The following is a 57553-nucleotide window of genomic DNA, read 5'->3' on the forward strand; positions in this document are numbered from 1 at the left end:
TCCAGAAGAGCCGGACCCGGTCGCCCGCCAGCCGGGCCACCGCCACCCGCATCAGTGGGGCCGTGGTGAGGTCGAGACCGCGGTCCCGGTCGGCGGCCAGCCACTGGTCGGTGCCCTCGGCCACGCCCGCGTCGTCCCGGTCGCGCCAGTCGATCCGGGTCAGCGGCAGTTCGGCCGCCGGGCGTACCACCTGCTGGGGTTCCGGCAGGCCGTGCCACTGCACCGAGGTGCGCAGCACCGGATGCCGTTCGACCGCCGCCTGCCAGGCCTGTTCGAGGCGGGCCGGATCGTCCACCCCGTCCAGGTCGAACGCCAGCTGCTCCAGGTAGAGGCTGCCGGCCGGGTCGGCCAGGCTGTGCAGCAGCAGGCCGCTCTGCATCGGGCTGAGCGGGTGCGCGGTCCCGGCGCCGGTGACCGGGGTGGCGCATTCCCGGGCCAGTTCGAGCAGGCCGTGGTTGAAGGCGCGGGCCAGCACGGCGACGGTCCGCTCGTGGTAGCGCTGCCCGGGGTACGACCAGGTGAACTCGAGCGAGCCGTCGCGCAGCACGCCCACCACGTCGAGGGTGTGCATGCGCGGGGCGCCCGGGTCACGGTGCAGGTCCAGCTCGGGGGTGGTGGTGTAGAGGTCCTCGGCGGCCATCCCGTCGAACCGGCCGAGGTAGTTGAAGGACACCGCCGGGCCGGGCCGGCGGGTCAGGGCGGAGGCGCCGGCCAGGTAGCGCAGCGCGCCGTACCCGATGCCGGTGCCCGGAACCGCCCGGGTCCGCTCGGCGACCGCGGCGAGCCGTTCCCGCCAGCCGTCGCCCGGTGCGGCCAGCGCCAGCGGGTAGTAGGTGGTGAACCATCCGACGGTCCGGCTGAGATCGACGTCGTCGAAGTGGTCCTCCCGGCCGTGCCCCTCGACCGCGACGACCGTCTCGGGCCGGCCGGTCCATTCGGCCAGCGCCGCGCCGAGCGCGGTCAGGAGCACGTCGTTGATCTCCACCTGACCGGCGGCCGGCACGGCCCGCAGCAGGGTACGGGTCGTCGCCGGGTCGAGCGCGGTACGGATCCGGCGTTCCCCGGCGACCAGGTCGTCGCCGGGCCGGTCGGCCGGGCGCAGCTCGTGGCCGCGGTCCAGGGTCCCGGTCCAGTGGGTGATCTCGCTGTCGAACTCCCCGGCCCGGGCGCGGCCGTCGAGCAGCCGCGCCCAGGCGGCCATCCCGGTGGTCCGCGGGCCGAGATCGACCGGCGAGCCTTCGAGCGCCTGCCGGTACCCGGTGGCCAGGTCCTCGAGCAGCACCCGCCACGACACGCCGTCGACGACCAGGTGGTGCGCGACGAGGACCAGCCGGGCGGTGTCCGAGCCGTCGCGGATCAGCAGCGCCCGCAGCAGCGGTCCGGTGCGGAAGTCCATCGGCTGCCGTACCGCCGCCTCCGCAGCGGGCACGGCGTCCGGGTCGTCCACCGTCCGGAGCACCGGCGCGGCGTCCCCGGCGTGGGCCTGCTGCGCCCACGTCCCGTTCTCGGCACCGAACCGGGAGCGCAGCGGCTCGTGCCGGTCCAGCAGCGCGCCGAGCGCCGTCTCGAGCGCGGCGCTGTCGGCGCCGGCGCGCAGGCCGACGGTGAGCACCTGGTGGAAGGTCTCCGGCGCGCCGTGGTCGTCGATCAGGAAGCGCTGGATCGGGGTGAGCGGCGCCGGCGCGAGGTCGGGCCCGGCGGGCGCCACCGGGCCGGTGCCGGTCCGGACGTTCGGCGCCAGCGCGGCGATGCTCTGCCAGCGGAACAGGTCCTGCAGGGTCACGATCAGCCCGGCCCGGCGCGCCTTCGCCACCACCTGCAGGCAGAGGATCGAGTCGGCGCCCAGCTCGAAGAAGTTGTCGTGCACGCCGACCCGCTGGAGCCCGAGCACACCGGCGACGATGCCGGCGAGCTGTGTCTCCAGCTCGGTGCGCGGGGCCACCTCGGCGACCGGCGCGGCCGGCCGGTCGGGGCGGTCGGCGAGCGCCCGGCGGTCGATCTTGCCGTTCCGGGTGAGCGGGAGCTCGTCGAGGATCAGCGTCGAGGACGGGACCATGTACTCCGGCAGGACCGCGGCGGCCGCGGCGGTGAGCCGGTCCGGGTCCGGGGCGGCGCCGGGCTCCCCGGCGACGTAGGCGACCAGCTGCCGCCCGCCCGCCGCGGTGGGCCGGGCGATGACCGCCACCTGGGCCACTCCCGGCTGCCGGGCCAGCACGGTCTCGATCTCGCCGAGTTCGATCCGGAAGCCGCGCACCTTCACCTGGTGGTCGGAGCGGCCCAGGTAGGTCAGCTCGCCACCGGGCAGCCGGCGCACCATGTCGCCGGTGCGGTACATCCGGTCGCCGGGCCCGCCGAACGGGTCGGCGACGAACCGCTCGGCGGTCAGGTCGGGCCGGTTCAGGTAGCCGCGGGCCAGGCCGGTCCCGGCCAGGTACAGCTCACCGGCGACGCCGGGCGGCACCGGCTGCAGCCTGGCGTCGAGCACGTATCCGCTGGTGTTCGCGACCGGGCGGCCGATGTCCGGCAGCCCCGTACCGGCCGGGTCGACGTCGCCCGCCGTGCCGACCACCGTGGTCTCGGTCGGCCCGTAGTTGTTGACCAGCCGGAACGACGACCCGAGGACGGGACGCCGGCGCAGCGCGTCGCCGCCGGTGAGCAGCACCCGCAGGCCCGCGCCGGCCAGGCCGGGCTCGTCGAGGACGACCTCGGCCAGCGGGGTCGGCAGGAAGCAGATCGTGGTGCCGGTGGCGCCCAGCCAGCGCACCAGCGCGGCCGGGTTGCCGAGCTCGTCCGGGCCGGGCAGGTCCAGCCGGGCGCCGCTGACCAGGTACGGCCAGATCTCCCAGACGGTGGCGTCGAAGCCCAGGCCGGCGACCGAGGTGGCCCGGTCCCGGGCGGTGACGCCGAACGCCTCGATGTGCCAGCCGCACAGGTCGCTGAGGCTGCGATGGGAGATCATCACGCCCTTGGGCCGGCCGGTGGAGCCGGAGGTGTAGATGATGTACGCGAGGTTCTCCGGGCTGACCGGCGCGTCCGGGGCGCTGACCGGCTGCAGCGCCAGCTCGTCCCGGACCCGGTCCAGGTCCACGACGGTGACGCCGTCGAACGACTGCGCCGTGGCGCCGGTGGTGATCACCAGCGGGGCCCGGGTGTCGGCGACGATCCAGCGCAGCCGCTCGGCGGGCAGGTCCGGCGGGACCGGCACGTACGCTCCCCCGGCCTTGAGCACCGCCAGCATGGCGACCGGCAGCTCGGCGTCGCGGGGCAGGCACACCACCACCGGCACGTCCGGGCCGGCGCCGTGCCGGCGCAGCAGGTGCGCGAGACGGTTGGCGTCCTCGTCCAGCCGCGCGTAGGTGAGCTCACTGCCGGCGGCGGTCACCGCCACTGCTTGGGGGGTACGCCGTGCGTGCCCCGCCACCAGCAGGTGCGCCGGTACGTCGGTGCGATATCCGGCCGCTGCCGGGGCCGCCACCAGCGCGGCTCGTTCCGCCGCGGCGAGCAGCGGCAGTTCGGCCACCGCCCGGTCCGGTCCGGCGGCGACGGCCTCGAGGAGGTTGCGCAGGTGCTCGCCGAGCCGGGCGACGGTCTCCGGCGTGAACAGCCCGGTCCGGTACTCGATCATGACGTCGAGGGCGCCGGCCCGCTCGGTGAACTCGACGGTCAGGTCGGTGACCGCGCCGGTGCGGGGCAGCGGGTACGGCTCGACCGCGACGGTGTCCAGGTCCATCCGGCCCTCGGGCGCGTTCTGCAGCACCACCAGCGTCTGGACCAGGGGGGTGCGGCCGGGTTCGCGCGGCGCGCCCAGTTCGTCGACGACCCGCTCGAACGGGACGTCGCCGTGGGCGAAGGCGGCCAGCACGGTGTCGCGTACCTCGTCGAGGAAGGCGCCGAAGGAGGCGCCGCCGTCCACGGTGGACCGCAGCACCACGGTGTTGATGAACGGGCCGACGAGCTGCTCGAACTCGGCCCGGTCGCGGCCCGCCACGATCGTCCCGACGGCCACGTCGCTCTGCCCGGAGTACCGGCTGAGCAGGACCTGGGTGGCCCCGGCGAGCACCATGAACAGGGTGGCGCGGTGGTCGCGGCCGACCGCGCGGAGCCCGGCGAGCAGGCCGGACCCGATCGCGAAGCGGAACGCGCCGCCGGCGGGGTGGCCGGCCGGCAGCTGCGGCCGGTCGGCGGGCAGTTCCAGCGGGGTGAGCCCGGTCAGGTTCTCCCGCCAGTACGCGAGCTGCCCGGTCAGCTCCTCGCCCGCCACCCTGGCGTGCTGCCAGGCCGCGTAGTCGGCGTACTCGATCGCGGTGGCCGGCAGCTCCGGCCGGGCGCCGGCGAGGGCCGCCCGGTACCGGACCCCGATCTCCTCCGCGATCAGGGCGGCCGACCAGCCGTCGGTGGCGATGTGGTGCACACCGAGCACGAGCAGGTGGTCCCGGTCGCTCAGCCGGATCAGCAGGGCCCGCAGCAGCGGCCCGTCCACCAGGTCGAACGGCAGGCCGGCCTCGGCGCGCAAGGCCTCGGACAGCCGCTGGTCGCGGTCGTCGCGCGGCAGCCCGGCCAGGTCGAGCACGGTGAGCGGGCCGTACGCCGGGAGGACGGACGCGACCGGATGCCCGGCGGCCGGGTCGATCGACAGGCGCAGCGTCTCGTGCCGTTCCACCAGGCCGTGCAGCGCGGTCCGCAGCGACGCGACGTCCAGCGGGCCGCGCAGCCGGTAGCCGTGGTGCACGTGGTAGGCGGCGGAGCCCGGGTCCAGCTCGTGCAGGAACCAGAACCGCTGCTGGGCCGGGGACAGCACGAGAGGGCGGCCGGGTTCGCCGCGGACCGGGCCGGGGCCCGTCGCGCGGTCGGTGGGCGCGCTGCCGAGCCGGGCGGCCAGGTCCCGGATCCGCGGCGCCTGGAAGATCACCCGGGAGTCGACGTCGACGCCGAACGCGTCCCGCAGCCGGGAGGCGACCCGGACGGCCGACACCGAGTCGCCGCCGAGCTCGAAGAAGTCGTCGGTGACGCCGACCTCGGCCAGGCCGAGGACCTCGCACCAGACCCCGACCAGGGTGTGTTCGGCGTCGTCCGCGGCGGCGACAGCGGTCCGGTCGACGATGTCGGCGCGGGTCGGCACGGGCAGCGCCCGGCGGTCCAGCTTGCCGTTGGTGGTCAGCGGGAACCGGCCGAGCACCGGGAACGCCGCCGGGATCATGTAGGCCGGCAGCCGCCGGGCCAGCAGGGCCCGCAACGCGGCGGGCGGCGGCGTCGCCACCCCGGGCCGGGCCGGTACGAGGTACGCCACGATCCGCCGGTCACCCGGCTCGTCCTCGCGCACCACGACAGCGACCTGCCCGATGGTGGGCTCGTCCCGCAGCGCCTCCCGGATCTCGCCGAGCTCGATCCGGAATCCGCGGACCTTGACCTGGTCGTCGCTGCGGCCCAGGTACGCCAGGGCGACGCCGTCGTCGAGCACCTGAACCAGGTCGCCGGAACGGTACATGCGCTCGCCGGGCACGCCGTACGGGCACGCCACGAACCGTGCGGCGGTCAGGTCCGGCCGGTTGGCGTAGTTGCGGGCCAGGCCGGGCCCGCTGACGTACAGCTCGCCGCTGCCGCCGGCCGGGACCGGCCGCAGCTCGTCGTCGAGCACGTGGAAGACCAGGTCGTCGATGGCGACCCCGATCAGGCTGCCGCTCGCGCCGGCCACCGTCGGCCGGTCCAGCGCCAGGAACGACGAGTGCACCGTGGTCTCGGTGATGCCGTACATGTTGATCAGCACCGGGGCGTCGTCGGCGTGCCTGTCGTACCAGTCGGCGAGCCGCCCGAAGTCGAGCGCCTCACCGGCGAACACGCAGTACCGCAGCCGCAGCGCCGCGGACGACTGCGGGTCGGCCCGGTCCGCCTCGTTGAGCTGGTAGAACGCGGACGGCGTCTGGCTCAGCACGGTGACCCGCTCGGTGGCGAGCAGCCGCAGGAACGCGTCCGGCGCCCGGGTCACGGCCTGCGGGACGACGACCAGCCGGCCGCCGTGCAGCAGCGCGCCCCAGAGCTCGAACACCGAGACGTCGAAGGCGAACGAGTGGAACAGCGAGAACACGTCGTCGGCGTCGAAGCCGAAGTGCTTCTCCGTCGCCGAGAACAGCCGCGCCACGCTGCGGTGCGAGACCACGACGCCCTTCGGCCGGCCGGTCGATCCGGAGGTGTAGATGACGTAGGCGGGGTGGTCGGGGTGCCGGCGGGCCGGCGGGGCCGGCTCCGCCGGCGCCGCGGGCAGGTCCTCCAGACGCATCCAGGGCGCGTCGACGGCGCCCAGCCCCATCCGCTCGGACAGCTCCCCGGTGGTCAGCGCGACCACCGGGGCGGCGTCCCCGAGGATGTGGGCGACCCGGTCCTGCGGGTACTCCGGGTCGATCGGCACGTACCCGGCGCCGGTGCGCAGCACCGCCAGGATCGCGACGACCATGTCCTCGCCGCGCGGCAGCACCAGCGCCACGAAGCGTTCCGGGGCCGCGCCCCGGGCGGCGAGCACAGCGGCCAGCCGCTCGGCGCGGGCGTCCAGTTCGGCGTAGGTGAGCGCGCGTCCCTCGCAGACCACGGCGACGGCGTCCGGTGTGACCGCCGCGTGGACCGCGAACAGTTGGTCGAGGCAGAGATCCTGGCTATCGGTCATCGGTTTTCCCCCGTCATCGGTCTGATCGGTGCGCTACGGCCGGACGGCCGTCACAGGTACGCGTTGAGGTGCCGGTACGCCGGCCACAGTTGCGGCCAGGACTGCCGGAGGCCGGTGCAGACCGTGACCACCCGGCCCTGCTCGGGGTTCTCGACCCGCAGCCCGTTGTCGAGGCGGGCCGCTTCCCGGCAGCTGGTGAAATCGGAGGTGAGACGTACCGGGTCGATCCCGACCGCCACGACCGTGGTGGCCGAGGCCGGCGGCGGCCCGTACGCGTGCAGTTCGTTGTGTCCGCTGTAGATCGCCGGCAGGCCCTCGCCCAACGCGTCCAGCGCGCCGGCCTGGCCGAAGTTCTCGGTCAGCAGGATCGCGCCGTCCCGCTGCTCCGCCGGCAGGCTCCGGTAGACGGCGGAGACCTGCTCGACGGTGGCCGGCCAGCCGACCGACTCCAGGGCCATGCTGTTGATGGCGAACTGGTGCAGCGCGCTCTGCGGGATCACCGGCAGGGCCAGCAGTCCCTGCAGCGCGGCGAACAGGGTCAGGCCGGCGACCACGAACGTGGTCCGCAGCCGGGGCCGGCGCCGGGACATCCAGCGGTCGGCCCGGACCGTGCCGGCCACGAACAACCCGACCAGGAAGGCCGCCGTGTAGTCCGGCCGCCCGCCGTCGATCGCCACTGCCGCCGCGGTGGCCAGCAGGTAGGCGACGCCCAGGCCGCGCAGCGCTCGCCAGGACGGATCGCGCAGCACGCCGATCAGGCCGACGATCGCCAGGACGGTGAGCGCGGGACCGAGGACGAAGAACAGGTTCTGCAGGAACATCGCCCGCCCGATGTCACCGTCGGTCGCGCCCAGGCCCTCCGCCATCCGCAGCTGCGGCAGGTCGTTGGCCAGCTGGTAGATCAGGTTCGGCGCGCCGATCACCAGGGCGGTCAGACCGCCCAGGTAGAGCCACTTCTGCCGGAAGTGGTGCCGCGGCCCGGCGATCAGCATGCCCACCAGCAGGGTGAGCGGCAGCAGCAGGACGATGTACTTGGCGTACAGGCCGAGACCGATCGCCGCGCCGGCCGCCACCCACCAGCGGCCGTCGTCGCGCAGCAGGGCCCGGGTCAGGAACAGCAGCACCACGCAGCTGGTCACGGTGTCGACGCTGCTGGTCAGCATCCAGTGGCCGAAGGTCAGCACCAGCATCGAGGTGGCCGTGCCCAGGGAGGTGATCAGCTGGGCCCGGCGGCTCGCGCCCAGCTCGACCGCGATCAGGTTGGTGAGGACCACGATCGCGCCGGCACACAGGATCGCCGGGACCCGGATGCCCCACAGCGTGTCGCCGAAGATCGACGCGGCCAGGTCCACCAGGGCCGGCAGGGCCGGCGGCTGGTCGACGTATCCCCAGTCCAGCCCTCGTTCTCCGAGCAGCCGGAAGTACAGTTCGTCGGCGTGGTAGCCGTACTTGCCGGCGAAGACGGCGAGCAGCGCCATCACGCCCGCGGCGACCACGCTCACCATCCGCCAGTCGCATCGGGCCCGGGGCGCCGGCACCGCCGCGATGCGGGGGGCGACCCTCTCGTCCAGGGCTGTCATGACGTTGCCTCTCTCGTTCGCTGTCATCCGCTGAGGTAGTGGTAGGAGGGCCAGAGGGCGGGCCAGGGCTCCCGCCGGTCGCGGCAGATCGAGATGGCCATGCCCTGCTCGGCGTTGAGGACGCCGAGGCCGTTGTCCACCCGGGCCCGCTCCTCGCAGCGCCCGAAGCTGCGGCTCAGCACGGCGGGGTCGACGCCGATGACGACCGCGATGTCGGCCGAGTCCGGCGGTGGCCCGAACTTGTGCAGCTCGTTGTGGCCGCTGTAGTACGGCGGCAGCCCGTGTTCCGGGCCGTAGCGGTCCAGCGCGCCGCTCTCGCCGAGGTTGCCGGCGAGGATCACCGCCCGTTGCCGCTCCGCGTCCGGCAGGCTCCGGTAGACCCCGGCGACCTGGGCGGTGAGTTCCGGCCAGCCGACGCTCTCCAGGGACACGTTGTTCAGCGGCAGCACCGCCAGCGAGGTGGCCGGCAGGACCGGCAGCGCGATGATCGCGTTGAGCGCCGTGCTCACCACGAACACCGGCGCCAGCAGCGCCATCCGCCGGCGGCCCCGGTCCAGCCAGGCGTCGGTGCACACACACCCGGCGGCGAACAGCGGCACCAGGAAGCCGCCCACGTAGTCGGGGCGCCCGCCGCCGGACAGGGTGACGATCGAGGCGAGCAGGAAGGCCAGCGGAAGCGCCCGCAGCAGCCGCCACTCCGGCCGGCGCCACAGCCCGACCACCCCGGCGACCCAGATCGGCGTCAGGAGAAGACCGAGCAGCAACACCAGACTGGGTACGAAGATGATCCGGTTGACCGGGCCGTCGGTGGCGCCCAGGGCCTCCGCCATCTGCAGTTGCGGCAGATCGTGGGTGATCTGGTAGATCAGGTTCGGCGCGCCGATCACGGCGGCCAGCAGCACGCCCAGGTGCAGGCGGCGGTCGGCGAGCGCCCGCCGGGGCCCGGCCAGGGCCAGGGCCGCCAGCAGCGACACCGGCAGCAGCACCACGATGTACTTGGCGTACAGGGCCAGGCCGGTCACCGCCCCGGCGGCGAGCCACCAGCGGCTGTCGCCCTTCAGGGCACGGATCCCGAACAGCGCGATCGCGGCCCAGGCGACCAGGTCGAACGTGCTGGTCACCAGGATGTGCCCGTCGCTGAGGACGAGGACCGAGGTGCCCAGGCCGGCCGCGGTCAGCCACCTCGCGCGGCGGCTGCCGCCCAGTTCGGCGGTGATGGCGGTGCCGAGCAGCACCACAGCGCCCGCGCACAGGGCGGCCGGCACCCGGATCGCCCAGGCGGTGTCGCCGAACAGCAGCGACATGAGGTGGGCCACGATCGGCACCAGGGGCGGCTGGTCGGTGTAGCCCCAGGCGGGGCCACGCTCACCGAGCAGCCGGAAGTACAACTCGTCGACGTTGTAGCCGTATCTGTTGGACAGGGCGAGCAGCATCACCACCACGGCGCCGGCCACCGCGTACGGGAACCAACGGCCGGACTTGGGCGGCCCGCCGGTCACCGCGGTGACGGGCACCCGCTCAGCAACCGTCATGCGCATTCCTCTCTCGTGCCGGAATTTCTTCAGGCCTGGAGAGAGACGTGTCTCGATCGGCCCGCTACCACTGTCGAATAGGGGTGCGGGTTCGATCCATATGGTTGACTCGTCGACGAAGAACGCAGTTCGACAGGTGACGGCGAACCCCTACACGGCAGCGCCCGGGCCGAGGGCCCGGGCGCTGCCGTGAGCAGGTAGGGGTCAGGCGGGACGCGGCCCGTTCAGGGCCGCCGGGCGGCCGGACGCGAACCACAGGATGATGCCGATCCCCGGGGCCAGGACGACCAGCCAGATCCAGTTCCGGCGGGACCGCCGGCTCAGCGGGGCGCGGGAGATGCTGACCAGGGTGCTGCCGAACAGCAGCACGGCGGCGGCCAGCACAACGGTCCAGAAAGCGATGCCGCCGAGGGTCGCGGCGAGGGAGGGGGCAGCGAGTGCGGTCATCAGGAAAGCCCTTCGGGTCGTCGGCCGGCGCCTGTCTCGCGGCCGCTGCGGTGATGAGTTCATCGTGCCGTCCGGGGCACCCTCGGCGCGTCTGGCCGAGGTCGGAATCCGGGGTACGACCTGGGTCATACGGCGCAGCCGGCGGCGTACCCCGAAACGCTTTTCAATTGCTTCTCAGAATGCATTCTTCACGGGTGCGGATGCCGCCCGGAATACATAGGCTCTCGGGGTCACCCGCGCAGATAGGTCAGGACGGCGAGGACCCGCCGGTGGGTGTCCTCGGCCTGCGGCAGGTCCAGTTTGCTGAGGATGTTGCGGATGTGCTTGGCCACCGAGGCCTCCGCGACGGTCAGGGCCGACGCGATGGCGCTGTTCGACCGGCCCTCCGCGACCAGTGCCAGCACCTCCCGCTCCCGGGCGGTCAGCGCGTCGAGCGGGTCCCGGCGACGGCGCAGCATCTGCCGGACCACCTCGGGGTCGATGACCGTCCCGCCGGCCACCACCCGGTGCAGCGCATCGACGAACTCCTCGACGTGCCCGATCCGGTCCTTCAGCAGGTAGCCGACGTGCGTTCCGGCGCCGGCGTCCAGCAGTTCCGACGCGTAACGGGTCTCGACGTACTGGCTGAGCACCACGATCGGCAGGCCGGGCCGGCTGCGGCGGATCTCCAGAGCGGTCCGGAGGCCCTCGTCCTTGTGACCGGGAGGCATCCGTACGTCGGTCACCACCACATCCGGATCATGGCCGGTCACTGCCGCCCGGAGACCGTCGCTGTCACCCACCGCGGCGACCACCTCGTGACCGAACCGGGTCAGCAACCCCACCAGCCCGTCCCTCAGCAGGACGCTGTCCTCGGCCAGGACTACGCGGAGGGAACCACCGGACAAGAGATCTCCACGACTACTCGGGTCGGCCCGCCGGGCGGGCTGAACAGGGAGAGTCTGCCACCCACGACGGCGACCCGGTCGGCGAGCCGGGCCAGTCCGGTGCCCGCCTCGATGTCCGCGCCGCCGCGGCCGTCGTCGCGCACCTCCACGCTCAGGACGCCCCCGGCGTACCGGCCGGACACCCGTCCCCAATCCGCGCCGGAATGCTTGGCCATGTTCGCGAGGGCCTCCGCGACGGCGAAGTACGCGGCCGACTCCACCGGCGCGGGAAAACGCCCGCCGACGTCGAACGCCACGTCGACCCGGATCGCGGACCGGGTGGCCAGGTCGCTGATCGCCGCCTCCAGCCCGGAGTCGGTGAGCAGCGGCGGATGGATGCCGCGGATCAGCTCACGCAGTTCCACCAGCGCGTTCCCGGCCTCCTCCTGGGCCCGGGACAGCTGATCGGCCAGCGGGCCGGCCGGGGCGTCCAGACGCGCCATCCCGAGCATCATGGAGAGCGCCACCAGACGCTGCTGGGCACCGTCGTGCAGGTCCCGCTCGATCCGGCCGCGCTCGGCCTCGAACGCCTCGACCAGGCGCACCCGCGACCGGGTCAGCTCGACGACCTGCCCGGCGAGCCAGTCGCCGCGCGGGGTCAGGATCGCCCGGGCCAGCGCCGCCCGCAGCCCGGCGAGCAGGCCCAGCCCGTAGGCGGACACCGCCAGCGCGACCAGGCCGGCCGCGCAGGCGCCCCAGGCCGACGGCCAGGACGTCACGGCGTACGCCTTCAGGACGTTGATCTGCTCCGCGTCACCCAGCGTGCCGAACAGCGCCGGGGTGGCGATCAGCGCCGCCGGGACGGCACAGGCCAGCGTCACCGCCAGCAGATCGACCGGCCAGAGCAGCACGGCGCTCAGCGCCATCAGCCCGAACGCCCGCCAGGTGCCCGGTTCGGTGTACCGGGTGCGCAGCCACGCGCCGAGGCCGGGCCGGTCCGGGACGCGATGCCCGGGCGGCACCGGCCGGGCATCGATCAGCCGCAGCAGCCGGCGCTCCGGCACCGCCGTGACGAGCCCGATCAGCGGCAGGGCGGCCAGCAACGGCAGACCGATCACCACCACCGTCAGCACCCCGCCGGCGGCGATCAGCGCCAGCGCGGCCAGCAGCGCCAGCAGGCCCAGAACACCGCTCCCGAGCAGGTACGCCGCCGCGCGCCACGGCCACCAGCAGCACAGATAGCGGCGGGAGGCGAGCGCCTGCCAGACATCGCGTGCGCCCATCGGTCCACCGTAGAGGGCCGGTGGTACACCTGGCACTACCACGAAGACACCATCTGGCGGGGATGTCCGCGGCGCCCGCGCGGACCAGGCTCGACAGCATGACCCGTGACGCCATCCGGCTCCGCGACGTCGTCCGCACCTTCGGGTCCGGCGACGCGGCGACGACCGCCCTGCGCGACCTCACCCTCTCCTTCGCCGCGGGCACCTTCACCGCCGTCATGGGCCCGTCCGGTTCCGGCAAGTCGACGCTCCTGCAGTGCGCCGCCGGCCTGGACCGGCCCACCTCCGGCGCGGTGCTGCTCGGCGACACCGACCTGACCCGGCTCAGCGAGAACCGGCTCACCCGGCTGCGGCGCGAGCGCATCGGCTTCGTCTTCCAGGCCTTCAACCTGCTGCCCACGCTGACCGCCGAACAGAACGTGGCACTGCCGCTGCGGCTGGCCGGGCGCCGGCCGTCCCGTGCCGAGGTCCGGGACGTGCTGGCCCGGGTCGGGCTGGCCGACCGGGCCCGGCACCGGCCCGGTGAGATGTCCGGCGGCCAGCAGCAGCGCGTCGCCATCGCCCGCGCCCTGATCACCCGGCCCGAGGTGCTCTTCGGCGACGAGCCGACCGGCGCGCTCGACTCCACCACCGGCCGCGGGGTGCTGCGGATCCTGCGCGGCATGGTCGACGACGAGGGCCAGACCATCGTCATGGTCACCCACGATCCGGTCGCCGCGGCCCACGCCGACCGGGTCGTCTTCCTGGTCGACGGCCGGATCGACGGCAGCCTGGACGCCCCGTCCGCCGAGGCCGTCGCGGGCCGGATGACCAGGCTGGAGACCACCGCATGCTGACCGTCGCCCTGAGCGGCCTGCGGGACCGGTGGGCGAGCCTGGTCGCCACGTTCGCCGCGCTCGGCCTCGGGGCCGCCCTGATCGCGACGATGGGACTGGGGCTGGCCGCCACCCTGGAGGCGCCACGGCAACAGCCGGAACGGTTCGCCGGCGCGCCGGTCGTGGTCCGCGGCGCCGACGAGCTGCGGGTACCCACCCGCATCGGGGACCGGGTTCAGCCGCTGGCCCGCCCGCAGCCGGTGCCGGACGCCCTCGCCGCCCGGCTGGCCACCCTCGGCCCCACCGTCGCCGACCGGTCCTTCCCGGTCCGCGCCGAAAGCCATCCCGGCGCATCCGTCGGGCATCCGTGGTCGGTCGCGGGCTTCGGCGGGCACCGGCTCCTGGCCGGGCGGCCGCCGCGTGCGGACGGCGAGATCGCGATCGCGGGCGACCCGGCCCTGGCCGGGCACACGGTGGTGCTGCTGACACCGGCCGGGCGCGGCGCCTACCGGGTGGCCGGGGTGCTGGGCGGTGTCCCGTACGAGCAAGCGGTCTTCTTCAGTGACATCACCGCCCAGCGAATCGCACCCCGTATCGACAACCTCGTCGTCCAGGCGTCGCCGGAGGCCGTCCGCGCAGCGGTCGGCGATCTTCCCGGCATCCAGGTGCTCACCGGCGCGGACCGGCGCCGCGCCGACCCCGACCCGGACCGCGACCGGAACGCCCTGATCACCATGAACGCGCTGCTCGGCACCGCCGGCGGGGTGACCGCGTTCGTCTCGGTGTTCGTGATCGCCTCCACGTTCGCGTTCGCCGTCGCCCAGCGGCGCCGCGAGATCGGCCTGCTCCGGACCGTCGGCGCGACCCCGGGGCAGGTGCGGCGGAGCCTGTTCGCCGAGGCGGCGGTGGTCGGGGCGTTTGCCTCGGCCGCCGGATGCGTGCTCGGCTCCCACGGGGCGCCGTGGCTGGCCCGGGTCCTCGTCCGGGAACGCCTGGCGCCCGCCTGGTTCACCATCGGCGACCATCAGTGGCCCTACCACGTGGCGTTCTGGACCGGCCTGCTCGTCGCCCTCGCCGGGGTCGCCGTCGCGACCGTCCGGGCCGGCCGGATCCGCCCGGCGGAGGCGCTGCGCGAGGCGGCGGTGGACTCCCGCGCCATGACCCCCGGCCGGTGGATCTGCGGGGCCGGACTGCTCGCCATCGGCCTGGGCCTGCTCTGCCTGCGGCTGCTCGACGACCCGGGCGAGGTGCTGCACCGCAAGACCTACACCACCCAGCCGATGCTGCTGATCACCGCGATCGCGCTGCTGGCGCCGGTCCTGGCCGGTCCGGTGATCCGGTTGATCGCCCGGCTGCCGGGGGTCACCGGGATGCTCGTCCGGGCGTCCGCGACCGCCGGCCCGCGCCGCACCGCCGCCGTCGCCGCCCCCGTCCTGATCACCGTCGGGCTCGCGGGCTCCCTGCTCGGCGCCACGGCGACGATCAACACCGCGAAGGCTTCCGAGATCCGTACGCGGACCACCGCCGACCTGATCGTCGACGGCGCCGCCCTGTCCGGCCGCACGATCGCCGCCGTCCGGGCGATCCCCGGCGCGACGGTGACGGCCAGCGCCACGACCACCGTCCACACACTGGAGGACGGCGTCGCCCTGATCCGCTCGGAGGCCCGCGCCGTCGACCCGGCGCCCCCGGGACTGGACGACGACGGCATCGTCGTCAACGAGGAGTGGGCCGTGCACACCGTCGGGCAGCGGGTCCGGGTGTGGCTCGGCGACGGCACGGAACGTTCACTGCGGGTGGTCGCGGTGCTGCCCATCGGCACCGGCAGCAACGGCGTCTACGTGACCGGGCACAACGCCGGCGGCGCGGTGGTGGACCGGCTCGAGGTGTCCTGGCGGCCCGGCACGAACCCGGCAACCGGCGAGGCAGCCGTCCGCGCCGCCGTGTCGGACTCTCTCGCCCGGGTGTCGGCACGGGACGCCTGGCTGGCGGAGCGGCTGCCCGCGGACAGCCGGCAGACCCGGGCCGGGTATCTGATCGTGCTGGGTATCGCGCTCACCTACACCGGGATCGCCATCGCCAACACGATGGTGATGGCCACCGCCGACCGGGTCCGGGAACTGGCCGTGCTCCGCCTGGCCGGCGCGACGAAACGGCAGGTCCTGCTGCTGGTGGCCACCGAGTCGCTGGCGGTCGTGACGGCCGGCGCGCTCCTCGGCCTGTTGGCGACCGTGCTGAACCTGCTCGGCGTACGGGCCGCCCTGTCGCTTCTGTCCGCGGAGACGGCGTTCGTCGTACCGTGGCAGGTTCTGGGCCTGACGGCCGCCGCCTGCGCCGTCATCGCCCTCCTCGCCACCCTGGCGTCGGCAGCCGCCGCTCTCCGCACCCGCCCGTCAGCCCTGGCATGAATAGTATCGCGAGCGATACTATTCATGGAAAAAGTGTTGTCAGGGAAACTATTGCTGTCTCGCCCGAGGAGATCCTGTGGTCGCATTCGTCGGCAGAGAGCAGCAACTCGCCACACTCAACGCCCTTCTGGCGAACGTCGGCCCTGACGGTGACGACCCCTTGCCCGGTCAGTGCCTTCTCATCCGAGGACGGCGCCGCATCGGCAAGTCCAGCCTGGTCGAAGCGTTCGTCGACCGCGCAGCCGTGCCCGCGGTCTTCTTCACCGCGTCCGGCGCGTCCGCCGACATCGAGTTGGAGGCGCTCACCGAGGCGGTCCGGTCATCCACGCTGCCGGAGCGAGCCGTGTTCGAGGACGCGGCCCCCGGCAACTGGAGCGCCGCACTACGTCAGCTCGCCGGCATCCTGCCCGACGACCAGCCGAGTGTCGTGGTGATCGACGAGGTGCCGTACCTGGTCGATCGAGTGGACGCCTTCGAGGGAATCCTTCAGCGGTCCTGGGACCGGGAGCTGAGCCGCAAACCGGTCCTCCTCGTGCTGATCGGGTCGGACCTGTCGATGATGGAAGCGCTCGGCTCCTACGGCAGACCGTTTCACCAGCGCGGCACCGAAATGGTCCTCGGGCCGCTCAACCCGGCGGAGGTCGGTGAGATGCTCCGGCTGGATCCGGCCGAGGCCTTCGACGCGGCCCTGGTGACCGGCGGCCTTCCCCTGATCTGCGCCGGCTGGCGGCCCGGCGCCGACCTCTGGCAGTTCCTCGCCGCCGAGCTGGCCAATCCGGTGTCACCACTTCTGGTGTCGGCCGAGCGGTCCCTCGCCGCGGAGTTCCCCGACTCCGCGATGGGCCGGACGGTCCTGTCCGCGATCGGAAGCGGCGAGCGGACGTTCACGAACATCGCCCGCGCCGCCGGGAACATCTCGCATTCGACGCTGACGCGCGCCACCCAGGTGCTCGTCGACAAGCGCATCGTCGCGGCGGAACTGCCGATCTCCACCACCGCCTCGAAGGAGCGACGCTATCGGGTCACCGACCCGTACCTGCGCTTTTGGCTGACCTTCGTCGCACCCCACCTGGCCGAGATCGAACGCTTGCGAGGCGATCTCACCCTGCAACGCGTCAAGGCCGGGTGGACCACATGGCGTGGGCGGGCGGTGGAACCGCTGCTCCGGGAGTCCCTGGCCCGCCTGCTTCCGGACGGCGCTCTGCCCGCCGCCCCGGCGATCGGCTCCTATTGGACACGATCCAACAGCATCGAGATCGACATCATCGGCGCCGACCGCGAACCCGTGGCGAAACGCCTGCTCTTCCTCGGCTCGATCAAGTGGCTGGAGAACGCGGCCTTCGACGACCACGATCTGGTGGCGCTGCAACGGCATCGCTCAGCCATCACCCACGACGCCGTCCCCCTGATGGCCCTGAGCCGCAGCGGCGTAACGGCCACCGGCCTGAACGCCACCTACGGCCCGGACGAACTGCTGCGGGCATGGAGCCGTCGTTACTAGACCGTTACGACGGTTCGGCAGCGGTCTGCCGTACCATCAGCCCGCTGATAGGGATGGATGGGACGGAAATGGGTCAAGGCATGACGCGTATCGGGCGGCGATGGATGGCAGGAGCCACGGTGACGGCCGCCGTCGCGAGCGGAATGGCGCTGTCGACCGGCAACGCCCGGTCGGCGGAGACCGACCACGCCGCGCACCAGGCGCTCGCCGCGACCGCCTCGGCCGCCCAGGTGACCGTCGGATCCGGCCGGGTCGCGCTGAACCAGCCCGCCGACCCCTTCCTGGCCAAGATCCGCCCGGCCGCGAACGCCCACCTGACCGGCATGTACTCGTCCCAGGTGGCCTGGCCGCTGATCGGCATCCACATGGCCCTGCTGCCCAACGGGCACGTGGTCAGCTACGGCACCCCGCCGGGCCAGGCGAAGCAGGGCGGCTTCTCCTACGACGACTGGAACCCGGCCGCCGGCACCGGCACCGGCGCGCACCGCCAGACAGCGTCCATGCATTCGTACGACGCCTTCTGCAACTCGCTGGAGCGGCTGCCCGACGGCCGGCTGCTGATGGTGGGCGGCAACTCCACCACCGCGACCATGCTCTACGACCCGGCCACCGGGCAGCAGAGCATGGGCGCACAGCTGAACCGCCAGCGGTGGTACGCCTCGGTGCTGCGCCTGCCCGACGACCGGATGCTCGCCCTCGGCGGCGGCAACTCCTACAACGTCAACGCGTTCCGGACCCCGGACGACAACTCGGCCGTCGCCACCACTCCCGAGATCAGCACCGGCACCGGCGCGTGGACCAGGCTGACCGGCGCGGACAGCACGATGGCGTTCGGCGCCCGCGACAACCGCTGGTGGTACCCGCGGGCGTACGTCGCCCCCGACGGCAACGTCTTCGGCGTCTCGTACGACCGGATGTGGAAACTCGACCCGTCCGGGACCGGCCGGGTCACCGCGCTCGGCACGCTGCCCGTCCCGATCGGCGCGTCCGGCTCCTCGGTGATGTACGCGCCCGGCAAGCTCCTGTTCGCCGGCGGCGGTCAGTACAACAACGAGAGCAGCCAGGTCGCCACCGCGCGGGCCACCCTCGTCGACATCAACGGCGCGACCCCGGCGACCGCCGCGACCAGCTCGATGCGGCTGGCCCGCAACTGGCTCAACCTGACGGTCCTGCCCAACGGCGAGGTGCTCGCCAACGGCGGCACCCGGGTCGGCACCCAGGGCGGCGCGGCCAACGCGGCGTACGACTCGGAGATCTGGAATCCGGCCACCGGCAAGTGGCGCGACGCCGCCAAGGCGCAGCGGATCCGCACCTACCACTCCGCCGCGGTGCTGATGCCCAGCGGCTCGGTGCTGACCGCGGGCGGCGGCGTGCCCGGACCGGAGGACAACTTCAACGCCGAGGTCTACTACCCGCCGTACCTGTTCGCCAAGGGCGCCGACGGGCGGGTGCGCTGGGCGAACCGGCCGCAGATCACCGGCATCAGCGGATCGCTGGCCTACGGCGGCGCCGTCTCGCTCGGGCTCTCCGACACCCGGAAACTGACCTCGCTGTCACTGATCCGGGCCACCAGCGTCACCCACTCGTACAACACCGATCAGCGTCGTGTCCCGCTGGCGTTCCGCCAGACCGGCGCCACCGTGACCGCCACGATGCCGGCGAACGCGAAACTGCTCCCGCCCGGGGCGTACCTGCTCTCCGGCGTGGACGCCAACGGTGTGCCGACGCCGGCGCAGATGGTCACGATCAAACGGTCCGGCGCCGGCACGGTCACCGTGTACGAGAAGGACCGCACCGCCGCCGACCTCACCGGCCCGGCCGCGAAGGTGCGGTTCCCGTTCACCGACGGCTACCTCAAAGCCGGCCAGACCCTGCGAGTCGACGCCACCGACCCGCGCGGCGTCGCCGGCACCGAACTGTGGATCAACGGCAAGCGCCAGCCGTCGCTGCGCTGGGACCCGGCCGCGAAGGACGGCCCGGCCACGATGACCGTCCGGGCCTACGACTCCCTGAACAACCTCACCCAGATCACCCGCCGGGTCGTCGTCGACAACCGCGCGCCGGCCCTGCGCATCACCAGCGCGCCGGCGAACAACACGAAACTGCGTAAGCAGGTGACCATCACCGCGTCGGCCACGGACACGTACGGCGTCGTCCGGGTCGACCTGCTGGTGAACAACAAGGTCGTTGCCTTCGACGGCACGGCCCCCTACCAGCTGACGCTGAACCCGGCCAAGTACGGCACGACGTTCACGGTGCGGCTGCGCACCTTCGACCGCGCCGGAAACATCACCTATACCCCGACCCGAACGTACCGCCGCTGATTCCCGACGCGGTCCTTCTACCTCTTGGGCTGCATGTTCCGCGTGAGTTCCGCCGCGCCGGCATCGGCGAGTGCGGACCTCTCCACGGAGAACGGTCCCGAGATGTTGGACACGATGGACGGTCGCCGGAGGCTCTCGATGACCCGGGTTATGTCACGTAGCGCGTTCGCCACTTGCTGCTCCTGGGAGTAGGTGTCCCGTTCCAGGGCGCTGATGGCGGTCGTGATCTTCGCGGCGACGTCGGCGGTCGTCCGGCCCTCGATACTGAACCGGGTGATCGCGTTCTTCGCCTCCTTGTCCGGGACGAGCCCCTGCGCGATGGTGCCGCCGGCGTCCAGCATCAGCGCCAGACCGATGCCCCAGCCGGCGACGAACGGGCCGAGCGTGGTGCCAACCGCAACCGCCGCGATGGTCGCCCATTTCGCTGCGTCCGCGTCCATCTCGTTGTCGAGGTTCTGAGTCGCGGAGAGCGACGCGTCGAGCAGATCCAGCGCCGATTGCCACCGCTGGATGTAGATGACCTTGTTGCAGGTGAGCTGCTCCTGGACCAGCTGAGCCAGGTTTCGCTGGTTCGGGAGAACGGTGGCCAGTGGCGTCACGAAATGATCGATGAAGTTGTCGGTGAACGACCCTGGAGCGTCTGCTGGACCAACGCAGCACGGAGTTGCTCCGCTTTGCCGGTCAGTGCTGAGACGTAAGCGTTTCCGACGAGGTGGGCCGGAGTCCGGGCCAGGTTGCTCATGCTTCCGTCATCTCGGCTCGTTGTTCCAGGAGCCGTAAGGCATGCCGGGATAGTCGGTGGCCCAGCCGGCCGGCGGGTTGGCGAGAGGATCGTCGGCGTTGTGGTTCACAGGATCCCGGAGATAGTCGTTGAGCAGATCGGCATTGCTCTGGTCGGCTTCCTCGAAGGCCTTCGCGGCGTTCATCACCCCACGGCCGGTGTCGAGGACGGTGGTGCCGAGCCGTTCCATCATCAGCTGCATCTCGACGCGCAGTTCCTCCCAGGCCGCGCCGACCGAACTCGTCAGGAACGACGATCCCGGATAGGCGGCCTCGTTGGCCCGGAAGGCGCGGCTGGTACTTCCGGTGGCGTTGCCGCCGAGCATGCGATTCGCGTCGTAGAACACGTCGGCGATGCGTGGTAGATGGACCTCACCGACGCGCCAGAGCACATACAGGTCGCCTCCGGTCACCTCAGGCATGATCCGCTCCAGTCTCTGTTCTCGGGTGGGATTCGGGCCGCCGGCGACGCACCCACCAGCCTCCGATGAGCAGTGCGGCCGACATCGCCACAGCGCCGACGACGTACGGCCACCACGACCGGTTGTGCTCCGGTGCCGGCTCGCCGCCGGCTGCCGGGGTGATTCGCGTGGCCAGAACGCGATTGGCAGCGTTGTCCACCACGTAGAGCGGACCGTCCGGTGCTGCAGCAGCGGCAGCCCAGAGGATCGGCTGCTGTGCCGGGGCGAAGGTCACGACGGTACTGACGTGGTTGTCAGGGGTCAGCCGGCGGACGACACGTGCCTGCTGGTCGACGACGTAGATTCCGTCACGACCCGCGGAAACTGTCGCGACACTGCCCACAGGCTCGGTGACCTTGGCGAGGGTTCCGGCTCTGAGCCGAAGCAGCGAGGAGGCGCTGCTGATCCACAGATCGCCACCGGTGTCGGCCGCGATACCCGTGACCGGTCCGACCGGTGTCTCGGTCGCGGGGCCACTCGAACCTGTCACCGATCCGCCCATGCCACCGGCGGCCAGGCGTACCGATCCGTCCGGGCCGAGGGCGATGATCTGGTGGTTCGAGCGATCCGCGATGTACAGGGTGCCGTCCGGGGCGACGGCCAAACCGCTCGGTGCGCCCATCGGTGACGGCAGAACCCCGTTCCCCGTGCTCGCGTCGGCACGCATCGAAACGGTGCCGTCGGGTGCGAGCGCATACACCCGGATGGTGCCCCCATCGGCGATGAACACCGTCCCGTCCCGGCCGACCGCCAGGTCGTTGGGGAAAGCGAGCGGCACGTCCGTGGCCGTAGCGTCAGCCGTCGGCGCGGGTGCGTCCGTGCCGTCCCGCCCGGTCCCCGCGACCGTGCGGACGACGCCGTCGGTACCGATCGCACGCACCAGGTGGTTACCGCTGTCGCTCACGTACACGGTGCCGTCCGGGCCGACAGCGACTCCGGTCGGGTTGTTCATCGGGCTCTGGCCGGCCGGAACGTCCTCTACCGCGGCCCCGCGCTCACCGCTGCCGGCCATCACCGTGATGTCCGCGCCGACCGACGCCTCGGGGGATGCCACGGCCTCTGATGGTGCCGCCAGACCGGCGACGACCATCGCGGCGGCCGCAACCGTCACCGTCCGTCGTGCCGTGGCCGGATTCCTGAGCTTCATGCCCTATCGGTACGCCGGCATCAATCGATCCGGTTCACGGCGTCGGCTCGATGACGCAAGGGGTGAACATCCGGGCGTCTTCCACCGAAGAGACCAGCCCTGGCTCCGCCGGGTGCTGGTGCATCAGCACCCGGCGGAAAAGCCCACTTGAGGAGCCGACGGGCCATGACGATCCGCTGCACCTGGTTGGTGCCCCCATAAATCGCGGGCATCTACGAATTTTCGTGGTCAAGAACAGGGCCGACTGTCTACAGTCGGCCCTGCATTGGAAGTACTCTGACCTGCGGAAACTCGCTTCTCTCAGCCCTTCAGCAGCTGCCGCGCCATGACGATGCGCTGCACCTGGTTGGTGCCCTCGTAGATCTGGGTGATCTTGGCGTCGCGCATCATCCGCTCGACCGGGTAGTCGCGGGTGTAGCCGTACCCGCCCAGGATCTGCACCGCGTCGGTGGTGATCTCCATGGCGGCGTCGGAGGCGAAGCACTTCGCCGCCGCGCCGAAGTAGGTCAGGTCGGCGTCGCCGCGTTCGCTCTTGCCGGCGGCGGCGTACGTGAGCTGCCGCGCCGCCTCCAGCTTCATGCCCATGTCGGCGAGCATGAACTGCAGGCCCTGGAAGTCGGCGATCGACTTGCCGAACTGCTTGCGCTCCTTGGCGTACGCCAGGGCGAAGTCGAGCGCCCCCTGCGCGATGCCGATGGCCTGCGCGGCGATGGTGACCCGGGTGTGGTCGAGGGTCTGCATGGCGGTGGCGAAGCCGGTGCCCTCGTCGCCGATCATCCGGTCGGCGGGGATGCGTACGTTGTCGAAATAGACCTCGCGGGTCGGGGAGCCCTTGATGCCGAGCTTCTTCTCCGGCGCGCCGAAGCTGACGCCCTCGTCGGACTTCTCCACCACGAAGGCGGAGATGCCGCGGGAGCGGGCGGCCGGGTCGGTGACCGCGAAGACGGTGTAGAACTCGGAGACCCCGGCGTTGGTGATCCAGCGCTTCACGCCGTTGAGCACCCAGTGGTCGCCGTCGCGGACGGCCTTGGTGGTCATCGACGCGGCGTCGGAGCCGGCTTCGGGTTCGGACAGACAGTAGGAGAACATCCCCTGCCCGGACGCCACCTTCGGCAGGTACCGCTGTTTGAGGTCCTCGGAGGCCGACAGGATCAGCGGCAGGCTGCCGAGCTTGTTGACCGCGGGGATCAGCGAGGACGACGCGCAGGCGCGGGCCACCTCTTCGATCACGATCGCGGTGGCGAGTGCGTCCGCTCCGGCGCCGCCGTACTCCACCGGGATGTGCGGGGCGTGGAAGTCGGCGGAGCGGAGGGCGTCGTACGACGCCTTGGGGAACTCGCCGGTCTCGTCGGCCTCGGCGGCGTGCGGGGCGACCCGCGCGTCGCAGATCTCGCGCACGGCGGCGCGGATCGTCTCGTGGTCCTCCGGAAGACGGTAGACGTCGAAGTCAGCCATGCCCTTAACCTTCCCTAAGCCGGTCCCGCCGCAATGTTACCGGCGCGTAGCGTGGCCCGGGCAACAGAGGCCCACTGTGCCGAATATCGCCGCTCGTTCGTGGGCATGCTGGGAAACTGCCGGGTTCGGGGTCGTTTCCACAGATCTCCACCCGCTTGAGACTGTTCTAATGAGGTGTCGTAGCGGCATGCTCTAACTACGGAGAGCGGCTGGTCTAGGAGGTTCTGTGGCGACGGCTGACGAGCCCGATCACCTTGAGGAACAACTGGCTCGCATCGACGCCTCCATAGCGGACCTGAAGATCAGGGACATGCAGGCCGCGACGGAGCGCACCCAGATCGCCAGCAAGCTCCAGGCCGCCAAGTTCCAGCGGGACATCCTCGCGCACGCGCAGAAGCAGAAGGAGGAGAAAGGGGCGAAGAGCCGGCGCTCGGTACGCCGTAAGCCACCGGCCGACTTCCCCCCTCCTCCGCCTCCCGGCTCGCCGCACGCCGCCCGGGAGGACCAGGAGCCGCACCCCCGGAAACGGCAGCCGGCGCCACCCGACTGGGCCGAGCCCGGCACCGCGTACACCGGCCCGCCCCGGGATCCCGGCGGCCCGCCCGGCGCCGCCACCGACGGTGTGACGGTGCTGGTCGACGATCCGCCGCCGACCGAGCGGGTGGGCCCGCCGCCGACACGCCGGCCACCGCTGGCGACCATGGAGCACCCGCCGGAGGCCTCCACCCAGTCGGTGCAGAACATCCTGCTGGCTCTGGGCGCCCTGCTGCTCGGGGTGGCGGCCGTGGTCTTCGCCGGGGTGGCGGTCACCAACCCGTTCGGCCGTTCGATGATCCTGGCGCTGGCCACCGGCATCGCCCTGTCGGCGGCGCCCGGCGTGGCGAAGCGGGGACTGACCTCGACCGGCGAGACGATCGCCGCGATCGGGCTGGTCCTGCTGCCGATGACGCTGTACGCGCTGCACGACACCCCGCTGACCGGCGGTGACGTCCCGACAGCGCTCTACCTGGGTGTCACGTTCGCGATCACCGCGGTGGCCGCGTTCCTGTACGCCGGTGTGACGCGGCTGGCCGCCCCGCGGTACGCGACGGTGATCGCGACGCAGCCGGTCGCGCCGCTCCTGGCGTACCCGATGATCCAGAGCCCGGCCGGCTGGGGCCTCGCGCTGACCGCCGTGGCCGTGCTGGACCTGCTGTTGCTGACCACGGTGATCCGCAGTGGGCGGCTGGTGCCGCGCTGGCCGCTGGGCCGGCCGGTGGCCGCCGACCGGGAGTCGCTGGCGGAGGCGGACGCCGACGGCGAGCGGTTCGCGCGGCGCGAGGGCGCGCCCGACCCGGCGGACCCCGCGGCGTACGCGCCCGACGCCCCGCCCCGCCCGGAGTCCCGCCCGGAGGAACCGGACCTGATCATCCCGGGGCTGAACCGGCCCCGCCGCCGCTGGTCACCGACCCGGATCTTCCCCGGCCCGCGTCCGGAGGGCGCCCCGCCGGCCGGTTCGATGCCGCTGGCACCGCCCGCCTCCCCGCCGTCCGCCGACTGGCTGCGTGAGCTGACGTTCGCCCTGCTCTGTTTCGCGTCCGCGGGCGCGCTGCTCTACTCCTCGGTGGCGCTGCTGCAGGCGCGGACGGTGGCCGACGCGGTGCGGTCCGGCCTGATCCTGGTCGCGGCCGCGGTCACCGCTGTCGCCGCCGCCCGCCTGCTGCGCCAGCCGCTGGCCATGAACGTGGCCGGGGGCGTGCTCACCATCGCGGTGATCGGCGCGATGGCCCGGATCGCCGGTGTGATGTCGCCGCACTGGGGTGTGGTGGTCGCCGCCGCGACGGTCGCCGTGACCGGCGCGGTGGTCGGCATGCTCGCCGAGCCGGTGCGCCGCGGCCCGCAGTACGCGTCGACCGGCGCGCTCGCCCTGATCGGCCTGGTCGTCGGGGTGGACGCGCTACGTGCCGCGATCGCCCCGGTCGGCGCGGCCCGCCCGGTGTGGGATGCCGACACCGCGGCGTACGCCCAGAAACTCGCCGACGCCGTCGGTCCCGCCGGGTGGCTGCTGGCGTTCAGCGCCCTGTTGATGACGATCGCCGCAGCTCTCGCGCTGCCCGCCGCTATCCGCCGGGAGGGCGCGGTGGCGGGTATCGCCCTGACCGCCCTGGCCGTGCCCGCCTCGCTGGGCCTGCCCTGGTCGGAGGCGCCGTGGCCGCTGGTGCTGGCGTCGATCGGCCTGGGCGCCGCGGGCCTGTGGGCGGACACCAAACGGATCGCGGTCACCCATGTGGCCGCGGCCGGGGTGGTCGGCCTGTTCGGCGCGTGTGCCGCGCTGAGCGCCTCCTGGCTGACGGCGGCGGTGCTGACCGCGCTGGCCGGCGCCGGGGTGATGGTGGCGATCGCGGCCCGGCAGCTGCCGGTGCGGCTGTTCGCCTGGGTGGTCGGTGACTGGGCGTCCGGCGCCGCCGCTCTGGCCGTTCCGGGCGCCGCGGTGACCGCGGCGCTGGCCGTCTCGGACCCGGGCGGCGGCCCGCCGCCGAACGCGGGTTCGACGGTTCCGGCTCTCGCGGCCGGGTTCCTCGCGGTCGCCGGCACGCTGAGCTACGCGGCGGTCTTCCAGGTGGCCCGCCGGGAGATCAGCCTGCCGATGACGATCGGGACCGGGCTGGGCGCGGTGGCGATGGCGCTGGCGGCGCTGTTCGCCCCGGGCGCCACGGCGCCGGACGTGTGGGTGGGCGCGCTGCTGCTCGGCGCGGCCGGGCTGCTGTTCTTCGCCAAGTCGATCGACAGCCGGGGGCGTACCGACCGGGTGCTGGACGGCCCGGACATCGCCGCGGCGGCCGCGACCGTGGCGATCTGCGGCGCGCTCGCCCGGGTCGCCGCGCTGGCCTTCCCGTCCGCCCCGCTGGCTGTCGCCGGGGTGATGGTGCTGCTGGTCGGCATGGGTGTCACGGTTCTGCCGGACGACTGGCGGCCGGGCCCGGCCCGGGGTCTGGCGGTGGCCGCGCTGGTGGTCGGCGCGATCGCCGGCTGGCAGGCGGTGGTCGGCGGGCTGAAGGTGCTGGCGCTGCCCGGCAAGCTGTGGGAGGCCCAGCTCGGCGCCTACCCCGCGGCCGCGCCGGAGGGCGCCTGGCAGGCCCCGTTCGCCCTGGTGATGGTGGCGATCACGGCCGCGATCGCGATGCCGCGCCCCTGGTCACCCTATGCGTCCGGGTTCGCGGCGGCGCTCGCTGCCATCGGTACGCCGTACGCCCTCGGCCTGCCCTGGTGGTCCCCGCTGATCGTGGGCAGCGCGGTGGCGATCGCCTACGCCCTGGCCGCCGTCGCTGCGACCGAGCCGCACGCCGCCCGGGCCCGTGCCGGGGTCGCTGCCGTGGTGCTGCTGCACGCCACCTCGGCGGGCCTGGCCCGGCCCTGGTCGACGGCCCTGGCCCTGCTGGTGATCGTCCTGCTGGGGACGCTGGTCGCGGCCGCCGCCCGGATCCCGTCCCGGGCTCCGGCCACCAGTTTCGACGACACCGCCGAGATCACGGCGGAGCGGATCCTGCCCACCTACCGTGCCCAGATCGGCGGCGCGGCCACCGGTTCGGTGCTGCTGGCGCTGCCGGGTTTCCTGGCCGCGCTGTCCGCCGGGCAGGGACACGACGCCCAGGTGATCCTCACCGCCGCGCTGGCCGGTTCCACGCTGGGCCTGGCGATCCTGGCCGCGGTCGGCAAGTATCTCCCGCAGTACCTGCCCTGGGCCACCATCGGCGTGGTCCTCGGCGCCTCGACCACCGCGCTGGCCTGCATGACCACCGAACACCCCACGGCGCTGTACGCGGCCGCCGCCGCCCTGGTCGGGGTGCTGGCCGAGATGCTGCGCGGCTCGGTTCCGCCGCCGCCGTCGGTGCCCCGGGTGGCGCCGTTCGACAACGGCCCGCCGCACAGCCGGTACGCCCGGATCCGCCGGACCGGCTGGGGTGAGCGCTGGCTCGCCGACCCCGCCACCGGCGCCGTGATGCTGGCCCTGCTGCCCACCGTGCTGGCGCTGTTCTCCCTGGCCCCGGCGTTGAAGGCGGCCCTGCTCGACCCGTTGCAGCAGCTCAGCGCGATCTGGAAGGGCCCGGTCGCGGCCCTGGCCGCCCCGGCCGCCGGTAACGTCGACGGCACCAGCGCTCTGGCTGCCGTCCTGCTCACCGGGGCCGCCGCGCTCGCCGCGATCGGTTTCGGCGGCAAGGCGTCCGAGGCGGTGCCGGTGATCCTGCCCGGTGTCGCGCTGACCCTGCTGATCACCCCGATCGCCGTGCACGCCCCGTTCCCGGCGGCGACCGGCGCGGCGCTGATCGTCTTCACCATCTCGATGCTGGGCCTGGCGCTGACCCCGCCGCCGATCGCCACCCGGGCCCCGCTGCTGCGGACCACCCGGACCGTCGTCTTCGTGGTCGGCCTGCTGGCCGGTGGCGCGGGGCTGGCGGGCAGCCTGGCCGACAAGACGATGACGCTGTTCACGCTGGGCTGCGCGGTCGGTGTCGGGCTGGTCGCCGGGCTCAACGGGCGGACCCAGATGGCCCGGCTGCTGGGCTGGCTGTTCGCGGCCCTGATGGGTCAGATGTTCGTGCTCGCGGTGTCGATCGCGGCCGGTCTGGAGCGGCACTGGGCGGCGTTCGGGGTGCTGGCCGTCGGCGCGGTGTTGTTGTCGCTGGAGGCGTTGCTGCCGCGGCTGGGGCTGGCGCAGTACCGGCCGGAGGCGGTCACCGTGGAGTGGAGCGGTTACGCGTCGGCGGCGATCGCCGGGGTGCTGGCGTTCCAGTCGCCGGTGCACCTGGCGGCGCTGCTCGCGGCGTGGGGTGCGGTGCTCGGCCTGACCGCGTCCCGGCCGGACCGGAACCCGAGCCAGCGGCGGACGCTGTTCTGGGTGGCGGTCGGGTTCGAGATCGCCGGTTGGTGGCTGTTCATCTCGCTGAACGAGGTGGGGCTGCCGGAGGCGTACACGCTTCCGTTCGCGGCGCTGGCGCTCGCGGTCGGCGTGGTGGAGGCGCATCACCGGTCGGATCTGAGCAGCTGGGCGGCGTACGGCCCGGCGCTCCTGGCCGCGTTCGTGCCGACGATGGGCATCATCCTGACCGGCAACGGCGGTGACCTGCGGGCGGTGCTGCTGCTGCTCGGGGCGGTGCTCACGCTGATCATCGGGTCGCGGACCCGGCAGCAGGCGCCGGTGGTGGTCGGCACGGTCGCGACGGTGGTGGCGGCGCTGGCGTTCGCGTTCACCGTCGGCGGCCCGTGGCTGATGCTGGTGCCGGTCGGCGTGGTCCTGCTGTTCCTCGGCGCCTCCAGCGAGAACCGCCGCCGTACCCAGGAGTTCCTGTCCCGGATGCGGTGACTTCGGTGTGTTGATTTCGGCCGCGTAGCGCGCCCGAAATCAACACACCGGAAAGCCGCGAGAACCGGATCGCCGATCGCTGCGTCCTTACCCTGCGTGGAAGTGGAAGCAGACTCCGACGACGCGGCGCTACGCCGGATCGCGGCCGGTGACCGGGCCGCGTTCCAGGCGTTCTATCAGGCGCATTCGCCCTGGCTGGCTGCCCGCCTGCGCCGCCGCTGCGCCGATCCGGAGCTGGCCGCCGAGCTGTTGCAGGAGACGTTCCTGTCGGTGTGGCGGGTGGCGGCGAGCTACCGGGGTGGCGCGGAGGCGGCCGGCTGGCTCTGGTCGATCGCGCTCAGCCGGCTGATCGACTCGCAGCGGCGGGCCGCGGTCCGGCCGCGCACTGTCGAGACGTCCGGCGACGAGGTCCACGGCCGCCATCCGTCGGCCGAGGACGAGGCGCTCACCCGGGTCTGGGACACCGCGGTGATCGACGCTCTGCGGCGGCTCTCCCCCGAACTGCGCGCGGTGTTGCAGGCGACGGTGCTGGACGGGTTGAGCGTCCGGGAGGCCGCCGTCCTGCTCGGCGTGCCGGAGGGAACGGTGAAGACCCGCGCGATGCGGGCACGACGTCAGCTGCGGGAGGCACTGTCATGACCGAGTTCCATGTCGCGGACGCCGACCTGCGGGCCTGGGCCGAGGACCGGCTGGACGATCCGGCCGCCTGGTCGGTGGAGGCGCATCTGGACGACTGCGGGGCCTGCCGGGCGCGGGTGCCGGCCACCCCGCTGGTCCCGCCGGCGCCGATGGACCTGCCGGTGCAGGGCCGAGTACGCGCGGCCACCCCGGCCCGCCGGATCCGGATGCTGATCGGGGCCGGCCCGCAGGCGCGGATCGCCTGGTTCTCGGCGGTGCTGGTGACGGTGGCGCTGGCCTGGGCCACCGCGGTCCGGCCGGACGACGCCGAACCGAACCGGCTGCTGCTCCTGGTCGCCCCGCTGCTGCCGGTGCTCGGCACCTACGTGTCCTACGGGCCGCGCACGGATCCGCTGGGTGAGCTCGTGGCGTCGACGGCGTACGGCGGCCTCCGCATCGTCCTGTGGCGCACCCTCTCGGTCCTCGCCGTCTCGCTGCCGGTGGCGGTGGTCAGCGGCCTGGCGTCCGGCCTGGGCGAACCGGCGGTGTGGCTGCTGCCGTGCACCGTCCTGACCGCGCTGACCCTGGCGCTGACCACGTTCACCGGCCCGGCGGTCGCCGCGGCGGTGGTCGGCGGCGGCTGGGCCCTGCTGGTCACCGTCGCCGGCGCCTCCGCCGAGCTGGTGGAACGCGCCTTCACCCCGGCCTGGCTGGCCGTTCTCACGGCGGCCGTCCTGGTCGTCACCCTTCGCAAGAACCGACGAGAGGCTTACCGGTGACGGTCGCGGTCGAGGAGTTGACGGTCCGCTACGGCAAGCGGGTCGTGTTGAGCGAGCTTGATCTGGTGCTGGGCGCGGGGGTGCACGGCCTGCTCGGGCCGAACGGCGCGGGCAAGACCACGCTGATGCGGGTGCTGGCCACGGTGGCCCAGCCGGACCGTGGGGTGGTGCGTCTGCTGGGTTCACCGATCCGGGACGAGAAGGCGCTGCGTACGGTCCGCCGACAGCTCGGTTACCTGCCGCAGACCTTCGGGTTCTACCCGCGGTTCACGGTTCGCGAGTTCGTCGAGTACTTCGCCTGGCTCAAGGAGATCCCGGCGGCCCGGATCCCGGTCGCGGTGGACCGGGCGATGGAACGGGTCGGCCTGCTGGACCGGGCCGACGATCGGATGAGGACGCTGTCCGGTGGCATGCTGCGCCGGGCCGGCATCGCGCAGGCGATCGTCAACGACCCGCGGCTGCTGCTGCTCGACGAGCCGACGGCGGGTCTGGACCCGGAGCAGCGGGTGGAGTTCCGGGCGCTGCTCCGGGAGCTCGGGATGGACGCGTGTGTGCTGGTCAGCACGCATCTGGTGGAGGACGTCGCGATGGCGTGCGAGGGGGTCAGCCTGGTCGACGGGGGCAGGCTGGTCTTCACCGGGACGCCGGAGGCGCTCGCCGCGGCGGGCGGCTCCGGCGACGCCGGGGACTCCGCGATCGAACGCGGCTACACCTCGGTGCTGAGGGCGGCCCGCGGATGATCGCGGGAGCCGAGCTGAGGCGGGGCGTCCCCGTGCTGACCGGCCTGCTGGCGGCGGTCGCGATGACCGTGATGCTGGACGTGCACCAGCAGCTGTGGGCGGGGCGGTGGAACGAGCTGGCGACCTATCTGCGGACCTGTCTGCTGGTCCTGTGCCCACTGTTCGCCGCCGCCGGGGCATGGCAGGGCGGCCGGGAACGCCGGGCGAAGATCGAGGAGCTGCTGTCGAGCACGCCACGGCCGGTCTGGCAGCCGCTGGTGGTCTCGTGGGCGGCGGTGACGCTGGGCGGGATCGCCGGGCTGGCGGTGCCGCTGGCCGGGGCGGCGATCCTGGTCGCGCGGCAGGCCACGTACCTCGGCTCCGGCGGGGTGGGGACGCTCCTGGTGGGCCTGATCGCGCTCGGCACGGCGTCGGCGTTCGGTTTCCTGGTCGGGCGGCTGGCGCCGGTCCGGGTGCTGGCCCCGGTCACCGCCCTGTTCGTGTACGTGCTCCTCGGCACCCTGGTCAACGTCGAGCCGGAGCCGTTCTCCCCGGTGATCGACTTCTACCGGACCGGTGACGTCTGGTCGCCCGGCTTCCACGCCTGGCAGGCCGGCTGGCTGACCGCGCTGGCCGCGGTTTTGCTGCTGCTGGCGGCCCGGCGATGGCGGGCCGCCGCGGTCCCGGCGGTGCTCGCGGCCGTCCTGGCGGTGGTGGCGCCGTCGGCTGTTCCGTCCGCCGACCCGGGCGCCCGTGCCCTGGTGTGTACCGACCGTTCGCTCCAGGTGTGCGTGACCAGGGCGAACGCGTTCCTGCTGGACGAGGTGGCCACCGCTCTGGAGCCCGGCCTGGTCCGCCTGGCGGGGGTGCCCGGCGCGCCGTCCCGGGCCGTGGACGAGCTGGCCGCGCCCACCGGGCCGGAGGTCATGCCGGTTTCGTTGAGCGGGCAGGCCACCGTGTCCGGCGGGCTGGCCGAGGAGAGCTGGCTGTGGTCCGACTTCGGGCGGCTGTTCTCCCCGGATCACTGCGCCCAGCCGTTCAGCGAACCGGCGTGGGCGGTGACCGGCACGGCCACGGACTGGCTCGTCACCGGGACGCTCACCGGCCGGACCGAGCCGGAGCAGCGGGAATGGGTCGGGGAGGTGCTGGCCGCGGTCCGCGCCTGCGACGAGGTCAGGATCTCCGCACTGGGGGACCCGGCATGATCCGGCTGCACCTGCGGGCCCGTGGGGTGCCGTTGTTCGCCGCCGGGCTGCTGCTGCTCGCGGTGGTCACCGCGGTCGCGGCGCGATGGCTGAACCGGCAGCCGGACAGCGGGGCCACCCTGCCGGTGGTCACGCTCGCCCCGCTGGTCGCGGCGCTGCTGCTGGGCCCGACCCTGGCCGGGGCGGACGATCCGCTGGAGCGGGCGGCGGCGGTGCGGTGGCCGTACCTCAGAGCCGCTCATCTGATCGTCGCAGCGGCCGTGATCGGCGCCGTCCTGGCCGTGGCGGGACAGTCGGGCGCCCCAATCCGCACCACGCTCGGCTGTGTCGGGCTGGTGGCCGCGGCCGCGTCGCTGATCGGGGCCCGGCTGGCCTGGATGCCCACGCTCGGTTACGTCGCGGTGGCCTACGCCGTCAGCCGGCACGGGAACGCGGACGTCGCGGAGATCTGGGCGTGGCCGGCGGTGCTGGCCGTCTTCACGGCCGGCACCGTCCTCTACGTGTCACGTGGGGCCAGGAACTAGCCCATCAGCTTGTCGCGCAGCGCCGCGTCCTTCTCGGCGACCATCTTCTCCAGGCCCTTCTGGAAGTCCGTCATCCGCTGCCGCAGCGCCGGATCGGACGACCCGAGGATGCGGACCGCGAGCAGGCCGGCGTTGCGCGCCCCACCGATCGACACGGTCGCCACCGGCACCCCGGCCGGCATCTGCACGATCGACAGCAGCGAGTCCATCCCGTCCAGGTGCTTCAGCGGCACCGGGACGCCGATCACCGGCAGCGGCGTCAGCGCGGCGACCATGCCCGGCAGGTGCGCGGCGCCACCGGCCCCGGCGATGATCGCCTTGATGCCACGGTCGGCGGCCGACTCGGCGTAGTCCACCATCTTCCGCACGGTCCGGTGCGCGGAGACCACCCCGACCTCGAACCGCACGTCGAACTCGGCGAGGGCGACAGCGGCCGCCTCCATGGTGGGCCAGTCGGAGTCGCTGCCCATGATGATGCCGACGGAGGGGCCCATCTACACGCCTTCCTGAAGCCACTTCGCGGCCCGCACGGCACGCGCCCGAACATCGGAGAGTTCCTCGCCGAGCACCGTGACGTGCCCGATCTTGCGGCCCGGCCGGACCTGCTTGCCGTACAGGTGCACCCGCGCGCCCGGATCCGTCGCGAACAGGTGGTGCAGCCGCTCGTCGATCGAGATCCCGCCCGGCTCGCCGCCCAGCACGTTCGCCATCACCACGACCGGCGCGGTCAGCGCGGTCGAGCCCATCGGATAGTCCAGGACGGCCCGCAGATGCTGCTCGAACTGCGAGGTCCGGGCTCCCTCGATGGTCCAGTGACCGGAGTTGTGCGGGCGCATGGCCAGCTCGTTCACCACGATGCCGGCGTCGGTCTCGAACAGCTCGACCGCCAGCAGGCCGACCACGCCGAGTTCGTTGGCCAGGTCGATGGCGAGCTGCTGCGCCGCCAGGGCCCGCTCCTCGGACAGGTCCGGCGCGGGCGCGATCACCTCGACGCAGATCCCGTCCCGCTGCACGGTCTCCACCACCGGGTAGACCGCCACCTGCCCGAACGGCGACCGCGCCACCTGCACGGCCAGCTCGCGCCGAAGCGGCACCTTCTCCTCGGCGATCAGCGAGATGCCGGTCGACACGAGATCGTCGGCGGCCTCCCGGGACCCGACCATCCAGACGCCACGGCCGTCGTACCCCCCGCGGGTGGCCTTGGCCACCACCGGCCAGGACCCTTGCGCGAACGCCTCGATCTCCGCGCCGCTGCTGACCCGCGCCCATCGTGGAACCGGCGCCCCGAGAGCCGCGAGCCGCTCCCGCATCATGCCCTTGTCCTGGGCGAACACCAGCGCCTTCGACCCCGGGAAGATCTTCACCCCCTCGGCCTCGAGCGCCTCGATGTGCTCGGTCGGCACATGCTCGTGGTCGAAGGTGACGGCGTCGCACCCCTTCGCGAACTCGCGCAGCGCCGCGAGGTCGACGTGGGTGCCGATCGGCACGTCCGCCGCGACGAGCGCGGCACTGTCATCGGGCTTCTCACTGAGCACACGCAGTGACTGGCCGAGAGAAATGGCAGCCTGGTGGGTCATCCGGGCCAACTGCCCGCCCCCCACCATGCCGACTACAGGCAGACCGGTTCGGGTATCCATCGCCCGACCAGCCTAGCGACGCCCCAGCCCAACCCCGAAATCAACCCCTTTTCCGCGGTACGTGCCACACCTCACACAACCGCACCCCGCCCGCCCCCGGCCTCCGGCCGCTTCCGCCGGTTCCTCCATCTCCCGTCCGTGACCACCCGTCCCGCCCACACGGGTCAACCCCCGGGCTCACCGCTGTGCGAGCCGGCCGGCGAGGTCAGCAGGTGTGGTGACCGGGCGGTCGCAGACGAAGCCCCGGCAGACGTAGGCGGCGGAGGCCCCGTCGATCAGAGGGCGGCCCGCCAGGAGCGGCACACCCGGGCGATCCGGCTCCCCCACCACGATCACGGAACCGCCCGGCGCGTGCCGCACCGCGGCCGCCACCAGCGGATCCGCCGGGTCGGACGTGGCGACGGCGATCTCGTACGGCCCGGTCAGCGCCGCCTCGGCCACCGTCGCGGCGTAACCGGCGAACCGCGGGTACCCCTCGATCAGCGGCCCGAGCGTGGCCAGCGCCGCATCGGCCGCCTCCCGGTACGTGGTCTCACCCGTCAGCGCCGCGAAACCGACCAGCGCCGCGCAGATCGCCGACGCGCCGGACGGGGTGGCGTTGTCGGTCGGGTCGGCGGGCCGGGTGACCAGCTTCTCCGCATCGTCGGCGGTGTCGTGGAACCCGCCGTCCCCGGTCCCGAAGTGAGCCAGCGCCACATCCAGCAGCCGCCGCGCCGACTCCAGCCACCGCGGCTCGGCCGTCACCTGGTGCACCGCCAGGAACGCCTCCGCCACACACCCGTAGTCCTCCAGCACCCCGGCCGGCTCCCCCACCACCCCGTCCCGGGAGACCCGCCGCAGCCGCCCATCGACGACATGCCGCTCCGCCAGCACCTCGGCCAGCCGAACCGCGGCATCCGGGTCCGCCCCGGTGAGCAGGGCATACTCGGCGAGGGCGGTGATCGCCAGCCCGTTCCACGCGGCGACCACCTTGTCGTCCCGGGCCGGCTGCGGGCGCTCGCTCCGGGCCGCCGACAGCCGCCGCCGCACGTCACGCCAGCGCTCCACCAGCGCCGGATCGGCCTCGTCGATGTCGCGGGCCAGCACCAGGACGCTCGTGCCGTGCTCGAACGTGCCGCCCGGCGTGACCCGGAACAGATCAGCCGCCCACGCCCCGTCCGCGGGGCCGAGCGCCGCGGTCAGCTCCGCCGGCGTCCACGCGTAGGTCAGCCCTTCGACGCCCTCGGTGTCGGCGTCCAGCGCCGACGCCAGCCCACCGGACGACGTCCCCAGGTCACGCAGCAGGAAGGCAGCCGTCTCGTCGGCGATCCGGCGGGCGTACGCGTCACCGGTGAGCCGCCACAGTTGGGTGTAGACCCGCAGCAGCAGCGCGTTGTCGTACAGCATCTTCTCGAAGTGCGGCACCACCCAGCGGGCATCCACCGCATAGCGCGCGAACCCACCGGCGAGCTGGTCGTAGATGCCACCCCGGGCCATCTGCTCGCAGGCGTGCCGCACCGTCTCCAGCGCCTGCGCCGACCCGGTCCGCTCATGGTGCCGCAGCAGGAACAGCAGGTTCATGTGCGGGGGGAACTTCGGGGCGGCGCCGAATCCCCCGTACGTCTCGTCCTCGTCCCGGAAAAGGCCGGAGGCCGCGGAGGCGAGCAGCTCAGCGGTGACCGGCGCGGTCGGCCCACCGGCCGCCTGGGCGCCGCCGACCGCCTGCACGACCGCCGCACCCTGCTTGATCACCTCGTCCCGCTGGTCACGCCAGGCGGTCATGACCGAGGTCAGCAGCCGGGCGAAGGCGTCCCGCGGAAAATAGGTGCCACAGAAGAACGGCTCACCGTCCGGCGTGGCGAAGACCGTCATCGGCCAGCCACCCTGCCCGGTCATCGCCTGCGTCGCGGTCATGTAGACGGCGTCGACGTCCGGCCGCTCCTCCCGATCCACCTTGATCGCCACGAAGTCCGCATCGAGCTGCGCGGCGATCTCGGCATCCTCGAAGGACTCGTGCGCCATCACATGACACCAGTGACAGGCCGCATAGCCCACCGAGATCAGCACCGGCACGTCCCGGCGCCGCGCCTCGGCGAACGCCTCCGCCGACCACGGCCACCAGTCGACGGGGTTGGTGGCGTGCTGGAGGAGGTAGGGCGAGGTGGCACTACCCAGCCGATTCATGGACCAACCCTCTCACAACCACAACCCCGGACACGGCCTACCCGGTCGCCTCTCCAGCGGGGCTGCGCCGCTCCCTGTTCCGCGGCCCAGGGCCACTGCACGACGAGCAGTCAGGCCCTCTCCGGGCGATGCCGTCACGACTACGGCCGAGGCTTCCCAGGTCATTCCCTGATCTGGTGAACCCGAGGCCGAAGCTGGGCGCACAAGATTGAATTCCTGCCCGATCTTGGGCAGGAGGGGCCGGACCGCATCGCATAGGATTGCCGGCCGCCGACAAGACCGTGCCTGTCGCCGGCCTCGGCCCGCGCGTCTCCCATCCGGCCGAACGGATGGTCGCCGGCTCAGGACGCGCCGTCGGCCCTCAGCCTGGTCACGTTGGCCGGAGTGGCGCGGGCCAGCTGGAGCAACGCCTGCACGATCTTGTCGGCGGGCATCGGCTTGCAGAAGTGGTACCCCTGCGCGGACGGGCACCCCAGCGCGATCAGGGCCGCCCGCTGCTCGATCGTCTCGATGCCCTCGGCGACCACCCGTACGCCGAGCCGGGCGCCGAGTTCGACCGCTCCCCGGACCACCGCGCCCGCCGCCGCCGAGTCGATCATCTCGTCCACGAACGACCGGTCGATCTTGATCTCGTCGACCGGCATCCGGGTGACCGACGCCAGCGAGGAGAACCCGGTGCCGAAGTCGTCGAGGGACACCTGCACGCCGGATGCCCGGAGCCGGGCCAGCACCTCGTCGACGATGTCCTGTTCGCTGACCGCCACCGATTCGGTGATCTCCAGGACCAATCGGGAGGCGGGCGTACGGTGCCGCCGCAGCGCCTCGGTGACCTGCGCCGGGAACGTCGGGTCGGTGAGGCTGCGCGCCGACACGTTGACCGACACCGGCACGTCGATCCCGGCCGCCGTCCAGTCCGCCGCCGAGGCCAGCGCCAGGTCGAGCACCCTTCTGGTGAACGGGATGAGCAGCTCGCTGCGCTCCACGGCGGGCAGGAACTCCGCCGGCGACAGGTGCCCGCGCCGCGGGTGCCGCCAGCGGACCAGCGCCTCCACCCCGGTCGGCTCGGAGGTGACCAGGTCGACCGCCGGCTGCAGGTGCAGGATGATCTGGTCGTCGGCGGCGAACGCGTCCTGCAGGTCGGCGAGCAGGGCGAGCCGGTCGGTGCTGCTGGCGTCCTGCCCGCTGTCGTACGTCCCGACGGTGATCCCCAGCTCCTTGGCCCGCCCGACCGCGAGGGACGCCCGGCGCAGCAGCTCGCCCACCTCGGACTCGCCGGCCGGGGCCACCGCCACTCCGACGGTCACCTCGACGGAGAGCCGGACCCCGGCCACCTCCATCGGCAGGCGCAGCTGTTCGACCAGTTCACGAGCCCGGCGAAGAGCCTGCGGGAGGGTACGGGAGTGGCCGTGCGGCCACGCCGAATCGGAGATCGGCGCGACCGGGAGGAGCAGGGCGAACTCGTCGTCCCCGGTCCGCGCGACCAGTTCCCGGTCGCGGGCCAGGCCGGTGAGCCGCGCTCCGATCAGCCGGAGCACCTCGTCCCCGCCGGCCAGCCCGACCGTGCTGTTGACCTCGCGGAAGCCGACCACGTCGAGCAGCAGCAGCGCCACCGGCCGGTCCCGGTCCTCCGACCGCAGCATCGGGTCGCCGGCGCCGGCCAGAGCCGTCCGGTTGAGCAGGCCGGTGAGCGGGTCGCGGACGCGTTCGTCGGCGGCCCGGCTGTCGAGTTCGATGATCCGCTGGTGAGCGGCCGCGTCGTGCAGCGCCCCGGCGAGCGCCTCGCCGAACGCCGCGATGGCGGCCTCGTCGCGTGGGACCGGCAGGCCGGGTTCGCCGAGCCAGACGGTGAGTTCGCCGACCTCCCGGCCGCCGACGGCCATGCTGCGGGTGATCGCCGGGCCGGAGCGGGTGCCGGCGATGCCTTCCAGGCCGGGGCCGTCCTGGGCGTACCGGCGGTGGCCACCGCCGGTACGGACCTGCAGTTCGGCGCGGCGGGCGCCGAAGACGTCCAGGGCGCCGCGCAGGCCGGCCCGGGCCACTTCGGCTTCGCTGGCGCCGGGCAGCCGGGCGGTGGCGACCGCGAAGGCCTCCCACATCCGGCGTTCCTCGGCGGCACGCAGGTGGAATCGGTAGGTGCGGTGCAGCAGCCACAGCACCGGCCCGAAGGCCAGCAGCCAGAGCGGTTCGCGGATCAGCGCGTAGACAGCGAGGATGCCGACGATCACGTTGCCGACCGACATCGGCAGCTTGGCGTAGAGGACCCGGGTGGCGATCTGGCCGGGCTGAGCGTCCCGGTGCAGCACCAGGGTGAGCACGACCAGGCCGAACGTGATGCTCAGGTAGGTGCCGGCGCCGGCCGCCAGGGCCAGCGGGAGCCGGGCGCTGCGCACCGGCACGTCCCCGGCGAGCAGGCCGGTGACCAGGGCGGCCCCGGCGACGCCGAGTGTCATCGAGGCGACCAGGTGCACGATCTCGGCGACGTTGCGCAGCCCGGTGAGCCAGGCGAGCAGCAGCCAGGCCGCGCCGGTGCCGGCCAGGGTGGCTGCGGGCAGCCAGCCGGCCGGGGCGACCACGAACCCGACCACGACCGCGGCTTCGGCCCAGCTGACCGAGACGGCGTCCGGGCCGAGACGGAACCGCAGGCCGGCGAGCTGCGCGATGGCGGCGAGCACGGCAGCGACGCAGACCCCGTCGAGCGGCGAGAGGGGACGGCCGCCGGCAGCCGGGACAGGCTGGAGCGCGCCGAGGACGACGGCCGCGGCGGCGGCGATCACGACGACGGCGGTGAGGATCCGGACCGGCCGCGGGTGGCTGATCAGATCGGTCCACGACCGTGCGGAAACCCTCACGGCGTCACCGCGAGCGGCGGCGCTACGAGCGGCGCCACGGCGAGAGGCAGTGCCGCGAGCGGGGTCACGGCGAGAGGCAGTGCCGCGAGCGGGGTCACCGCGAGCGGCGTCATCGGGAGCAGCACGGGCGGATGCACGTGCAGCTCGGGTCCGGCGAGTCGGCGCCTGACGTTGGTCATGTCGGCGCCCCCTTCCGCGCAGGGTCCAGGGACCGTGCAGTCCCCGGGCGGAAGGCTAAATCAAACCTGATGAACGCAACAGGGCTTGACGGGACCCGGACGGGCACACTCGCCGCGGGCGGCAGGAAACCCGGCGGGCGAGCCGGGCGGCGCGGCCGGTCAGGCCCGTTCCGCCCCGCTGTCCGGCCGGGCTCCACTGTGCTCGTCGCGCACGCCCGCCACCTCGGGTTCCTCGGTCGCGGCGGAGTCGGCCGATCGACCGGCCTCGACGTCGGCGGGGACGGCGGCGCCGGAACCGGGCGCGGAGTCGCCGGATCCGGCGATCTCAGACACACGATCCTGCTTCCCGGCAGCCGGGAAACTGTCGGGAAGCCGACGAATGCGTTTGTTCATGTTGCGGATCAGCAGGACGGTCACCACACACATGAGGACGATAAGGAACAGCCCCATCGGGCCGGCCAGGCCGCCCGACCGGGTGTCGCCGAAGTTGTTGACCGCGAAAACGTCCACCCCGTCAGCGTACTGCTCAGTGGGCGTCGACCTTCTCCCGGATGCCCGCGAACAGGTCGGATTCCGGCGCCGGGCTGTCCACGAGTGACCGGGCGAGCTCGAAGTCCTCGGTCGGCCACACCTTCTGCTGCATCTCCAGCGGGATGTGGAACCAGAACCCGTCCGGGTCGACCTGGGTCGCGTGGGCCCGCAGGGCGTCGTCGCGAACCCCGAAGTACTCCCCGCACTCGATCCGGGTGGTGATCTTGTCGCCCCGGTCGTCCCGGTCGGCCCACTTCTCCAGCCACTCCGCGTACGGCGACTCCAGGCCGGCCGCCAGCATGCCCTCGTGCAGCGCCAGCATCCGGGCCTTGGTCCAGCCGGAGTTGTAGTACAGCTTCAGCGGCTGCCACGGCTCGCCGAGTTCCGGGTACCGCTCCGGGTCGCCGGCCGCCTCGAACGCCTCCACCGACACCTTGTGGCACATGATGTGGTCGGGGTGCGGGTATCCGCCGTTCTCGTCATAGGTGGTCATGACGTGCGGCCGGAACTCACGGATCAGCTTGATCAGCGGTTTCGCCGCCTCCGCCGGGTCCTGCAGGCCGAAACAGCCCTCCGGCAGCGGGGGCAGCGGGTCGCCCTCGGGCAGGCCGGAGTCGACGAAACCGAGCCAGGCCTGGTCGACACCCAGGATCTCGCGCGCCCGGTCCATCTCGGCCCGGCGGATGTTGGTGATGTCGGCGAGCACCTCGGGCCGATCCATCTTGGGGTTGAGGACGCTGCCACGCTCCCCACCGGTACAGGTCGCGACCAGCACCTTGACACCCTCGGCGATGTATTTCGCCATGGTGGCGGCACCCTTGCTCGACTCGTCGTCCGGGTGCGCGTGCACGGTCATCAGACGCAACTGCTCAGCCATGGTGTTGTCAGGATCCTCTCGACCAGGCCTGCGGTGAGCGGGCCGGGATCGGCTGCGAAGATGGAACTCTGCCATTCTGGCCGATCCCATGGATGAGAAACGCACGAGAGGTCGACAGGTGAGCGAGACGCACGCCACAACGCCGGTCTTCCCGCCGGGTCGCTACGGCAGGCGACGCGAGGGCGGGCGGCGCCGTCTGCTTCCGATCGTCGCCACCGTGGTGTTCGCGCTCGGCCTGGGCGGCCTCACTTTCGCGTATTTCCAGAAGTTCGGGCAGACCGACTACACCGCCGACATCATCGGCTGGAGTGTTCGCTCGGACACCGAGATGGTGATCGAGTTCCGGGTCCGGGTGCCCGAGGGCGGCACGGCGATGTGCATGGCGCGGGCCCGTGACTACGACGGTTTCGAGGTCGGCCGCCAGCCGGTGACCGTCCCGGCGCCCGACGGCGGCGGATCGGTCGAGGTGCGCGAGCCGGTGCCGACCGAGAAGCGCGCCGCGGTCGCCGACGTGATGGGCTGCCGGCCGGCCGCCTGACCACCGGGCGAGATCCGACAGTATTTCGCCTTCCGAGGGGCCCGCCTACCGCTGGTAAGCTTGGTAATTCGCTGCGTTCAGCATGCCGCCTCACGGGCGGCATGTTTTGCCCCCTACATGGCGACATCGCCTGTGTGACAAGACGTTGCCCAGTTCCAGCAAGGAGATCGACCGTGTCCAGTTCCGAGGCGCCGAAGACCTGGCTCTCCCAGGACGCTTACGACCGGCTGCAGGCCGAGCTCGACGAGTTGATCGCCAACCGGCCGGAGGTCGCGGCGGAGATCAACGCGCGGCGTGAGGAGGGTGACCTCCGGGAGAACGGTGGCTACCACGCCGCCCGCGAGGAACAGAGCCGCCAGGAGGGCCGGATCCTCTACTTGAAGGAGTTCCTGCGCAACTCCGAGATCGGCGAGGTCCAGAAGAGCGACACCGTCACCCCCGGGTCGGTCGTGACGATCTACTTCGACGACGACCAGAGCGACACCGAGACGTTCCTGCTGGGCTCGCGGGAGATCTCCTCCACCACCGAGCACACCGTCTACAGCCCCGAGTCGGCGCTGGGCCAGGCCATCCTCGGCTCGCGCCCGGGTCAGACCGTGACCTACACGGCCCCCAGCGGCGCCGACATCAAGGTCACCGTGGTCGAGTTCGGCCCGTTCGAGGGCTGATCCACTCCTGCTGACGGCCCGCGGTGATCACACCGCGGGCCTTCTCGCAAGCCTCACGGGGTCCAGTCGGCCAGCAGCGACACCCGGTACCCCGCTTCCCGCAGGGCGTTGATCAGCTCCGACGAGTGGGCCGGCCCGCGGGTCTCGACCGAGAGCGCCACCTCCACCTCGCCGAAACTCAGCCGCGGGCTCTGCCGCGAGTGGTTCACGTCGACGATGTTGGCCCGGTGTTCGGCGATCCGCTCGACCAGCCCGGCCAGCTGGCCCGGCCGGTCCGTGCACCGTACCGCCAGCCGCAGGAACCGGCCCGCCGACGCCAGCCCGTGCTCGATCACCCGCAGCAGCAGCATCGGGTCGATGTTGCCGCCGGACAGGATCGCCACCACCGGCCCGCCCTGCGGCACGTGCGCCCCGGTCAGCAGCGCCGCCGCGGCTGCCGCGCCGGCCGGCTCGACCACCGTCTTGTGCCGTTCCAGCAGCACCAGCAGGGCCGCCGACAGGTCCTCGTCCTGGACCGTGACGATCTCGTCGACCAGCTTCGCGACGTGCGCGAAGGTGAGTTCGCCGGGCCGCAGGACGTTGATGCCGTCGGCGATGGTGGCACCGGCGTCCAGCTTCTGCGGCGCTCCGGCGGCCAACGAGGGCGGGTACGCCGCCGCCCCGCTCGCCTGCACCCCGATGATCCGGATGTCCGGCCGCATCGCCTTGGCCGCCACCGCCAGCCCGGACACCAGCCCGCCGCCGCCGACAGCGGTCACGATCGTCGCCGCCTCCGGGCACTGCTCCAGGATCTCCAGCGCGACGGTGCCCTGCCCGGCGATCACGTCGGCGTGGTCGAACGGGTGGATCAGCACCGCCCCGGTATCCCGGGCGAACTCGTGCGCCGCGACGAGCGCGTCGTCCACGCTGGTCCCGGCGTACTCGACGGCGGCGCCGTACCCCTTGGTGGCAGTGACCTTGGGCAGTGGCGCGCCCTCCGGCATGAACACGGTGGCCCGGGTGCCGAGCAGGCCCGCCGCCAGCGCCACCCCCTGGGCGTGGTTGCCGGCGCTCGCCGCGACCACACCGCGGGCCCGCTCGCCGGCGGACAGGCGGGAGATGCGGGTGTACGCCCCGCGCACCTTGTACGACCCGGCCCGCTGCTGGTTCTCGCACTTGAGCCAGACCGGCACCCCGGTGATCTCGCTGAGCGGCCGCGACGGGATCAGCGGGGTCCGCTTGACCACTCCGGCCAGCAGGTCGCGGGCGGCCTCGACGTCAGCGAGGGTGAGCAGGTCGAGCGGTGTTCCGGGTGCGGTCATGGACCCCATCGTCGCCTAGACGAGTGCGTGCCTCTGCCACGGGTTGGCGACCTCGAACTGACCGGCCACCGAGAGCAGCAGCAACTCCGAGCCGGGCGGGCCGACCAGTTGCACCGCGAGCGGCAGGCCGTCCGGGCGGAAACCGACCGGGATCACGATCGCGGGCAGGCCGGCGTAGTTCCACGGGGCCCCGTACGGCGCGTACGCCGCGTTGACCGTCATGTTCTTGCGCCAGCCGGCCGCCGAGAACTGTGTGGCGGGCGGCGGCGCGGCGGCCAGCGCGGGGGTGAGCAGCAGGTCGATCGACCGGTCGGCGAAGAACTGGATGGACCGCTCACGCCAGGAGGCCCGCTGCTTCTCCCGGACCAGCCCGGCCTTCATCGCCGCCTTGCCGAGCCGGATGTGCTGCCGGGTGCGCGGCTGCAGCCGGTCCAGCGGAAGGCCCGCGGAGTTCACGTACGCCCCGGCGAACCAGGTCGCCAGCACGCCGAGCTGAATCCCGGTGGGATAGGACGGGTCGGCGGTGACCGTGTCGTGCCCGACGTCGACCAGCAGCTTCGAGGCGGTCGCCACGGCGCCGGCGTTCGGCTCGTCGGGTTTCACCCCGGCGACCGGGGACCGCAGCGAGACGCCGATCCGCAGTTTCGCCGGCTCGACCAGTTTCACCGGGGCCTGTCCGGCGAGCACCGAGAAGCCCAGCGCGGCGTCGGCCACCGTGGTGGCCAGCATGCCGTTCTCCACCAGGCCGAACCAGTCCTTGTCGCCGAAGTCGACCGGGACCACGCCCTTGCCCGGCTTGAGCCCGACCAGGCCGCAGCAGGCCGCCGGGATCCGGATCGAGCCGAGCCCGTCGTTGCCCTGCGCGAGCGGCACCAGCCCGGCCGCCACCGCCGCCGCCGAACCGCCGGACGACCCGCCCGGGGTCCGCTCCAGGTCCCACGGGTTGCGGACCGGGCCGGTCTCGTCGTCACTGATCGCCCAGAGACCCATCTCGGGCATCCGGGTCACACCGACCACGACGGCGCCGGCGCCGCGCAGCCTGCGGACCACTTCGTGGTCCTCCTCGGCGACCTCGGGGGTACGCGCCGCGGCCGAACCGTGCCACGTCGGCAGCCCCGCCACCGGGGTGTTCTCCTTCACCGCCACCGGCACCCCGGCCAGCGGAAGGTTCGCCAGATCCTCCTGGTCGTCGACCTTCTCCGCCTCGGTGATCGCCTCCCCGCCCCGGACCACCCGGAACGCGCCGAGCGCCGGGTCGGAGATGGCGATCTGTTCCAGATGGTCGGCGACGACCTGGGTCGCGTTGGTGTCGCCGCGGCGCACCGCGCGGGCGATCTGCTTGGCGGTGGCTCCCACCCAGGTCGTCGTGTCCATCGCGCAGTTTCTCCAGCGTCGGTCTTTAACCGAGCGCCTGCTCCAGGTCGGCGAGCAGATCGTCAACGGTTTCGATGCCGACAGACAGTCTCACGAGATCGGCGGGAACCTCAAGCGCTGAGCCCGCAGCCGACAGATGTGTCATCTGGCCCGGGTGCTCGATCAGCGACTCGACGCCGCCGAGCGACTCGGCGAGCACGAACAGCTTGGCCCGGTTGCAGATGGCCACGGCCGCCTCCGGACCGCCGGACGCGCGGAACGAGACCATGCCGCCGAACCGGCTCATCTGCTTGGCCGCCACCTCGTGACCGGGGTGGCTGTCCAGCCCCGGGTAGAGCACGCTCGCCACGGCGGGGTGCTCCCGGAGGTAACCGACGATCCGCTCGGCGTTGTCGCAGTGCCGGTCCATCCGTACACCCAGGGTCTTGATCCCCCGCAAGGTCAGCCAGGCGTCGAAGGGACCGTTCACGCCGCCCATCGCGTTCTGGTGGAAGGCGAGCTCGTCGCCGAGCCCGTCGTCCGCGGTGACCAGCGCGCCGCCGACCACGTCGGAGTGCCCGCCCAGGTACTTGGTGGTCGAGTGGATCACGACGTCCGCGCCCAGGGTCAAAGGCTGCTGGAGGTACGGGGACGCGAACGTGTTGTCCACCGCCAGCATCGCGTCGTACTCGTGGGCGAGACCGGCCAGCAGCGCGATGTCGTTGACGTTGAGCAGCGGGTTCGTCGGCGTCTCGGACCAGATCAGCCGGGTGTGCCCGGGGCGGAACGCGGCCCGCACCGAGTCGATGTCGTCCAGCGGGGCGGCCGTCCAGTCCAGGCCCCAGCGCTCGGCGACCTTGCTGAAGAGACGGAACGTGCCGCCGTACGCGTCGTTCGGGATGACCACGTGGTCGCCGGGGCGGCACACCGTACGCAAGAGGGTGTCCTCCGCCGCCAGGCCGCTGGCGAAGGCCAGGCCGCGCCGCCCGCCCTCGATCGCCGCCAGGCACTCCTGCAGCGCGTCCCGGGTCGGGTTGCCGGATCGGCTGTACTCGTAGCCCAGGCGGGGGGCGCCGACGGCGTCCTGGGCATAGGTGCTCGTCTGATAGATGGGCGGCACCACCGCGCCGGTCCGCGGATCCGGCTCCTGGCCGGCGTGGATGGCGAGGGTGTCGAACCCGTAGCTGTTAGCCGTCATGTTGCGCAAGGCTAGTCTCACCTGATGGCGGACTGCGTGTTCTGCGGCATCGTTTCGGGATCTCTCCCGGCATTCATGGTCGCCGACTCTCCAGCCGGGTTGGCCTTCCTCGACATCCGTCCGGTGTTCAAGGGCCACGTGCTGGTGATCCCACGCCCGCACGTCGTGACGCTGCCTTCATTGGAGCCGGGCCTTTTGGCCGGATATTTCCGTTTCGTTCAGCTGCTCAGCGCCGCCGTGCCCGCGGCACTGCAAGCGCAGGGCACCTTCGTGGCGATGAACAACATCGTCTCCCAGTCGGTGCCGCACCTGCACACCCACGTCGTGCCCCGCACCAAGGGCGACGGCCTGCGCGGCTTCTTCTGGCCCCGCCACAAGTACGACAGCGACGACGAGGCCGCGTCGTTCGCCGAGACCATTGGTAAGGAATACCTCCGTCTCAGCGTTACAGACAGCGGACGAAGGGAGTGACCGTGTTCCTGCGGTACAAGAAGCTCGATCTGCCCACCGCCGAGACCGCCGTGCCCGGCCGGGACACCGAGCTGTGGGTGGCCGACACCCACACCGTGCTCGGCACCCCGATGAAGGGCCCGTGGCCGGCCGGCCTCGAGGTCGCGGTCTTCGGGATGGGCTGTTTCTGGGGCGCTGAGCGGATCTTCTGGCGCCTGCCCGGCGTGTACTCGACCTCGGTCGGCTACGCGGGCGGTTTCACGAAGAACCCGACGTACGAGGAGACCTGCTTCGGCACGACCGGGCACACCGAGGCGGTCCAGGTGGTGTACGACCCCGCCAAGATCAGTTACGAGGACCTGCTGAAGGCCTTCTGGGAGAACCACGACCCCACTCAGGGCATGCGCCAGGGCAACGACGTGGGCACGCAGTACCGCTCCGCGATCTACACGACGACAGACGCCCAGGCCGCGACGGCGCTCGCCTCCCGCGACGCCTTCCAGCCGGTCGTCACCGCCGCCGGCCACGGCACGATCACCACCGAGATCAAGCCGCTGACCGCTTACTACTACGCCGAGGACTACCACCAGCAGTATCTCTCCGACGCCAAGAACCCGGGCGGCTACTGCAACCACGGCCCCAACGGCCTGACCTGCCCGATCGGCGTCGCCCGCACCAGCTGACCCCACGACACGGGACGGACGCCCGCCGCGTCCGTCCCGTGTGACGGGCGGGGATGTTTCCTCGACCACGCGGCGGTCACACCGCGCGAGGCTCCAGGAGATCGGCCTGCTGGAGCAGGCGCAGCCAGGCGTCGACCAGCTCGCCCTTGTGCTTTCCCTTGCGGATGCGTTGCTCCAGCAGGCCGGGGCCGAGCACGAGCGACACCAGCTCCGGATACCGCGCCCCGAAGACCCAGTCCGCGAAGAAGGTCGCCGCGTCCGGGGCGATCGGGTGGTACACCTCCTCGACGGCCTCCCACTCGATGTTGCGCTGGAACCACGCCCAGTCGTCGACGTAGTAGACGTTCCCCTTGACCGGGTCGAGCACGATCTGCTCGCCCCCGCTCACCCCGGACCGGCCCTCGATCTCGCTGGAGTGGGACCACATCTCCCAGCCCAGAACGACCGGCATGGGCAGGATCGTGTCGAGATCCGGCTTCGATTCCCACTCGTGGGCCGAGCGCAGCTCGTCCGGGCAGTCGAACCGGAAGAGCGGACCGGCGGCCCAGGCGAACAGCCGGTACGCCTCCACCGCCGCGGACGGGGCCGCCGCGGGCGCTTCCGTCAGGGGCAGTGGCGGCCCGATCTCGACCGGCAGATCCGACTCGGCGAGGACGGCGCGGCACCGTTCGACCCTGTTTCGCAGCTCCTCCAGCATGCCGGGCATTGTCGCCGACTCCGGCAAGCCCGGTTGAACAGGGGAATCGGTGATCGGCAAGAGGGATGGGCGGGATTTCACGCTGGCGATCGAAAAAGTTCGACATGCACCGAAATAGCGCACAGACTCGATCTGGAACGTCAGCGGGAGGTGCACGATGTCGCTCAGCTATCACACCCATGAGGAACGCGCGGCCTGGGAACTCGCCGAGTCCCAGCTGCAGCAGGCCCGCGCGATGATGCGCGAGGCCGAGAAGGCGATGGACGACTGGCGGACCGGCAAGGAGATGAACCGGCTGCGCTGCGAGCGCCGCGGGATCGGCAAGACCGACGCCGAGATCCGCTGGGCCGGGTCAGCGACCGCGAAGAACGCGATCACCAACAACACCTTCCACGTCGGCCTGGCCACGATGTACTACAACGCGGCCACCGCCAATTACGCCCGAGCCCTTTACCTGCACACCCAGCAGGAGGCGCGGCTGTGAGGGTCACTCGTCGGGGGCGGCGTCCTGGGTGGTCGCCGGCGGGCGGGGTGGGTCGGCCTGAACCGGCGACGCCGGGACGGCGAGCGCGAGGCCGAGGACCGCGCCCGCGCCGATGAGGCGCAGGCCGGCGAGTGAGGCGGCGAGAGGGATCGGACGGCGTTCTGCCTTCTCCATGCGGTGCTCCTAAACCGGGCCGGGCCACCACGATGCCAGCCCAACCTGAGACACCGCTGTGCACGAGCCGTGACGCCAGGCACCATGGACAGGGTGGAGATCGCCACCGAGACCGAACGTAAATACGACGTCCCCGAGACGTTCCAGCTTCCTGACCTGGTCGGTGCCGGCGAGATCGCCGGCGTCGACGGCGCCGAGATCCATGATCTCGACGCCACCTACTTCGACACCGACGATCTGCTCTTGATGAGAAATCGGCGGACTCTTCGCAAGCGCGGCGGCGGCCACGACGCCGGCTGGCATCTGAAGACGCCGGGCGACGGCTCCGGCCGGACCGAGCACCGGCTGAACGGCGACAGCGAGTCGGTGCCCGAGGAGCTGACCCGGCTGGTCCGGGCGATCGTCCGGCGGCATCCGCTGGGCCCGGTCGCCCGGCTGCGCACGCACCGGGTGGAGACTCCGCTGAAGGACGCCGACGGCCGGACCCTGGCGCTGGTCGCGCAGGATCAGGTCCGCGCGGAGTCCGACGGCGCCGAGAGCGCCTGGCAGGAGGTCGAGGTCGAGCTGGTCGACGGCGATCCGGCGGTGCTCGACGCGGTGGAGCGGCGGCTGTTGGACGCCGGGGCCCGGCCGGCGCAGGGCCCGTCGAAGGTGTCGCGGGCGCTGGCCGGCCGGCTGGCCGAGGCGAGCAGGGTCAAGAAGACCAAGGGCAGGATCAACCCCGTCCTGCGGTACGCCCGTGAGCAGCGCGACGCCATCATCGAGCACGACCCGGGCGCCCGCCGTGGCGAGCCCCGTTCGGTGCATCAGATGCGGGTCGCCACCCGCCGTCTGCGCAGCACCCTGAAGACGTACAAGAGCTCCTTCGGTGAATCCGACCTGCGTGACGAGCTGCGCTGGCTGGCCGGTGTGCTGGGCGCGGTCCGCGACCCGCAGGTGCTGGAGGAGAAGCTGCTGGCCCTGGTCGAGGAGGCGGGCCCGGAGTTCGCCGCGGCCGAGCAGCGGGTCCGGGCGCATCTGGAGCACCGGATCGAGACGGGCCGCACCGAGCTGGCCGAGGCTCTCGACTCCGACCGCTACCTGGACCTGCTGGACCGGGTGGACGAGCTGGTCGACCGGGACGGCCTGGACACGCCGGACCCGGTGAAGCGGGCGCGCAAGGTGCTGGCCAAGGCCGACGTGCGCCTGGACGCGGCTCTGGCCAGTGGCGTCGAGGAGGACATCCACGAGTCGCGGAAGGGCTTCAAACAGGCGCGGTACGCCGTCGAGCTGATCACCCCGGACCACGGCAAACCGGCGAAACTGCTGGTGAAGGCACTGACCGGGCTGCAGGACGGGCTGGGCGCCTATCAGGATTCCAACGTCGCCCGGTCGGTGTTGCGCGAGCTGGGCGCGGACAGTTTCCATTTCGGCGTGCTCTACGGCAGGCAGGAGCAGGTGGGCCGGGAGGCGCTGGCCGAGGTGCCGAAGCTGGCGCAGCGGGCTCGCCGCCGAAAAGTTCGGCGACTGTTCTGATCTAGCCGGTTGTGGTCTTGGCGTTCGCGGGTATGAATCGAGTCATGCAATCCGAGCAAGACCGTGCGACCACCCACCCCTATGAGGGGCCGATCGTCGAGCTGTCCGGCTACCGCGTCATCGACGACGAGGACGACGACCCGCGCCTGTTGAACGCCGACGGCGAGCCGGTGGACACGTGGCGCGAGGACTACCCGTACGACGAACGGCTGGCCCGCGCCGACTACGACCACGACAAGCGCCTGCTCCAGATCGAGCTGCTGAAGCTGCAGAACTGGTGCAAGGAGAGCGGCGAGCGGCTGCTAATCCTGTTCGAGGGGCGGGACGCGGCCGGCAAGGGCGGCACGATCAAGCGGTTCATGGAGCACCTGAACCCGCGGGGCGCCCGTGTCGTGGCTCTGGAGAAGCCGAACCAGCGGGAGAGCACCCAGTGGTACTACCAGCGGTTCATCAAGCACCTGCCGGCCGCCGGTGAGATCGTGCTGTTCGACCGGTCGTGGTACAACCGCGCCGGCGTGGAACGGGTGATGGGCTTCTGCGACCGCAAGGAGTACCTGGAATTCCTGCGCCAGACCCCGGAGCTGGAGCGGATGCTGGTCCGGTCCGGCATCCACCTGGTCAAGTTCTGGTTCTCGGTGACCAAGGGCGAGCAGCGGACCCGGTTCGCGATCCGCCAGGTGGACCCGGTCCGGCAGTGGAAGCTGTCGCCGATGGACCTGGCGTCGCTGGACAAGTGGGACGACTACACCGAGGCCAAGGAGGCGATGTTCTTCTACACCGACACCGCGGACGCCCCGTGGACGGTGGTGAAGAGCAACGACAAGAAGCGTGCCCGGCTGGCGGCGATGCGGCACGTGCTGCACCGCTTCAAGTACGAGGGCAAGGACGCGGAGATCGTCGGCACCCCGGATCCGCTGATCGTCGGCCCGGCCTCGCTGGTGGTCGAGAACACCGAGGCCTCCCCACAGGTATTCCCGCGTCTGTAGTGATTCAAAATCATTGGCGCGGCCTCCCCCGGCTGGATAACGTGGCCGTACACGTGAAGGGAGGTGGTCCAAAGTTGTGTAGCACTGGGACTCGTGAGGTGGCTGTCCGCTAGCCGCTGTCCTCGACAGCTCTGTCGAGACCGTGTGGCAGCGGTCGCGGCGTAGAACCAGACAGCCACCCGACCCCTGGGGATCCGGCCTTGTCCGACCGGACCTCACTCTGCTCATGCCGAGTGAGGAAGTCCCCAGGGGTCGCTTCATATCCACGGGGGTGCAAGGTCATGCGTGAGCTGGTGGTTCTCGGGACGGCGAGCCAGGTCCCGACCCGGCACCGCAACCACAACGGCTACCTCCTGCGCTGGGACGACGAGGTGATCCTCTTCGACCCGGGCGAGGGCGCCCAGCGCCAGATGCTGCTGGCCGGCGCCCCGGTGACCCCGCTCCGGCGGATCTGCATCACCCACTTCCACGGCGACCACAGCCTCGGCCTCCCCGGCATCCTGCAGCGCATCTCGCTGGACCGGGTGCCGCATCCGGTGACGGTCCACTACCCCGCCGGTGGCCAGGAGTTCTTCGACCGGCTCCGGCACGCCACCAGCTACTGGGACAACGCCGATATCGTGCCGGCCCCGGTGAGCGCCGGGTTCGCGGTGGAGACGTCCGCGGGGCGCCTCACGGCTCTGGAGTTGCGGCATCCCATCGAGACGTACGGGTACCGCCTCACCGCCCCCGACACCCGGCGGATCGTCCCCGCCCTGATCGCCCGGCACGGCATCCAGGGCCCGGCGGTCGGCGAGCTGCAGCGCACCGGCCGGCTCGGGGACGTCACGCTGGAGCAGGTCAGCACGCCCCGCCCGGGGCAGAGCTTCGCCTTCGTGATGGACACCGGCCTGTGCGACAGCGTCTACGAGCTGGCCGACGGCGTGGACATGCTGGTGATCGAGTCGACGTTCCTGTCCGAGGACGCGGAGCTGGCGGCGCAGGTGGGGCATCTGACAGCCGGGCAGGCGGGTGCGGTGGCGCGCGCGTCCGGCGTACGCAAACTGGTCTTGACCCACTTCTCGCAACGCTATCCGGACCCGAACCGCTTCCTCGAGGAGGCCCGCAAGGAGTTCGACGGCCCGATCGTGGTCGCCGAGGACCTGATGCGGGTGCCGGTGCCGCCGCGGCGCTAGCGTCGCTTCATGACCGTTCTGCTGCGCCCGGCGCACGACGACGACCTGGCCGCGGTCGGCGCGCTGCATCACCGCTCGCGTGCCGCCGCCTACGCCCATCTGATCCCGGCGGAGTCGTTCGCGGCCCGCGGGCCGGAGGCGTTCAGTGCCTGGTGGGTGGAGCGGTGGCGGTGGGAGAAGGACACCCATCGGATGACCGTGGCGGAGGCCGGCGGCGAGCTGGCCGGGTTCAGCTATGTCGGGCCGAGCGAGACGCCGGATGCCGCCGAGCTGTACGCGATCCACGTCGCGCCGGAACGGGTCGGCACCGGTGTCGGCCGCCCGCTGATGATCGACGCGCTGCAGCGGCTGGCCGGGTTCGGCACGGAACGGGCGGTGCTCTGGGTGCTGGCGGACAACGTGGTGGCCCGGCGCTTCTACGAGAAGGGCGGCTGGACCCCCGACGGCGCCACTCGCGTCGAGCCGATCAACGACGTCCCGTTCCCCCAGCTCCGCTACTCCCACCCCACCCCCTGAACCCCCAGCTGGTTCTGGTGGCTGTCTCAACCGTGCCGAGACAGCCCTGAGAGCCAGCCGGATGGGGGTAGGACACACGGAACGCCCGTCGCGGTGGGATGCGACGGGCGTTCCGTGACCCTGCTGGTTGGGCGGGAACACGCGACCGAGTGAATGCGGGGGAACCTGTGATCGCGTGCTCCCGCCCACCGCCCCGCCCGAGCCGGATGCGCCTGGCCGGAGGCGCTCGATCAGCGGAGGCGTGCTGATCTGGGATCCGGGTTCTAGGGCGGGTCTGGGCGCGGGATACCGGAACGCTGGCGGGGCGCGCCGGTGTCACCGCTGGGCGACGTCGACCGGGCCGGGAAGCCGTACTTGCCGGGGGACGGTCAAGTGTTGTCGGCGACGTCGGGGTCTCTGGTCAGGCCTGGTACCTCCGGTGGTCGTCGTTGCGGTGGTACGGGCCGGCGGCGTACCGGTTCCCGATCTCCTCCGTCCCGGCTCGCCGGCCGGGCAGTTCACGCATGCTGTTGAGGTCGTGCCGCAGTGTCCACGCCTCACGCCAGGGCCGGCGAGCGACCGCGTCGGCACGCTCGGCCAGGCGCCGGGCCGAACACGGCCAGCGCCATCCGCACCAGACGCAGTCACCGTCCGGGCCGGCCGCCGTGTGGCGGCCGAGCATCTGCTGCGCGTCCCGCCACAGCAGGCGGTCCACGATGTCGGCGGGCGCCGCCTCGTCGACGTCGACCATTCCCTACCCCTTCGTCCGGGAGTGGCTCATAGCTCCGTCACGACACATACAACCCCAGCAGACCATCCTCCGGTCGGACTGTCTGTGCGACTACGGCGACTATCCGTGACGATCCATGAAACGGCGACGGCGCCCACCCGAAGGGCAGGCGCCGTCGCGTCGTGCTTCAGGACAGGTGGGCCAGCAGATCCTGGCGGGTCAGGACGCCGGCGGGCTTGCCGTCGACCAGGACCATCGCGGCGTCGCCCTTCTCCAGAAGGGAGACCGCCTCGGCAACCGGCTCGCCCCCGCCGATCATCGGCAGCGGGTCGCTCATGTGCCGTTCGATCGTGTCGTGCAGGTGGGCCTGGCCGGTGAAGAGCGCGTCGAGCAGCGCCTTCTCCGAGATGGAGCCGGCCACCTCGCCGGTGACGACCGGCGGCTCGGCCTTGAGGACCGGGAGCTGGCTGACGCCGTACTCCCGCATGTAGTCGATGGCGTCGCGCACCGTCTCGGTCGGGTGCACGTGGATCAGCGGCGGGATCCCGGCGGCCTTGCCGGCCAGGGCGTCGGCCACCGTGGGGGTGCCCTCCTGGGTACGCAGGAACCCGTACCGCGCCATCCATTTGTCGTTGAAGATCTTCGAAAGGTAGCCCCGGCCGCCGTCCGGCAGCAGCACCACGACCACGTCGTCGGGGCCGGCCTTGCGCGCCACCTCGAGCGCGGCCACCACGGCCATCCCGCACGAGCCGCCGACCAGCAGGCCCTCCTCGCGGGCCAGGCGGCGGGTCATCTCGAACGAGTCCGAGTCGCTCACCTTGATCACCTCATCGGTGACCGAGGTGTCGTACGCGGTCGGCCAGAAGTCCTCGCCGACACCCTCCACCAGGTACGGCCGGCCGGTCCCGCCGGAGTAGACGGAGCCTTCCGGGTCGGCGCCGATGACGCGTACGTCACCCTGCTCTTTCAGATAGCGCCCGACCCCGGTGATGGTGCCGCCGGTGCCGACGCCCGCGACGAAGTGGGTGATCTTCCCGGCGGTCTGCTCCCAGAGCTCCGGGCCGGTCTGCTCGTAGTGTGAGCGCGGGTTGGCCGGATTGCTGTACTGGTCGGGTTTCCAGGCCCCGGGAATGTCCCGGGTGAGCTGGTCGGAGACGTTGTAGTAGGAGCGCGGGTCCTCCGGGGCGACGGCGGTCGGGCAGACCACCACCTCGGCGCCGTACGCCCGGAGCACGTTCTGCTTGTCCTCGCTGACCTTGTCGGGGCACACGAAGACGCACTTGTAACCGCGCCGCTGCGCCACGAGGGCCAGGCCGACACCGGTGTTGCCGCTGGTCGGCTCGACGATCGTGCCACCGGGTTTGAGGAGGCCCGCCTTCTCGGCGTCCTCCACCATCCGCAGCGCGATCCGGTCCTTGACCGAGCCGCCGGGGTTCATGTACTCGACCTTGGCCAGCACTGTGGCACTGATGCCTTCGGTCACGCTGTTCAGCCGGATCAGCGGGGTGTTACCGATGATCTCGACCACGTTGTCGTAATAGCGCACGACTCACTTTACGCCCAGAGTCACCCGGCTCCGTTCCCACTCCAGGAACCGCTCGGTCTCGGCGAGGATCGCGCCGGCCAGCCAGGTCACCGCGACCGCGTCGTCGATCAGGCCGAACGGCCCGACCAGCAACTCGGGAACGGCGTCGATCGGGGTCACCACATAGGCGGTCGCGGCGGCCATCATGGCCAGGCGCAGACCGCCGTCGTAGTGCCCGCGCACACTCGCCAGGCACATCCTCGGCAGGGCCCCGAGCCGCTGGGCCAGCGACGGCCCACCCCGGTTCCCGGCCGTCAGCGCCCGGGCCAGAGCCGTCATCGCCGCCGCACGTTTCAACGTTTTGGCCATCCCTGTTCCCCTTTCCGCCACTCAAGCATGACCTGGGCGCGCCATGATTGCCTCTCGCCATCGCGAGTTAGCCTCGAATTCCGACCCCACCCGCCGATCATGGGCGAGCCGGATGGTTCCCTTCGAGCGACAGCGAGGGAGCACTTATGAGCACCATCGAGGTACCAGATGTCCACTGGCGCTGGATCAAAACCGCCGGGCGCGTCGCCGGTGCAGCGGCGGGGTTGACGGCGCTGTCCGCCGGGCTGCTGATGCGACAGGCCGCCGAGGCCCGCCGGGTGATCCCGATGGCCGAGGCCCCACCGCCGCGCGGTGACGGCGTCTACGGCGCCAAGTTCGGTGGGAAACCACTCGAGCTGGTGATCCTGGGCGACTCGTCGGCCGCGGGCTACGGTGTGCACCGCCCCCGCGAGACGCCCGGCGCGCTCTTCGCCACCGGCATCTCCCGCCGCGTGCGCCGACCGGTCCGCCTGCACCGGCTGGCCGTGGTCGGCTGTGTCTCCGCCGGCCTGCCGTACCAGGTGGACGCCGCCCTGGAATACGAGCCGGACCTCGCGATCATCATGATCGGGGGCAACGACGTCACGCACCTGTCGGCCCAGCCGGCCGCCGTCCGTCATCTGGGTGACGCGGTGCGCCGGCTGCGCGCCGCGGGCTGCCGGGTGGTCGTCGGCACCTGCCCCGACCTGGGCGCGATCAAGCCGATCAAACCGCCGCTGCGCTGGCTGGCCCGGCGATGGAGCCGGCAGCTGGCCGCCGCACAAACCGTCGCGGTGGTCGAGGCCGGCGGGCGTACGGTGTCGCTGGGCAGCCTGCTCGGCGCGATGTTCGAGGCCGATCCGGTGCGGATGTACAGCGCCGATCGTTTCCACCCGTCCGCCGAGGGGTACGCCAGGGCGGTATCCGTGATGATGCCGACCGTCATGGCCGTGCTCGGCACGGACGACCGGGTCACCCTCCCGGTGGCCGAGGACGTCCGCGCCCTGCCCGAGGCGGCCGACGAGGCGGTCCGCGCGCCGGGCACCGAGGTCGCCCCGGCGGGCCCGTGGGCGCGGATGCGGCGCTACCGCTGGTTCCGGCCGGCGGCTGCCGCTCCCGTTCCCAGCGGTGACTCCGCCGGCGGGGCCGTAGGGTATACCCCAGAGGATCATCAGGTCGGCTGACGCAGGGAGGCGGGACATGGCTGGGCTGCCGGAACGACTGAGCAGGGCCGCGGCCACGAGCCTGCTGGCCGGTGTGGTGGGCGGCGTCGCCCTGATCACCGGTGAGCTGCTCGCCGCCAAGGCGCGCCGCTACGCGAAACCCACGATGGGTCTCGCCCTGCGCACCTCGATGGGCCCACAGAACGCGCCACCGCTGCGCCTGGTGCTGCTCGGCGACTCCGCCGCGGTCGGCGTCGGCGTGGAGTGGCTGTCCGACACGGTCGGCGGCCAGCTCGCCCGGCTGCTGGCCGACGGCGGCACCGAGACCGGGCAGCGGCACGTGCTGCTCTCCAGCGTCGGGGTGGCCGGGTCACGGTCCAGCGATCTCGCCACCCAGGTCGCCCGTTCGCTGCTCGGCGACCGGCCGGACGTGGCGGTGATCCTGATCGGCGCCTACGACGCGGCCTCCGGCCGGGCCCCGGAGGACGCCGCCGGCCAGCTCGCCCAGGCCGTTCGCCGGCTCCGCTCGGCGGGCGTCCAGGTGGTCGTCGGCACCTGCCCGGATCTGGGCGCGTCCCGTTCGATGGCGCCGCCGCTGCGGCAGATCGCCGGGCTGATGGGCCGCCGGATGGCGCGGGCGCAGGCCAAGGCGGTCACCGATGCCGGCGGGGTGGTGGTCGACCTGGCCGCCGAGACGGGGGCGGTGTTCCGGGCCGATGCGGGGACGCTCTGCTACGACGGCTTCCACCCGTCCGCCGACGGCTACCGGGTGTGGGCCCACGCCCTCTACCCCGCGGTCGCGAAGGCCGCCATGACCGGTGTCTGAAGTTATTTCACTGAGTGTGAGAAATTAGCACTTCCGGTTATGTTACTGGCGAGTAAACTGGGGCCATGCCGGAAGCTGTCATCGTCGCCACTGCCCGCTCCCCCATCGGCCGCGCCCACAAGGGCTCGCTGAAGGATCTGCGCCCCGACGATCTCGCCACCACCATCGTCGACGCCGCCCTCTCCAAGGTCCCGCAGCTCGACCGCACCCTCGTCGAGGACCTCTACCTCGGCTGCGGCCTGCCCGGCGGCGAGCAGGGCTTCAACATGGGCCGCGTGGTCGCCACCAAGCTGGGCCTGGACGGCCTGCCCGGCGCCACCGTGACCCGCTACTGCTCGTCCTCCCTGCAGACCACCCGGATGGCCTTCCACGCCATCAAGGCCGGCGAGGGCGACATCTTCATCTCCGCCGGTGTGGAGACCGTCTCCCGGTTCGCCCGCGGCTCCTCCGACGGCCTGCCCTCGGAGGCGCAGGCGCTGGTCGGCGGCCCGTGGACCAACCCGGCTTTCAACGAGGCGCAGGCCCGCACCCAGATCTCCGCGAAGAACGGCACCACCTGGCACGACCC

Annotated in this window: 47 protein-coding genes (2 of these 47 only partly in view); 22 read left to right on the top strand and 25 right to left on the bottom strand. The window is 72.3% G+C overall.

Annotation, left to right across the window (positions count from 1 at the left end; all coding sequences use genetic code 11):
- The 6 genes from ACZ3II_RS08315 to ACZ3II_RS08340 all read right to left on the bottom strand — a co-directional run.
- Positions 1-6655, bottom strand: partial view of an amino acid adenylation domain-containing protein gene (locus ACZ3II_RS08315; RefSeq protein ID WP_465516930.1) — the 5' portion only. The gene continues 1211 nt to the left of window position 1, outside the view; 6655 of the gene's 7866 nt are visible here — the first part of the coding sequence; it begins with the start codon at positions 6653-6655; the stop codon falls past the left edge of the window.
- Between the two features lie 50 nt (positions 6656-6705).
- Positions 6706-8235 carry a glycosyltransferase family 39 protein gene (locus ACZ3II_RS08320; protein ID WP_465516931.1) on the bottom strand — a complete coding sequence of 510 codons (1530 nt, stop codon included), beginning with the start codon at positions 8233-8235 and terminating at the stop codon, positions 6706-6708.
- Positions 8236-8258: 23 nt separating this feature from the next.
- Positions 8259-9767: a glycosyltransferase family 39 protein gene (locus ACZ3II_RS08325; protein ID WP_465516932.1), complete on the bottom strand. Its 1509-nt coding sequence runs from the start codon at positions 9765-9767 to the stop codon at positions 8259-8261.
- 204 nt (positions 9768-9971) lie between these two features.
- Positions 9972-10214, bottom strand: coding sequence for a hypothetical protein (locus ACZ3II_RS08330; RefSeq protein WP_465516933.1), 243 nt, complete (start codon positions 10212-10214; stop codon positions 9972-9974).
- A 230-nt stretch (positions 10215-10444) separates the two neighbouring features.
- Positions 10445-11101, bottom strand: coding sequence for a response regulator (locus tag ACZ3II_RS08335; protein ID WP_465516934.1), 657 nt, complete (start codon positions 11099-11101; stop codon positions 10445-10447).
- Positions 11077-12363, bottom strand: coding sequence for a sensor histidine kinase (locus tag ACZ3II_RS08340; RefSeq protein WP_465516935.1), 1287 nt, complete (start codon positions 12361-12363; stop codon positions 11077-11079). The genes ACZ3II_RS08335 and ACZ3II_RS08340 overlap by 25 nt, the downstream gene beginning before the upstream one ends.
- A gap of 98 nt (positions 12364-12461) precedes the next feature.
- On the opposite strand from ACZ3II_RS08340, the gene ACZ3II_RS08345 reads away from it, so the two are divergent.
- From ACZ3II_RS08345 to ACZ3II_RS08360, 4 genes are all read left to right on the top strand, one after another.
- Positions 12462-13199, top strand: a complete 738-nt coding sequence (locus ACZ3II_RS08345; RefSeq protein WP_465516936.1) for an ABC transporter ATP-binding protein — start codon at positions 12462-12464, stop codon at positions 13197-13199.
- Positions 13193-15586, top strand: coding sequence for an ABC transporter permease (locus tag ACZ3II_RS08350; RefSeq protein WP_465516937.1), 2394 nt, complete (start codon positions 13193-13195; stop codon positions 15584-15586). Before ACZ3II_RS08345 ends, ACZ3II_RS08350 begins: the two co-directional genes overlap by 7 nt.
- 76 nt (positions 15587-15662) lie before the next feature.
- Positions 15663-17087 carry an ATP-binding protein gene (locus tag ACZ3II_RS08355; RefSeq protein ID WP_465516938.1) on the top strand — a complete coding sequence of 475 codons (1425 nt, stop codon included), beginning with the start codon at positions 15663-15665 and terminating at the stop codon, positions 17085-17087.
- Between the two features lie 119 nt (positions 17088-17206).
- Positions 17207-19411, top strand: a complete 2205-nt coding sequence (locus tag ACZ3II_RS08360; protein WP_465516939.1) for a galactose oxidase-like domain-containing protein — start codon at positions 17207-17209, stop codon at positions 19409-19411.
- A 17-nt stretch (positions 19412-19428) separates the two neighbouring features.
- Here ACZ3II_RS08360 and ACZ3II_RS08365 read toward each other — a convergent pair whose 3' ends face one another.
- From ACZ3II_RS08365 to ACZ3II_RS08380, 4 genes are all read right to left on the bottom strand, one after another.
- Positions 19429-20010, bottom strand: coding sequence for a hypothetical protein (locus ACZ3II_RS08365; protein ID WP_465516940.1), 582 nt, complete (start codon positions 20008-20010; stop codon positions 19429-19431).
- A 150-nt stretch (positions 20011-20160) separates the two neighbouring features.
- Entirely contained in the window at positions 20161-20613 is a 453-nt protein-coding gene (locus ACZ3II_RS08370; RefSeq protein WP_465516941.1) for a hypothetical protein, read from the bottom strand.
- A complete protein-coding gene (locus ACZ3II_RS08375) occupies positions 20606-21706 on the bottom strand; it encodes an NHL repeat-containing protein (RefSeq protein ID WP_465516942.1) in 1101 nt (366 codons plus the stop codon). The genes ACZ3II_RS08370 and ACZ3II_RS08375 overlap by 8 nt, the downstream gene beginning before the upstream one ends.
- A gap of 393 nt (positions 21707-22099) precedes the next feature.
- Positions 22100-23254, bottom strand: a complete 1155-nt coding sequence (locus ACZ3II_RS08380) for an acyl-CoA dehydrogenase family protein (protein WP_465516943.1) — start codon at positions 23252-23254, stop codon at positions 22100-22102.
- A 310-nt stretch (positions 23255-23564) separates the two neighbouring features.
- On the opposite strand from ACZ3II_RS08380, the gene ACZ3II_RS08385 reads away from it, so the two are divergent.
- The 6 genes from ACZ3II_RS08385 (at position 23565) to ACZ3II_RS08410 (ending at position 32440) form a co-directional block, all read left to right on the top strand.
- Positions 23565-28595, top strand: a complete 5031-nt coding sequence (locus ACZ3II_RS08385) for an SCO7613 C-terminal domain-containing membrane protein (protein WP_465516944.1) — start codon at positions 23565-23567, stop codon at positions 28593-28595.
- 102 nt (positions 28596-28697) lie between these two features.
- A complete protein-coding gene (locus tag ACZ3II_RS08390; protein ID WP_465516945.1) occupies positions 28698-29234 on the top strand; it encodes an RNA polymerase sigma factor in 537 nt (178 codons plus the stop codon).
- Complete coding sequence (locus ACZ3II_RS08395) at positions 29231-29992, top strand: zf-HC2 domain-containing protein (RefSeq protein WP_465516946.1); 762 nt, start codon at positions 29231-29233, stop codon at positions 29990-29992. The genes ACZ3II_RS08390 and ACZ3II_RS08395 overlap by 4 nt, the downstream gene beginning before the upstream one ends.
- A complete protein-coding gene (locus ACZ3II_RS08400) occupies positions 29989-30732 on the top strand; it encodes an ABC transporter ATP-binding protein (RefSeq protein WP_465516947.1) in 744 nt (247 codons plus the stop codon). Before ACZ3II_RS08395 ends, ACZ3II_RS08400 begins: the two co-directional genes overlap by 4 nt.
- The gene (locus ACZ3II_RS08405) at positions 30729-31916 is read left to right on the top strand and encodes a hypothetical protein (RefSeq protein WP_465516948.1); all 1188 of its coding nucleotides are present in this window, start codon (positions 30729-30731) and stop codon (positions 31914-31916) included. Before ACZ3II_RS08400 ends, ACZ3II_RS08405 begins: the two co-directional genes overlap by 4 nt.
- Positions 31913-32440 carry a hypothetical protein gene (locus ACZ3II_RS08410; protein WP_465516949.1) on the top strand — a complete coding sequence of 176 codons (528 nt, stop codon included), beginning with the start codon at positions 31913-31915 and terminating at the stop codon, positions 32438-32440. The genes ACZ3II_RS08405 and ACZ3II_RS08410 overlap by 4 nt, the downstream gene beginning before the upstream one ends.
- Here the strand turns inward: ACZ3II_RS08410 and purE are convergent.
- The 7 genes from purE to mca form a co-directional block, all read right to left on the bottom strand.
- Positions 32437-32934, bottom strand: a complete 498-nt coding sequence (purE, locus tag ACZ3II_RS08415) for a 5-(carboxyamino)imidazole ribonucleotide mutase (protein ID WP_465516950.1) — start codon at positions 32932-32934, stop codon at positions 32437-32439. The two genes, ACZ3II_RS08410 and purE, sit on opposite strands and share 4 nt — an antisense overlap.
- Positions 32935-34077, bottom strand: coding sequence for a 5-(carboxyamino)imidazole ribonucleotide synthase (locus ACZ3II_RS08420; RefSeq protein WP_465516951.1), 1143 nt, complete (start codon positions 34075-34077; stop codon positions 32935-32937).
- A gap of 177 nt (positions 34078-34254) precedes the next feature.
- Positions 34255-36240, bottom strand: a complete 1986-nt coding sequence (locus ACZ3II_RS08425) for a thioredoxin domain-containing protein (RefSeq protein ID WP_465516952.1) — start codon at positions 36238-36240, stop codon at positions 34255-34257.
- A 341-nt stretch (positions 36241-36581) separates the two neighbouring features.
- Positions 36582-39089, bottom strand: coding sequence for a putative bifunctional diguanylate cyclase/phosphodiesterase (locus ACZ3II_RS08430; protein WP_465516953.1), 2508 nt, complete (start codon positions 39087-39089; stop codon positions 36582-36584).
- On the bottom strand, positions 39086-39268 hold the full coding sequence (locus ACZ3II_RS08435) for a hypothetical protein (protein WP_465516954.1): 183 nt from the start codon (positions 39266-39268) through the stop codon (positions 39086-39088). Before ACZ3II_RS08435 ends, ACZ3II_RS08430 begins: the two co-directional genes overlap by 4 nt.
- A gap of 159 nt (positions 39269-39427) precedes the next feature.
- Positions 39428-39778 carry a hypothetical protein gene (locus ACZ3II_RS08440; RefSeq protein WP_465516955.1) on the bottom strand — a complete coding sequence of 117 codons (351 nt, stop codon included), beginning with the start codon at positions 39776-39778 and terminating at the stop codon, positions 39428-39430.
- A 16-nt stretch (positions 39779-39794) separates the two neighbouring features.
- Positions 39795-40676, bottom strand: coding sequence for a mycothiol conjugate amidase Mca (mca, locus tag ACZ3II_RS08445; RefSeq protein ID WP_465516956.1), 882 nt, complete (start codon positions 40674-40676; stop codon positions 39795-39797).
- 118 nt (positions 40677-40794) lie between these two features.
- On the opposite strand from mca, the gene ACZ3II_RS08450 reads away from it, so the two are divergent.
- Both ACZ3II_RS08450 and greA read left to right on the top strand, forming a co-directional pair.
- A complete protein-coding gene (locus tag ACZ3II_RS08450) occupies positions 40795-41214 on the top strand; it encodes a DUF4307 domain-containing protein (RefSeq protein WP_465516957.1) in 420 nt (139 codons plus the stop codon).
- 173 nt (positions 41215-41387) lie between these two features.
- On the top strand, positions 41388-41882 hold the full coding sequence (gene greA, locus ACZ3II_RS08455; RefSeq protein ID WP_465516958.1) for a transcription elongation factor GreA: 495 nt from the start codon (positions 41388-41390) through the stop codon (positions 41880-41882).
- A gap of 53 nt (positions 41883-41935) precedes the next feature.
- On the opposite strand, the gene ilvA is transcribed toward greA, so the two are convergent.
- Genes ilvA through ACZ3II_RS08470 form a run of 3 tightly spaced genes read right to left on the bottom strand, consistent with a single transcriptional unit; the run spans position 41936 to position 45734 of the window.
- Positions 41936-43183, bottom strand: a complete 1248-nt coding sequence (gene ilvA, locus ACZ3II_RS08460) for a threonine ammonia-lyase (RefSeq protein WP_465516959.1) — start codon at positions 43181-43183, stop codon at positions 41936-41938.
- Between the two features lie 15 nt (positions 43184-43198).
- Complete coding sequence (locus ACZ3II_RS08465; protein WP_465516960.1) at positions 43199-44557, bottom strand: amidase; 1359 nt, start codon at positions 44555-44557, stop codon at positions 43199-43201.
- A 25-nt stretch (positions 44558-44582) separates the two neighbouring features.
- Positions 44583-45734 (bottom strand): cystathionine gamma-synthase, encoded by a 1152-nt coding sequence (locus tag ACZ3II_RS08470; RefSeq protein WP_465516961.1) that lies wholly within the window; start codon positions 45732-45734, stop codon positions 44583-44585.
- 24 nt (positions 45735-45758) lie between these two features.
- Here ACZ3II_RS08470 and ACZ3II_RS08475 point away from each other — a divergent pair, with 24 nt between their 5' ends.
- Together ACZ3II_RS08475 and msrA are read left to right on the top strand one after the other, a co-directional pair.
- Positions 45759-46205 (top strand): HIT family protein, encoded by a 447-nt coding sequence (locus ACZ3II_RS08475; RefSeq protein WP_465516962.1) that lies wholly within the window; start codon positions 45759-45761, stop codon positions 46203-46205.
- Between the two features lie 2 nt (positions 46206-46207).
- Positions 46208-46867: a peptide-methionine (S)-S-oxide reductase MsrA gene (msrA, locus tag ACZ3II_RS08480; protein ID WP_465516963.1), complete on the top strand. Its 660-nt coding sequence runs from the start codon at positions 46208-46210 to the stop codon at positions 46865-46867.
- 76 nt (positions 46868-46943) lie between these two features.
- On the opposite strand, the gene ACZ3II_RS08485 is transcribed toward msrA, so the two are convergent.
- Positions 46944-47564: a hypothetical protein gene (locus ACZ3II_RS08485; RefSeq protein ID WP_465516964.1), complete on the bottom strand. Its 621-nt coding sequence runs from the start codon at positions 47562-47564 to the stop codon at positions 46944-46946.
- A gap of 157 nt (positions 47565-47721) precedes the next feature.
- Between ACZ3II_RS08485 and ACZ3II_RS08490 the strand changes: the two genes are divergently transcribed.
- Entirely contained in the window at positions 47722-48048 is a 327-nt protein-coding gene (locus ACZ3II_RS08490; protein ID WP_465516965.1) for a hypothetical protein, read from the top strand.
- A gap of 3 nt (positions 48049-48051) precedes the next feature.
- On the opposite strand, the gene ACZ3II_RS08495 is transcribed toward ACZ3II_RS08490, so the two are convergent.
- Entirely contained in the window at positions 48052-48222 is a 171-nt protein-coding gene (locus tag ACZ3II_RS08495; protein ID WP_465516966.1) for a hypothetical protein, read from the bottom strand.
- A 93-nt stretch (positions 48223-48315) separates the two neighbouring features.
- Between ACZ3II_RS08495 and ACZ3II_RS08500 the strand changes: the two genes are divergently transcribed.
- From ACZ3II_RS08500 to ACZ3II_RS08515, 4 genes are all read left to right on the top strand, one after another.
- Positions 48316-49737 carry a CYTH and CHAD domain-containing protein gene (locus ACZ3II_RS08500; RefSeq protein ID WP_465516967.1) on the top strand — a complete coding sequence of 474 codons (1422 nt, stop codon included), beginning with the start codon at positions 48316-48318 and terminating at the stop codon, positions 49735-49737.
- Positions 49738-49781: 44 nt separating this feature from the next.
- Positions 49782-50723, top strand: a complete 942-nt coding sequence (gene ppk2, locus ACZ3II_RS08505; protein ID WP_465516968.1) for a polyphosphate kinase 2 — start codon at positions 49782-49784, stop codon at positions 50721-50723.
- A gap of 281 nt (positions 50724-51004) precedes the next feature.
- Positions 51005-51898: a ribonuclease Z gene (locus ACZ3II_RS08510; protein WP_465516969.1), complete on the top strand. Its 894-nt coding sequence runs from the start codon at positions 51005-51007 to the stop codon at positions 51896-51898.
- 9 nt (positions 51899-51907) lie between these two features.
- Positions 51908-52414: a GNAT family N-acetyltransferase gene (locus ACZ3II_RS08515; protein WP_465516970.1), complete on the top strand. Its 507-nt coding sequence runs from the start codon at positions 51908-51910 to the stop codon at positions 52412-52414.
- 400 nt (positions 52415-52814) lie between these two features.
- Here ACZ3II_RS08515 and ACZ3II_RS08520 read toward each other — a convergent pair whose 3' ends face one another.
- The 3 genes from ACZ3II_RS08520 to ACZ3II_RS08530 form a co-directional block, all read right to left on the bottom strand.
- Positions 52815-53144 (bottom strand): hypothetical protein, encoded by a 330-nt coding sequence (locus ACZ3II_RS08520; RefSeq protein WP_465516971.1) that lies wholly within the window; start codon positions 53142-53144, stop codon positions 52815-52817.
- Positions 53145-53310: 166 nt separating this feature from the next.
- Positions 53311-54669 (bottom strand): cystathionine beta-synthase, encoded by a 1359-nt coding sequence (locus ACZ3II_RS08525; protein ID WP_465516972.1) that lies wholly within the window; start codon positions 54667-54669, stop codon positions 53311-53313.
- Between the two features lie 3 nt (positions 54670-54672).
- Complete coding sequence (locus tag ACZ3II_RS08530; protein WP_465516973.1) at positions 54673-55017, bottom strand: YkvA family protein; 345 nt, start codon at positions 55015-55017, stop codon at positions 54673-54675.
- Positions 55018-55163: 146 nt separating this feature from the next.
- On the opposite strand from ACZ3II_RS08530, the gene ACZ3II_RS08535 reads away from it, so the two are divergent.
- From ACZ3II_RS08535 to ACZ3II_RS08545, 3 genes are all read left to right on the top strand, one after another.
- Positions 55164-56180 carry an SGNH/GDSL hydrolase family protein gene (locus tag ACZ3II_RS08535; protein ID WP_465516974.1) on the top strand — a complete coding sequence of 339 codons (1017 nt, stop codon included), beginning with the start codon at positions 55164-55166 and terminating at the stop codon, positions 56178-56180.
- Positions 56181-56196: 16 nt separating this feature from the next.
- Complete coding sequence (locus ACZ3II_RS08540; RefSeq protein ID WP_465516975.1) at positions 56197-56985, top strand: SGNH/GDSL hydrolase family protein; 789 nt, start codon at positions 56197-56199, stop codon at positions 56983-56985.
- 65 nt (positions 56986-57050) lie between these two features.
- Positions 57051-57553, top strand: partial view of an acetyl-CoA C-acetyltransferase gene (locus ACZ3II_RS08545; protein ID WP_465516976.1) — the 5' end (the start) only. 742 nt of this gene lie beyond the right edge of the window; the window shows 503 of its 1245 coding nt (coding positions 1-503); it begins with the start codon at positions 57051-57053; the stop codon falls past the right edge of the window.

The organism is Actinoplanes sp. NPDC019969 (assembly GCF_055562375.1).

Bases quoted from the DNA above. Each gene is read 5' to 3' on its own strand.
- ACZ3II_RS08380 (WP_465516943.1), bottom strand. From the start codon at position 23,254: ATGGCTGACTTCGACGTCTACCGTCTTCCGGAGGACCACGAGACGATC.
- ACZ3II_RS08425 (WP_465516952.1), bottom strand. From the start codon at position 36,240: ATGAATCGGCTGGGTAGTGCCACCTCGCCCTACCTCCTCCAGCACGCC.
- ACZ3II_RS08320 (WP_465516931.1), bottom strand. From the start codon at position 8,235: ATGACAGCCCTGGACGAGAGGGTCGCCCCCCGCATCGCGGCGGTGCCG.
- ACZ3II_RS08465 (WP_465516960.1), bottom strand. From the start codon at position 44,557: ATGGACACGACGACCTGGGTGGGAGCCACCGCCAAGCAGATCGCCCGC.
- ACZ3II_RS08330 (WP_465516933.1), bottom strand. From the start codon at position 10,214: ATGACCGCACTCGCTGCCCCCTCCCTCGCCGCGACCCTCGGCGGCATC.
- ACZ3II_RS08475 (WP_465516962.1), top strand. From the start codon at position 45,759: ATGGCGGACTGCGTGTTCTGCGGCATCGTTTCGGGATCTCTCCCGGCA.
- ppk2 (WP_465516968.1), top strand. From the start codon at position 49,782: ATGCAATCCGAGCAAGACCGTGCGACCACCCACCCCTATGAGGGGCCG.
- ACZ3II_RS08490 (WP_465516965.1), top strand. From the start codon at position 47,722: ATGTCGCTCAGCTATCACACCCATGAGGAACGCGCGGCCTGGGAACTC.
- ACZ3II_RS08395 (WP_465516946.1), top strand. From the start codon at position 29,231: ATGACCGAGTTCCATGTCGCGGACGCCGACCTGCGGGCCTGGGCCGAG.
- mca (WP_465516956.1), bottom strand. From the start codon at position 40,676: ATGGCTGAGCAGTTGCGTCTGATGACCGTGCACGCGCACCCGGACGAC.
- ACZ3II_RS08410 (WP_465516949.1), top strand. From the start codon at position 31,913: ATGATCCGGCTGCACCTGCGGGCCCGTGGGGTGCCGTTGTTCGCCGCC.
- ACZ3II_RS08435 (WP_465516954.1), bottom strand. From the start codon at position 39,268: ATGACCAACGTCAGGCGCCGACTCGCCGGACCCGAGCTGCACGTGCAT.
- ACZ3II_RS08515 (WP_465516970.1), top strand. From the start codon at position 51,908: ATGACCGTTCTGCTGCGCCCGGCGCACGACGACGACCTGGCCGCGGTC.
- ACZ3II_RS08535 (WP_465516974.1), top strand. From the start codon at position 55,164: ATGAGCACCATCGAGGTACCAGATGTCCACTGGCGCTGGATCAAAACC.
- ACZ3II_RS08495 (WP_465516966.1), bottom strand. From the start codon at position 48,222: ATGGAGAAGGCAGAACGCCGTCCGATCCCTCTCGCCGCCTCACTCGCC.
- ACZ3II_RS08420 (WP_465516951.1), bottom strand. From the start codon at position 34,077: ATGGATACCCGAACCGGTCTGCCTGTAGTCGGCATGGTGGGGGGCGGG.
- ACZ3II_RS08345 (WP_465516936.1), top strand. From the start codon at position 12,462: ATGACCCGTGACGCCATCCGGCTCCGCGACGTCGTCCGCACCTTCGGG.
- ACZ3II_RS08510 (WP_465516969.1), top strand. From the start codon at position 51,005: ATGCGTGAGCTGGTGGTTCTCGGGACGGCGAGCCAGGTCCCGACCCGG.
- ACZ3II_RS08405 (WP_465516948.1), top strand. From the start codon at position 30,729: ATGATCGCGGGAGCCGAGCTGAGGCGGGGCGTCCCCGTGCTGACCGGC.
- ACZ3II_RS08470 (WP_465516961.1), bottom strand. From the start codon at position 45,734: ATGACGGCTAACAGCTACGGGTTCGACACCCTCGCCATCCACGCCGGC.
- ACZ3II_RS08540 (WP_465516975.1), top strand. From the start codon at position 56,197: ATGGCTGGGCTGCCGGAACGACTGAGCAGGGCCGCGGCCACGAGCCTG.
- ACZ3II_RS08520 (WP_465516971.1), bottom strand. From the start codon at position 53,144: ATGGTCGACGTCGACGAGGCGGCGCCCGCCGACATCGTGGACCGCCTG.
- ACZ3II_RS08350 (WP_465516937.1), top strand. From the start codon at position 13,193: ATGCTGACCGTCGCCCTGAGCGGCCTGCGGGACCGGTGGGCGAGCCTG.
- ACZ3II_RS08385 (WP_465516944.1), top strand. From the start codon at position 23,565: ATGCAGGCCGCGACGGAGCGCACCCAGATCGCCAGCAAGCTCCAGGCC.
- ACZ3II_RS08530 (WP_465516973.1), bottom strand. From the start codon at position 55,017: ATGGCCAAAACGTTGAAACGTGCGGCGGCGATGACGGCTCTGGCCCGG.
- ACZ3II_RS08340 (WP_465516935.1), bottom strand. From the start codon at position 12,363: ATGGGCGCACGCGATGTCTGGCAGGCGCTCGCCTCCCGCCGCTATCTG.
- ACZ3II_RS08485 (WP_465516964.1), bottom strand. From the start codon at position 47,564: ATGCTGGAGGAGCTGCGAAACAGGGTCGAACGGTGCCGCGCCGTCCTC.
- ilvA (WP_465516959.1), bottom strand. From the start codon at position 43,183: ATGACCGCACCCGGAACACCGCTCGACCTGCTCACCCTCGCTGACGTC.
- ACZ3II_RS08370 (WP_465516941.1), bottom strand. From the start codon at position 20,613: ATGCCTGAGGTGACCGGAGGCGACCTGTATGTGCTCTGGCGCGTCGGT.
- ACZ3II_RS08325 (WP_465516932.1), bottom strand. From the start codon at position 9,767: ATGACGGTTGCTGAGCGGGTGCCCGTCACCGCGGTGACCGGCGGGCCG.
- purE (WP_465516950.1), bottom strand. From the start codon at position 32,934: ATGGGCCCCTCCGTCGGCATCATCATGGGCAGCGACTCCGACTGGCCC.